At 54.5% G+C, this 57,671-nt stretch carries 49 protein-coding genes and 3 rRNA genes (2 of these 52 running past the window's edge); 38 read left to right on the top strand and 14 right to left on the bottom strand.

The genetic code is table 11. The features are described 5' to 3' along the window. The 7 genes in view from dnaX to GA0071314_RS06770 are tightly spaced (at most 50 nt apart) and all read left to right on the top strand, a layout consistent with a single transcriptional unit that may run on beyond the window. Positions 1 to 1,871, top strand: the 3' portion of a protein-coding gene (gene dnaX / locus GA0071314_RS06740; protein ID WP_074395927.1) for a DNA polymerase III subunit gamma/tau. The gene continues 82 nt to the left of window position 1, outside the view; the window shows 1,871 of its 1,953 coding nt (coding positions 83–1,953); its start codon lies beyond the left edge, outside the window; the stop codon is at positions 1,869 to 1,871. 36 nt (positions 1,872 to 1,907) lie between these two features. Then, the gene (locus GA0071314_RS06745; protein WP_074395928.1) at positions 1,908 to 2,234 is read left to right on the top strand and encodes a YbaB/EbfC family nucleoid-associated protein; all 327 of its coding nucleotides are present in this window, start codon (positions 1,908 to 1,910) and stop codon (positions 2,232 to 2,234) included. Positions 2,235 to 2,237: 3 nt separating this feature from the next. Further along, positions 2,238 to 2,843, top strand: a complete 606-nt coding sequence (gene recR, locus GA0071314_RS06750) for a recombination mediator RecR (protein WP_074398458.1) — start codon at positions 2,238 to 2,240, stop codon at positions 2,841 to 2,843. A 50-nt stretch (positions 2,844 to 2,893) separates the two neighbouring features. Then, positions 2,894 to 4,027 carry a ribonuclease D gene (gene rnd / locus GA0071314_RS06755; protein ID WP_231896525.1) on the top strand — a complete coding sequence of 378 codons (1,134 nt, stop codon included), beginning with the start codon at positions 2,894 to 2,896 and terminating at the stop codon, positions 4,025 to 4,027. Further along, positions 4,024 to 4,332 (top strand): YcgL domain-containing protein, encoded by a 309-nt coding sequence (locus GA0071314_RS06760; RefSeq protein WP_074395930.1) that lies wholly within the window; start codon positions 4,024 to 4,026, stop codon positions 4,330 to 4,332. The genes rnd and GA0071314_RS06760 overlap by 4 nt, the downstream gene beginning before the upstream one ends. After that, positions 4,329 to 4,922 (top strand): acyl carrier protein phosphodiesterase, encoded by a 594-nt coding sequence (locus GA0071314_RS06765; RefSeq protein WP_074395931.1) that lies wholly within the window; start codon positions 4,329 to 4,331, stop codon positions 4,920 to 4,922. Before GA0071314_RS06760 ends, GA0071314_RS06765 begins: the two co-directional genes overlap by 4 nt. Before the next feature lie 10 nt (positions 4,923 to 4,932). Then, positions 4,933 to 5,388: a YcgN family cysteine cluster protein gene (locus tag GA0071314_RS06770; protein WP_074395932.1), complete on the top strand. Its 456-nt coding sequence runs from the start codon at positions 4,933 to 4,935 to the stop codon at positions 5,386 to 5,388. A 46-nt stretch (positions 5,389 to 5,434) separates the two neighbouring features. On the opposite strand, the gene GA0071314_RS19625 is transcribed toward GA0071314_RS06770, so the two are convergent. Together GA0071314_RS19625 and GA0071314_RS06775 are read right to left on the bottom strand one after the other, a co-directional pair. Next, entirely contained in the window at positions 5,435 to 5,590 is a 156-nt protein-coding gene (locus tag GA0071314_RS19625; RefSeq protein WP_172822094.1) for a hypothetical protein, read from the bottom strand. 208 nt (positions 5,591 to 5,798) lie between these two features. Then, positions 5,799 to 7,880, bottom strand: coding sequence for a S9 family peptidase (locus tag GA0071314_RS06775; protein ID WP_074395933.1), 2,082 nt, complete (start codon positions 7,878 to 7,880; stop codon positions 5,799 to 5,801). A gap of 62 nt (positions 7,881 to 7,942) precedes the next feature. Between GA0071314_RS06775 and GA0071314_RS06780 the strand changes: the two genes are divergently transcribed. The 16 genes from GA0071314_RS06780 to arsJ all read left to right on the top strand — a co-directional run bounded on the left by GA0071314_RS06780 (position 7,943) and on the right by arsJ (position 27,960). After that, complete coding sequence (locus GA0071314_RS06780; RefSeq protein ID WP_074395934.1) at positions 7,943 to 8,368, top strand: hypothetical protein; 426 nt, start codon at positions 7,943 to 7,945, stop codon at positions 8,366 to 8,368. Between the two features lie 19 nt (positions 8,369 to 8,387). Continuing rightward, positions 8,388 to 9,173 (top strand): class II glutamine amidotransferase, encoded by a 786-nt coding sequence (locus tag GA0071314_RS06785; protein WP_074395935.1) that lies wholly within the window; start codon positions 8,388 to 8,390, stop codon positions 9,171 to 9,173. Positions 9,174 to 9,313: 140 nt separating this feature from the next. Then, positions 9,314 to 10,990, top strand: a complete 1,677-nt coding sequence (locus GA0071314_RS06790) for an AMP-binding protein (RefSeq protein ID WP_074395936.1) — start codon at positions 9,314 to 9,316, stop codon at positions 10,988 to 10,990. A 200-nt stretch (positions 10,991 to 11,190) separates the two neighbouring features. Further along, complete coding sequence (hrpA, locus tag GA0071314_RS06795; RefSeq protein ID WP_082934319.1) at positions 11,191 to 15,102, top strand: ATP-dependent RNA helicase HrpA; 3,912 nt, start codon at positions 11,191 to 11,193, stop codon at positions 15,100 to 15,102. A 96-nt stretch (positions 15,103 to 15,198) separates the two neighbouring features. Further along, a complete protein-coding gene (locus GA0071314_RS06800; protein WP_074395937.1) occupies positions 15,199 to 16,320 on the top strand; it encodes a beta-ketoacyl-ACP synthase III in 1,122 nt (373 codons plus the stop codon). A 41-nt stretch (positions 16,321 to 16,361) separates the two neighbouring features. After that, positions 16,362 to 17,135: an MlaA family lipoprotein gene (locus tag GA0071314_RS06805; RefSeq protein ID WP_082934211.1), complete on the top strand. Its 774-nt coding sequence runs from the start codon at positions 16,362 to 16,364 to the stop codon at positions 17,133 to 17,135. A gap of 8 nt (positions 17,136 to 17,143) precedes the next feature. Then, complete coding sequence (locus tag GA0071314_RS06810; protein WP_074395938.1) at positions 17,144 to 18,334, top strand: PP2C family protein-serine/threonine phosphatase; 1,191 nt, start codon at positions 17,144 to 17,146, stop codon at positions 18,332 to 18,334. Then, positions 18,324 to 18,839, top strand: coding sequence for an STAS domain-containing protein (locus GA0071314_RS06815; protein ID WP_074395939.1), 516 nt, complete (start codon positions 18,324 to 18,326; stop codon positions 18,837 to 18,839). The genes GA0071314_RS06810 and GA0071314_RS06815 overlap by 11 nt, the downstream gene beginning before the upstream one ends. A 168-nt stretch (positions 18,840 to 19,007) precedes the next feature. Beyond that, positions 19,008 to 20,201: a multidrug effflux MFS transporter gene (locus tag GA0071314_RS06820; protein ID WP_074395940.1), complete on the top strand. Its 1,194-nt coding sequence runs from the start codon at positions 19,008 to 19,010 to the stop codon at positions 20,199 to 20,201. Then, positions 20,198 to 20,932, top strand: a complete 735-nt coding sequence (locus tag GA0071314_RS06825; protein ID WP_074395941.1) for a sulfite exporter TauE/SafE family protein — start codon at positions 20,198 to 20,200, stop codon at positions 20,930 to 20,932. Before GA0071314_RS06820 ends, GA0071314_RS06825 begins: the two co-directional genes overlap by 4 nt. A 140-nt stretch (positions 20,933 to 21,072) precedes the next feature. Then, complete coding sequence (locus GA0071314_RS06830) at positions 21,073 to 22,083, top strand: substrate-binding domain-containing protein (RefSeq protein ID WP_074395942.1); 1,011 nt, start codon at positions 21,073 to 21,075, stop codon at positions 22,081 to 22,083. A 175-nt stretch (positions 22,084 to 22,258) separates the two neighbouring features. Then, complete coding sequence (gene pstC / locus GA0071314_RS06835; protein WP_074395943.1) at positions 22,259 to 23,509, top strand: phosphate ABC transporter permease subunit PstC; 1,251 nt, start codon at positions 22,259 to 22,261, stop codon at positions 23,507 to 23,509. An 18-nt stretch (positions 23,510 to 23,527) separates the two neighbouring features. Next, entirely contained in the window at positions 23,528 to 24,694 is a 1,167-nt protein-coding gene (gene pstA / locus GA0071314_RS06840) for a phosphate ABC transporter permease PstA (RefSeq protein ID WP_074395944.1), read from the top strand. A 26-nt stretch (positions 24,695 to 24,720) separates the two neighbouring features. Next, on the top strand, positions 24,721 to 25,560 hold the full coding sequence (pstB, locus tag GA0071314_RS06845; protein ID WP_074395945.1) for a phosphate ABC transporter ATP-binding protein PstB: 840 nt from the start codon (positions 24,721 to 24,723) through the stop codon (positions 25,558 to 25,560). A 140-nt stretch (positions 25,561 to 25,700) separates the two neighbouring features. Beyond that, a complete protein-coding gene (locus GA0071314_RS06850) occupies positions 25,701 to 26,732 on the top strand; it encodes an ArsJ-associated glyceraldehyde-3-phosphate dehydrogenase (RefSeq protein ID WP_074395946.1) in 1,032 nt (343 codons plus the stop codon). After that, the gene (arsJ, locus tag GA0071314_RS06855; protein ID WP_074395947.1) at positions 26,725 to 27,960 is read left to right on the top strand and encodes an organoarsenical effux MFS transporter ArsJ; all 1,236 of its coding nucleotides are present in this window, start codon (positions 26,725 to 26,727) and stop codon (positions 27,958 to 27,960) included. Before GA0071314_RS06850 ends, arsJ begins: the two co-directional genes overlap by 8 nt. A gap of 3 nt (positions 27,961 to 27,963) precedes the next feature. Here arsJ and arsB read toward each other — a convergent pair whose 3' ends face one another. After that, entirely contained in the window at positions 27,964 to 29,034 is a 1,071-nt protein-coding gene (arsB, locus tag GA0071314_RS06860) for an ACR3 family arsenite efflux transporter (protein ID WP_074395948.1), read from the bottom strand. 183 nt (positions 29,035 to 29,217) lie between these two features. Here arsB and GA0071314_RS06865 point away from each other — a divergent pair, with 183 nt between their 5' ends. Both GA0071314_RS06865 and GA0071314_RS06870 read left to right on the top strand, forming a co-directional pair. Continuing rightward, complete coding sequence (locus GA0071314_RS06865) at positions 29,218 to 29,631, top strand: arsenate reductase ArsC (RefSeq protein WP_074395949.1); 414 nt, start codon at positions 29,218 to 29,220, stop codon at positions 29,629 to 29,631. Positions 29,632 to 29,656: 25 nt separating this feature from the next. Then, entirely contained in the window at positions 29,657 to 31,354 is a 1,698-nt protein-coding gene (locus GA0071314_RS06870; RefSeq protein WP_074395950.1) for a methyl-accepting chemotaxis protein, read from the top strand. Positions 31,355 to 31,438: 84 nt separating this feature from the next. On the opposite strand, the gene GA0071314_RS06875 is transcribed toward GA0071314_RS06870, so the two are convergent. After that, a complete protein-coding gene (locus GA0071314_RS06875) occupies positions 31,439 to 32,626 on the bottom strand; it encodes an acetyl-CoA C-acyltransferase (protein ID WP_074395951.1) in 1,188 nt (395 codons plus the stop codon). Positions 32,627 to 32,751: 125 nt separating this feature from the next. Between GA0071314_RS06875 and GA0071314_RS06880 the strand changes: the two genes are divergently transcribed. The 8 genes from GA0071314_RS06880 to rlmM all read left to right on the top strand — a co-directional run bounded on the left by GA0071314_RS06880 (position 32,752) and on the right by rlmM (position 44,860). Beyond that, positions 32,752 to 33,315 carry a TetR/AcrR family transcriptional regulator gene (locus GA0071314_RS06880; protein WP_074395952.1) on the top strand — a complete coding sequence of 188 codons (564 nt, stop codon included), beginning with the start codon at positions 32,752 to 32,754 and terminating at the stop codon, positions 33,313 to 33,315. Between the two features lie 189 nt (positions 33,316 to 33,504). Next, a complete protein-coding gene (locus GA0071314_RS06885) occupies positions 33,505 to 35,169 on the top strand; it encodes an AMP-binding protein (protein ID WP_074395953.1) in 1,665 nt (554 codons plus the stop codon). A gap of 26 nt (positions 35,170 to 35,195) precedes the next feature. Next, positions 35,196 to 35,963 carry an SDR family NAD(P)-dependent oxidoreductase gene (locus tag GA0071314_RS06890; protein WP_074395954.1) on the top strand — a complete coding sequence of 256 codons (768 nt, stop codon included), beginning with the start codon at positions 35,196 to 35,198 and terminating at the stop codon, positions 35,961 to 35,963. A gap of 240 nt (positions 35,964 to 36,203) precedes the next feature. Beyond that, positions 36,204 to 38,009 carry an acyl-CoA dehydrogenase C-terminal domain-containing protein gene (locus GA0071314_RS06895; RefSeq protein ID WP_074395955.1) on the top strand — a complete coding sequence of 602 codons (1,806 nt, stop codon included), beginning with the start codon at positions 36,204 to 36,206 and terminating at the stop codon, positions 38,007 to 38,009. A gap of 557 nt (positions 38,010 to 38,566) precedes the next feature. Further along, positions 38,567 to 40,099, top strand: a 16S ribosomal RNA gene (locus tag GA0071314_RS06900). 307 nt (positions 40,100 to 40,406) lie between these two features. After that, positions 40,407 to 43,298: ribosomal RNA gene (locus GA0071314_RS06905) — 23S ribosomal RNA — on the top strand. A gap of 136 nt (positions 43,299 to 43,434) precedes the next feature. After that, positions 43,435 to 43,550: ribosomal RNA gene (gene rrf, locus GA0071314_RS06910) — 5S ribosomal RNA — on the top strand. Together the 16S, 23S and 5S rRNA genes form the textbook arrangement of a ribosomal RNA operon. 239 nt (positions 43,551 to 43,789) lie before the next feature. Continuing rightward, on the top strand, positions 43,790 to 44,860 hold the full coding sequence (gene rlmM / locus GA0071314_RS06915; RefSeq protein WP_172822095.1) for a 23S rRNA (cytidine(2498)-2'-O)-methyltransferase RlmM: 1,071 nt from the start codon (positions 43,790 to 43,792) through the stop codon (positions 44,858 to 44,860). Positions 44,861 to 44,862: 2 nt separating this feature from the next. On the opposite strand, the gene GA0071314_RS06920 is transcribed toward rlmM, so the two are convergent. Continuing rightward, positions 44,863 to 45,150, bottom strand: coding sequence for an antibiotic biosynthesis monooxygenase family protein (locus tag GA0071314_RS06920; protein ID WP_074395956.1), 288 nt, complete (start codon positions 45,148 to 45,150; stop codon positions 44,863 to 44,865). A gap of 28 nt (positions 45,151 to 45,178) precedes the next feature. Here GA0071314_RS06920 and tusA point away from each other — a divergent pair, with 28 nt between their 5' ends. After that, a complete protein-coding gene (gene tusA, locus GA0071314_RS06925; RefSeq protein WP_074395957.1) occupies positions 45,179 to 45,430 on the top strand; it encodes a sulfurtransferase TusA in 252 nt (83 codons plus the stop codon). A 46-nt stretch (positions 45,431 to 45,476) separates the two neighbouring features. Here the strand turns inward: tusA and GA0071314_RS06930 are convergent, their stop codons facing one another. From GA0071314_RS06930 to GA0071314_RS06940, 3 genes are all read right to left on the bottom strand, one after another. Further along, on the bottom strand, positions 45,477 to 46,172 hold the full coding sequence (locus tag GA0071314_RS06930) for a hypothetical protein (protein ID WP_074395958.1): 696 nt from the start codon (positions 46,170 to 46,172) through the stop codon (positions 45,477 to 45,479). Between the two features lie 115 nt (positions 46,173 to 46,287). Then, positions 46,288 to 47,283 (bottom strand): DUF3080 family protein, encoded by a 996-nt coding sequence (locus GA0071314_RS06935; protein ID WP_074395959.1) that lies wholly within the window; start codon positions 47,281 to 47,283, stop codon positions 46,288 to 46,290. Next, positions 47,280 to 48,719 carry an MATE family efflux transporter gene (locus GA0071314_RS06940; RefSeq protein WP_074395960.1) on the bottom strand — a complete coding sequence of 480 codons (1,440 nt, stop codon included), beginning with the start codon at positions 48,717 to 48,719 and terminating at the stop codon, positions 47,280 to 47,282. The genes GA0071314_RS06935 and GA0071314_RS06940 overlap by 4 nt, the downstream gene beginning before the upstream one ends. An 85-nt stretch (positions 48,720 to 48,804) precedes the next feature. On the opposite strand from GA0071314_RS06940, the gene GA0071314_RS06945 reads away from it, so the two are divergent. After that, positions 48,805 to 49,380 (top strand): elongation factor P hydroxylase, encoded by a 576-nt coding sequence (locus GA0071314_RS06945; protein ID WP_074395961.1) that lies wholly within the window; start codon positions 48,805 to 48,807, stop codon positions 49,378 to 49,380. Between the two features lie 116 nt (positions 49,381 to 49,496). Here the strand turns inward: GA0071314_RS06945 and GA0071314_RS19325 are convergent, their stop codons facing one another. The 3 genes from GA0071314_RS19325 to GA0071314_RS06960 form a co-directional block, all read right to left on the bottom strand. Continuing rightward, complete coding sequence (locus GA0071314_RS19325) at positions 49,497 to 50,492, bottom strand: DUF2795 domain-containing protein (protein WP_082934212.1); 996 nt, start codon at positions 50,490 to 50,492, stop codon at positions 49,497 to 49,499. 148 nt (positions 50,493 to 50,640) lie between these two features. Further along, a complete protein-coding gene (locus GA0071314_RS06955; RefSeq protein WP_074395962.1) occupies positions 50,641 to 51,120 on the bottom strand; it encodes a hypothetical protein in 480 nt (159 codons plus the stop codon). Between the two features lie 4 nt (positions 51,121 to 51,124). Beyond that, positions 51,125 to 51,985 (bottom strand): TatD family hydrolase, encoded by an 861-nt coding sequence (locus GA0071314_RS06960; RefSeq protein WP_074395963.1) that lies wholly within the window; start codon positions 51,983 to 51,985, stop codon positions 51,125 to 51,127. A 103-nt stretch (positions 51,986 to 52,088) separates the two neighbouring features. Between GA0071314_RS06960 and GA0071314_RS06965 the strand changes: the two genes are divergently transcribed. Together GA0071314_RS06965 and GA0071314_RS06970 are read left to right on the top strand one after the other, a co-directional pair. Next, on the top strand, positions 52,089 to 53,276 hold the full coding sequence (locus GA0071314_RS06965; RefSeq protein ID WP_074395964.1) for an acetyl-CoA C-acyltransferase: 1,188 nt from the start codon (positions 52,089 to 52,091) through the stop codon (positions 53,274 to 53,276). A 170-nt stretch (positions 53,277 to 53,446) separates the two neighbouring features. Next, positions 53,447 to 55,366, top strand: a complete 1,920-nt coding sequence (locus GA0071314_RS06970) for an ATP-binding cassette domain-containing protein (RefSeq protein ID WP_074395965.1) — start codon at positions 53,447 to 53,449, stop codon at positions 55,364 to 55,366. A gap of 51 nt (positions 55,367 to 55,417) precedes the next feature. Here the strand turns inward: GA0071314_RS06970 and GA0071314_RS06975 are convergent, their stop codons facing one another. Beyond that, a complete protein-coding gene (locus GA0071314_RS06975) occupies positions 55,418 to 55,870 on the bottom strand; it encodes a universal stress protein (RefSeq protein WP_074395966.1) in 453 nt (150 codons plus the stop codon). A gap of 146 nt (positions 55,871 to 56,016) precedes the next feature. Here GA0071314_RS06975 and GA0071314_RS06980 point away from each other — a divergent pair, with 146 nt between their 5' ends. Beyond that, complete coding sequence (locus GA0071314_RS06980; RefSeq protein WP_074395967.1) at positions 56,017 to 56,547, top strand: preprotein translocase subunit YajC; 531 nt, start codon at positions 56,017 to 56,019, stop codon at positions 56,545 to 56,547. On the opposite strand, the gene slyA is transcribed toward GA0071314_RS06980, so the two are convergent. Beyond that, entirely contained in the window at positions 56,527 to 56,979 is a 453-nt protein-coding gene (slyA, locus tag GA0071314_RS06985) for a transcriptional regulator SlyA (RefSeq protein WP_074395968.1), read from the bottom strand. The two genes, GA0071314_RS06980 and slyA, sit on opposite strands and share 21 nt — an antisense overlap. A gap of 73 nt (positions 56,980 to 57,052) precedes the next feature. Then, positions 57,053 to 57,671: the 3' portion of a DUF5924 family protein gene (locus GA0071314_RS06990; protein ID WP_074395969.1), read on the bottom strand. It continues 536 nt past the right edge of the window; only the last 619 of its 1,155 coding nucleotides appear in the window; the start codon falls outside the window, past its right edge — the gene reads right to left on this strand; the stop codon is at positions 57,053 to 57,055.

Genomic DNA, 57,671 nt, shown 5'->3' on the forward strand with positions numbered 1-57,671 from the left:
TGGTCAATGCCCTTGACCAGGGGCGCTTACACCATGCGTACCTGTTTACCGGCACGCGGGGCGTGGGCAAGACCACGCTTGCGCGCATATTGGCCAAGTGCCTTAACTGCACGGCCAATGGGCGCGGCGATGAGGGTGTCACCTCAACGCCTTGCGGTCAGTGTGATAGTTGCCAAGCCATTGACGAAGGGCGTTTTGTCGATCTAATTGAAGTGGACGCTGCCTCGCGGACCAAGGTTGAAGACACCCGCGAACTGCTCGATAACGTGCAATATGCTCCTACTCAGGGGCGCTACAAGGTGTACCTCATTGATGAGGTGCATATGCTCTCGACGAGCAGCTTTAACGCGCTGCTGAAAACCCTTGAAGAGCCGCCTCCCCACGTCAAGTTTCTGCTGGCTACCACCGACCCACAAAAGCTACCCGCCACAGTGCTCTCGCGCTGTCTGCAATTCACGCTAAAGCATATGCCGCCAGAGCGGGTGGTGACCCACCTGACGCATATCTTAACGAGTGAAGGTGTCGCGTTTGACGAAAGCGCGCTTTGGCTGTTGGGTAAGGCGGCTGAAGGCTCGATGCGCGATGCCATGAGCCTGACCGATCAGGCCATTGCTTTTGGCCAGGGAGCCGTAAGGCATGCTGATGTGGCAGCGATGCTGGGGACGCTGGATCACCGTCACGTGATTGCTCTTATCGAAGCGCTAGCCGAGGTCAATGTGCCGCGCTTGCTTTCAGAAGTTGGCCAGTTGGCCGAGCAAAGCCCCGATTTTGCCGCTGTGTTGGACGATGTCACCGGAATGCTACACCGCCTGGCGGTGGCGCAGATGGTCCCCGATGCGGTGGACAACAGCCACGGCGATCGCGACGTTATCCTTCAGTTAGCGTCGCGTTTCAGCGCCGAGGATATCCAGCTGTACTACCAAATCGGTATTCAGGGCCGTGGTGATATGCAACACGCCCCCGATTTACGCAGTGCGCTGGAAATGACGCTGCTCAGGATGCTGGCGTTTCGCCCCCAAGGCGTGCCTAAACCACCGACGACCAAGCTACCGCTTCAGCCTGAGGCCACGCCAACTGCTGAGGAAAGCGGGCAGCCCGAGGTAGAGGTAGCTAACTCAGCCCCGCCACCCCAGGCGCCGGTGAGCCGAGACGAAGAAGCGAATAGCGTAGAAATACCGGATAGCGAGGAAGCTTCCGTTAGTGAGGAGCCCTCTACTAACGAAGAGGTAACTGACCCCCCGCCTTGGGCGCTTGACGAGCCGCAAGAACCGCCAACACTGAGCTCAGAGCCAGAGCCAGAGCCAGAGCCAGAGCCAGAGCCAGAGCCAGAGCCAGAGCCAGAGCCAGAGCCAGAGCCAGAGCCAGAGCCAGAGCCAGAGCCAGAGCCAGAGCCAGAGCCAGAGCCAGAGCCAGAGCCAGAGCCAGAGCCAGAGCCAGTTGCGCAAGCCAGCGCCTCAGTGTCGCTGGTTGAGCGTTGGGATCATGGTCAATGGCTTGCGCAGTTCGATGCCCTGGGTCTTGGGGGGCTAACGCGCAGCCTAGCGGCCAACTGCCAGCTAGAGAGCGATGATGGGCATACGCTGACGCTTCGATTGGCGCCTAGCCAGGCGGCAATGCAGGCTGACGTTCACCAAACGCGTATTCAAGATGCATTGGCTGAGCTCGGGGTATCCCGACGTATTGTGTTTTTTGTAGACGATCTATCCGACGCGGTGGAAACGCCACGTCAGCGTGAAGTGCGTTGCCAGGCGGAGCGTCATGCCCAGGCGGTTGATGTCTTGCAGCGCGACCCCCATGTAGTAGAGTTAAAGCAGGCCTTCGGCGCACAGCTTGTCGAAACCAGTGTCAAACCCGTTGATGAGTCGCGCTAACGCTGTGCGATCAACTAATGAATGGAGAGTTCTACCATGATGAAAGGCGGCATGGGTAACTTGATGAAACAAGCCCAAGAAATGCAGGAAAAAATGCAGCAGGCCCAGGAAGAAGTCGCCGAAGCCGAAGTGCTGGGTGAGGCGGGGGCTGGCATGGTGAAAGTGACCATGAATGGCCGCCATGACGTGATTTCAGTCGATATCGATTCAAGCGTCATGCAAGAAGACAAAGAGTTGCTGGAAGATCTACTGGCCGCCGCAGTCAATGACGCGGTTCGCAAAGTCGAGATCAATTCGAAAGCTAAAATGGAAGAAGCCACTGCCGGGCTGAACCTGCCCCCTGGCTTCAAAATGCCATTTTAAATGATGCGGTTTTCTCCGCTTGTCGAGCAGTTAATGGAAGCTTTTCGCGTCTTACCAGGGGTAGGGCCGAAAACTGCGCAGCGTATGGCCATGCACTTGCTGGAGCGGGAGCGGCCTGGCGGTAAACGGCTGGCCTCCGTCATCCAGCAGGCAATAGAAGAAGTTGGTTACTGCCGTCGTTGTCGAACCCTTACCGAAGCCGATATTTGCGCGTTATGTGAAAGCCCCCGTCGTCATGATCATTTGCTCTGTGTGGTGGAATCGCCCGCAGATCAACTGGCGATTGAAGAGGCCGGCGGCTTTCAGGGGCGCTATTTCGTGCTGCATGGGCACCTGTCGCCTTTGGATGGCATCGGGCCTGATGCCATCGGCCTTGATTTGCTCGAGGCCCGCGTTGCGGAAGGGCTAATAACAGAAGTGGTGCTTGCTACCAACCCAACGGTTGAAGGCGAGGCCACTGCACACTATATCGCGGCGTTGCTGGCTGACCACGGGGTGACGCTTTCGCGGCTTGCTTACGGCGTTCCAATGGGCGGCGAACTGGAATACGTAGACGGTGGTACGCTAAGCCGCGCATTCAACGGCCGCCAACCGTTTAGTAGCGAATAACTTATTTTAAGCAAGCGCTCAGGCGGTTGTCATAACAGGGAATTTGTCTTTTGTCCTCATTTCAACCCGCTGATATCAGTTGGATTGCTTCGCCTCAAGCGCTTGATCAAGCCTGTGCGCAGGTGGCTGATGCGTCTGTCATTGCGCTGGACACCGAGTTTTTCCGCGAAAATACCTTTTTCCCTGTACCGGCACTGATTCAGTTTAGTGCCGGTACACAGGCGTTCCTGGTAGACCCGTTGGCAACGCCTTGCACCGATGCTTTTCGTGACCTGCTGCAAAATCAGGCGATAAAATTGCTGCATGCCTGCAGTGAAGACCTGGAGGTTTTCCAGCTTTGGGCAGGCGTGCTGCCAAGCCCCTTGATCGATACCCAGTTGGCGCAAGGGTTTCTCGGTGACAACCCTGGCATGGGGTATCAGAAACTTGTCGAGGCGTGGGTGGGGACATCGCTGCCCAAGGAAGAAACGCGCTCCAATTGGCTGGAGCGCCCGTTGACAGCCGCTCAGTGTGAGTATGCTGCGCTAGACGTTATTTACCTATTAGAAGTGTGGGCTAAACAGCGCGACGAGCTCCAGAGGCTTGATCGTTTGGATTGGCTGGAAAGCGACTGTCGCCAACTCATCGCTCAGGCAGGGCGTAGCGATGACAACGACACGCAGTGGTACACCCGCCAGCGCCAGCTATGGCGCCTCACAGCGCCTCAGTTAGCAGCGTATCAACTAATGACCACTTGGCGGGAAGGAGAGACGCGCCGACGCGATTTGCCGCGTAACTGGCTAATCAGCGATAAACGCTTGATGGCGATTGCCGAAGCGATGCCGACTAACCGTTATGAACTTGCCCGCGTTGAAGGTATGACCCCACCGTTGGTCAAAAAAGAGGGCGATGCGTTGCTTGGATTCGTCAAGCAGGCGACGCATCTGCCAGTCGAAGCGCTGCCTACGCCCTGGCCTGACCCGATGCAGCCAGCCTTCAAGCGTCGTTTCAAGGCGTTAAAGAAGGTCATCAACGGCCACGCAACCGAGTTGGGGGTTGCGCCTGAGGTTTTGATGCGCCGCCGTGATGTGGAAGCGCTGGTCATGCAATCTCTGGTGGGGTCGCCCTTGAGCCTGCCTCTAGGCTGGCGAGGCGAACGGCTAAATGTTGATCTAACCAAGGCGTTGGAGGAGCAGGCAGAGTGAGCGATAAACTGCTGTGTGAAATTTATAAAAGCCCGCGTAAAGAAGAAATGTACCTTTATGTTAATAAGCGTCAAGGGTTGGAGCATGTCCCCGAGGCGCTATTGGGGTCGTTTGGTAAACCCCAGCCATTGCTAACCATGATATTGACCGCTGATAAAAAGCTGGCGCGTGCTAATACTGCTGAGGTGATGGAAGCAATTGAAACGCAAGGATTTTATTTTCAGATGCCGCCTGGTAATGAAGCTGACCTGTTGACCGAACATCTCGCCCAACAGCGTTCGCGCAACAACTCGCCAGGCGAATGAACTTTCTTGCCCACGCTTGGCTTGCCCGCGACGGCAGCCATGATTTTCTTTATGGCAATCTGATTGCCGACGGCGTTAAGGGGAAAGATCTCTCAGCTTGGCCTGATGCAACCGCGCTGGGTATTCGTCATCATCGCCAGGTGGATGCCTGGGTGGACAGTCATCCGCTTGTCAAATCAGTGTTACGCCGGTCTCCTCCTGCGCAGCGACGTTTTGTTGGCATTGCGCTGGACATTGTCTGGGATCATTTTCTTGCCCTTGAGCACCATGCTGATCACTCGCAGCAAGTATTGATTGAGCGCTGTTATCGACTGTTGAGTGAACGCTCAGCGCCTAACCGCCTGGCGGCCATAGTAGAGCCGTTAGTTACTCATGATTGGCTGCGCCGCTATGCTGATTTTGACTTTACCTGCCAAGCGATTGCCGGTGTGGGCAGGCGGCTTTCAGGCCCCAATCGGTTGGCGGAGCTTGTTCCATGGCTACATGATGATTACGCTCATTTGAAGGACGATTTTGCGGAGCTATGGCCAGCGCTTTACGATGCGCTAGGTAGCGAGCGCCGTTTCCCAACGCACACAAGTAGCAAGTGAAGGTGATTTGATGACAAGCGCATTACGTGAGCGCTTTTGGGAGCGTTATACGCTGGAAGAGTTAACACCCGGCGAGTGGGAAGCGCTTTGCGATGGTTGCGGGCAGTGCTGCCTGCTAAAGCTTCACGATGAGGATAGCCAAGAGCTTGCTATTCTCAATGTAGCGTGTCGTCTTTTGGATACGCACAGTTGTCAATGTAGCGATTATGTGAATCGGTTTGATTTTGTCCCTGACTGTACCCAACTGACGCCAGCGCTGGTCAAGGAATTCACTTGGTTACCGCCTACCTGTGGCTACAGGCGAGTGGCAGAAGGACGCAAGCTTGCCGGTTGGCACCCTTTACTGAGCAACGACGCTGAGCGTGTCCATCGGAAAGGGGTCAGCGTGCGTGGCTATGCAATCTCTCAAGACGATGTGCCTGAACATCAACTGGAATCCCACATCATTGCGGTTTTGCCTATGTAGTGTGCCTTCCTTGGCCACGTGATGAGTCAGCAATCGCATGATTCAGTTAAGCCGCTTTACCCGTTGGCTTGTCCCAAATCGATAAAAACGCTTCTTTGACCGGTTTTGCTACTTGCGTCACAGCGTGCGCAGGCGACGCTTTGCGCTCGCGTGGCTGACGTGGGGTGTCCCAAATAGTGGGGAATTGATCACGGTATGACATGGTATCTCCTTGATGGTGTGTAGAGCTTGTCTGTACGACTAAGGGATAACATGCCATACAATTTTATTTTATGGAAATATTTTCCATAAAATAATTTGCTGCTTTTGCATCTCGCGTATTTTCAACACATCCACTCTTGGCCCAAATCAGCCGCGCCTCGCACTTGCCGTGACTATGCCAATGCTTTAATCAGCAAGGGCGGTTTTAGTTAAGCCGTTAACCCAAGCGCCCAAAGAATAAAGGCATCTTGGCGGGCGGCGTCACGCCAGGCTTTAAAACGCCCGGATGCGCCTCCGTGGCCGCTGCTCATATCGGTGTGCAGCAATACCGGGGCGGTACCTTGCTGATGTTGGCAAACGCGAGCATAGAATTTCGCTGGCTCCCAATAGTTCACTCGGGTGTCAAACCAACTGCCTTCTAGCCATAGGGCGGGATAGTGTTGGGCGGTCACATTATCGATGGGCGAGTAGTGGCCAATTCGCTTGGCTACTTCTGGGTCGGCTGGGTTGCCCCATTCACTGTATTCGGCCGTCGTCAGCGGCAAGGACGGGTTTTGCATGGTGCGCAGCACGTCAAGGAACGGCACCTCCAAAACAGCGGCGCAAAAGGACTGAGGCGCGCGGTTAACGCAGGTACCGACCAAGAGCCCTCCGGCGCTGGCACCGCAGGCGACAATGCGTTGTGAGTCGCTCAGTCCTTGCTCCACGAGGGCGTCGCGGGCGGCTAGAAAGTCGTCAAAGCTGTGCTCTTTATAGGCCATTTTGCCGTTTAAATACCAAGGTTCGCCGCGTTCGCCGCCTCCTCGCACGTGCGCGACGGCAAAGGCGACACCCCGCTCAAGCAATTCCAAACGAGCAATGGAAAACCATGGGTCAAGGGGTTCACCGTAAGCGCCGTAGCCATACAGTAGGGTGGGTAGCGGTTGACCCGCTAAGTCGCTACGCGTGACCACCGATACCGGAACGCGTTCACCATCGGCGCTGGCAGCCCAAATCCGTTGGCTGACTAATTGCTCTGGGGGCAGGCTGCCATACACCGGTACGCGTTTTAGCAACGTACGCTCCCCAGTCGTTAAATCCAGGGCATACCAACTGGGCGGGCGGGTGAATGATTCTTCCCTTAGGCGCAGCACTTGCGTATCAAAATGAGGTGCGTCTTCAAGCAGTTGCGAGCAAAGTGCCTCGGGCTGGGCGAGGTAGTCGTCCTGGGTGATTTGTTGGCAGGCATCAATTTCGAGGCGGCGTAGCCTTACTTGCGCTTGATCATGATCGCGTTCAGCCAGCATTAGGCCCCATGAGAAGGCGTCTACACCCTCCAGGGTGGCGTCTTCCCGTGCCGCGACCAATGGCTGCCAAGCGGGCGAATCATTATCTAGGGCCTCAAGGGGGATAACATCCAACTGGAAGTGAGTGCTGGTTTGGTTGTGCAAACGATAAAACACGCCTGGTCGGTGGTCTATCGTATACTCCACGCCCGGTTGGCGGGGTTGAAGGCAGCGGGGTGTCTGTGTTGGTGTTCGGGCAGGCACCACATGGACTTCGCTGGTATCTTTTGAAGCGCTTTCAAGTATCAGCCATTCCCGGGAGCGGGTTTTGCCCATGCCCAGCCAAAATTCCGGATCGTTCTCACGCAGCAATAATGTTGCGGGTTGGGGTTGCGGTGTCTGGCTAAAGGCAATGGGCAGGCACCAAATGCTGTCAGGGCGTTGAGTGTCGTCAAAGCGTGTGAACAATAGCGATCCACTATCATGCGTTTGGTCTTCCGCCCAGCAGAGACTGGGGCCAATATCGCTCAGCAGGTGTATTGGCTGGCCGTCGGGTAGGCGTTTCAGCCACAGGTTAAAACGCTCGTCACCCTGGGTGTCGTCGGTCCAGGCGAGCCATGATTCATCAGGCGACAGGGCCATATCGCCCATGTCGTAAAATGCCTGTCCTGCGGCGAGGTCAGGCACCGCTAGTATGCATTCAGTGGCTTCGCTCTGCCCGTTAGGGTGTCGCCACCAGCGTGGGTATTCCTCGTCGGCGGCGGTTTCGCTCCAGAACGTAAAGTGGTCTAGCGTTGTCGCAAGGCTAGTGACCGACAGTTCGCGGCGACTAAGATGACTTTCATAAAGGGCATCGGCAAGCGGAGCCAATGGTTTGAACCAAGCGTCGTGCTGCTGATTGGCAGCGGCTAAAAATGTGCTGACATCCTTATCGTTGCGCTGCTCTAACCAGTGCCATTGGGGATCATCTGGGCGATAATAGGTGGTAACAGGGTGGCCATCGTGTAGGGCTGGCTGTGCTTTCATAAATTGATAGGTACCATAATGGGAAATCTAGACTGGGTGGGTTCACCCTCATAAGGAGTATTATGCTGTTTGCAGATTCAATGTCACTGTTGTGGTTGAGTTATTACGGGCTGTCGCTAGTGGTGTTTGTGGCAGTTTATTTTGCGTTTGCCTTTTTACCCAGGTTACCGCGCCTGCTGCTGACATGGTGCGTTGGCGGGGCGATGTGGGCGCCCGCGCCGTTTCGCTTGCCGCTGATAGAGGAAGGCGAGTTTTACGCAGGTTGGGCTCCTTCTGCCATGGTCGCTGCCGTAGGGTTTTTAGAAAGCAATGGCGGTGCACTGCGTAACGGCCTGCTGTGTGTGCTGCTTGGCGTGGCCATTGGGGGTGTTGTAGGGGTTGCGCTGTGGTGGCGGGGTCGTACCAAAGCCGACGACGCGCCTGAGGTGGATGAGCGCCCAGCCAACGACCCCGATGAAACGCGCCGCCGTGAACCGGTGATCGGCTAATCCCAACAGGAGGGCCGCGATGTGTGAGCTGTTGGGGATGAGCGCTAATGTGCCCACCGATATCTGTTTCAGCTTCGCAGGTTTTTTACACCGCGGGGGTGGAACGGGGCCTCACCGCGATGGTTGGGGCATCGCCTTCTATGAGGAAGGTGGTTATCGGGAGTTCCGCGACCCTCACCCCTCGGTTGACTCACCCATCGCACGGCTAATTTGTGATTATCCCATCAAGTCCACCGTGGTGATTAGCCATATTCGTCAGGCCAATGTGGGTGGCATTGGATTAGCCAATACTCACCCGTTCACACGTGAAATGTGGGGGCGTCCATGGTGCTATGCCCATAATGGCCAGCTTAGCGGCTGGCAAACGCTATCGCTTGGCTTTTATACCCCAGTGGGTAGTACCGACAGTGAGCACGCCTTTTGCTGGTTGATGAGCGAACTGAGGCGTGCGTTTCCAACGCCACCAGAGGCGCAAGCGCCCTTATGGCAAACCCTACACGGGTTATGCGAACAGTTACGAGCGCTGGGTGTATTTAATTTGTTGCTTTCTGACGGTACATATCTCTATACGTATTGTTCAACTAAGCTTGCTCATATTACCCGTGCCGCGCCTTTTGGTGAGGCGGAGCTGTCCGACGCCGAACTTACCGTCAATTTTGCCGAACACACTACGCCCAATGATGTAGTGTCGGTGATTGCCACCGAACCGTTAACTCACAACGAAAAATGGCAGCGGATGCAGCCGGGCGAGCTAGTGGTATGGCGGGATGGGTGTATTCAAGCACGTTATTTAAGCCATGCTTAATACAATGCTAGATCTAAAGTTGAAACGAAAGTTTCAATCGATCGTTTTACAGCGGTAAACCAGTCGTATATCGTTGCGTTTTCGTGACACGACAACAACAAGGTCGGTGACGACATCGACATGGAAACTGGAGATTGCCCATGAGCGAACAAGTTGATGCCCCCATTTTGCGTGGTCCTGCGCTTGAAGGGTTAGACCAGTACGCTGCCGTTACCGACGTGTTTCACGCGGCGGTGGCGCGTTTTAAAGACAAACCGGCGTTTAGCTGCATGGGTAAAACGCTCAGTTTCGCTGACCTGGACCGGTTATCGGCTAATTTCGCGGCCTGGTTACAGCATGAAACCGACCTGGAGCCCGGTGATCGTATCGCCATTCAACTACCTAATGTACTGCAGTTCCCCGTTGCCGTGTTTGGCGCGTTGCGCGCTGGATTAGTTGTGGTTAATACCAATCCGCTATATACCGAACGCGAAATGGCGCATCAATTCAAAGATGCCAATGCCAAGGCGATTTTGATTTTAGCCAACATGGCGGACAAGCTTGAACGGGTGCTTGATAAAACCGAGATCAAGCATGTCGTGGTCACCGAGCTTGCCGACCTGCACGACTTCCCCAAGCGATTGTTAATCAATAGCGTTGTCAAGTACATCAAGAAAATGGTGCCCCGCTATTCGCTGCCCCAGGCGGTGAGTTTGCGCGATGCTTTACATAAAGGGCAGGCATTGAGTCACCGTGAGGTCACTCGCCAGCAGGAAGATTTAGCCGCGCTTCAATATACCGGGGGGACCACTGGCATGCCCAAAGGGGCGATGCTGACCCACCGCAATCTTGTCGCCAATATGCTGCAGGCAAGACAGGCCATCGGCGGTAACTTAACCGATGGAAACGAGCTGGTGATTGCGCCGTTGCCCGTCTATCACATCTACACTTTTACCGTTAACTGTCTGTTTTTGATGGAAACCGGCAACCACTCAGTATTGATTACCAATCCGCGTGATCTGGATGGCTTTATCAAGACATTGAAGGGCATGCCGTTTACTGCCTTCATTGGCCTCAATACGCTGTTTAATGCCTTGTGCAACCGTGATGACTTCAAACAGCTGGATTTCTCAAAGCTGCACTTGACCATTTCCGGTGGTATGGCGCTGACCAAAACCTCTGCCAAGCGTTGGCAAGAGGTCACAGGTTGCCCCATTTCGGAGGGCTACGGGCTGACGGAAACATCACCGATTGTCAGCTTTAATCCAACGGATGCCATTCAGCTGGGTACTATTGGCAAACCCGTCGCGGGCACGGCGGTCAAAGTGGTCAATGCCGACGGCCAGGATCTACCGCTAGGTGAACCCGGCGAACTTTGTGTACAGGGGCCCCAGGTGATGAAGGGCTATTGGCAGCGCGAAGAGGAAACGCGCAACTCCATTGATGATGATGGTTGGTTCTATACGGGGGATATAGCCGTGCTGCAGGACGATGGCTATATCCGCATTGTGGACCGTAAGAAAGATATGATTTTGGTGTCTGGGTTTAACGTTTACCCAAATGAAGTGGAAGACGTGGTCGCTGGTCACCCCGACGTGCTGGAATCGGCCGCGGTGGGCGTTGCCGATGAAGCGGCGGGGGAGGCGATCAAGCTGTTTGTGGTCAGTAAAAACCCCGAGCTGGATGCCGAAACATTACGTCACTGGTGTAAAAGTGAGCTGACGGGCTATAAAGTGCCCAAGTACATTGAGTTTCGCGATGAGCTACCCAAAACCAACGTAGGTAAAGTACTGCGCCGTCAGCTGCGCGACGAAGATAGCGGTAACGCTGCTTCATAAGAGGTGGCGTGATTTATGCGCGTGATAAGTGAACGCGTTACAATGGTCTGCCCGCTCTGATGAGCGGGCAGATTTTTTTATACGTGCCACCCTGTAGGGACCAATAGGATTTGGATCATATCGTGACCAACGACACGCCACTCGCACCGACCGCTGATGCACAACGCCTCAAGACGCTAACGTCCGCCGTAGGTAACATGATGCGGCGGGATGCTCAGCGTTTCGAACGGCGTTTATCAGGCCTGTCGCGTCGCCTGCATGAGGGCAAGCCGATTGGTCGTGGTCTGAACGAGCTGGAACCCGAGATGGTCCGGGCACAGCAGCTACTTCTCAAGCGCCAGAACCAGTCGTTTGACTGGAATTATCCGTCCGAATTACCCGTTGTCGAGCGCCGCGAGGATATCCTTACGGCGCTGCGCGATCATCAGGTAGTGGTGGTCGCGGGGGAAACCGGCTCGGGGAAAACCACACAATTACCCAAAATGTGTTTGGAGCTAGGTCGTGGGCGGCGTGGCCTGATTGGCCACACCCAGCCGCGACGGCTTGCCGCGCGCAGTGTCGCTAGCCGGCTTGCCGAAGAACTTACGGTGCCGCTGGGCGAGCAGGTGGGCTATCAGGTTCGTTTTGCCGACCAAAGCAACGAGAACACCTTGGTCAAGCTAATGACCGATGGGATCTTGCTGGCCGAAACCCAGCATGATCCGCTGCTGCTGCGCTACGACACGTTGATTATTGACGAGGCCCACGAGCGCAGCCTAAATATCGATTTCCTGCTGGGCTATCTGAAACGTCTGTTGCCCAAGCGGCCGGATCTGTCGATTATCATCACCTCCGCAACCATCGATGTGGCGCGATTTGCCGCCCACTTTGGCAGTGCCCAGCGGCCTGCGCCGACGGTCGAAGTCTCCGGTCGTGCCTATCCCGTTGAGGTGCATTATCGGCCGCTAGTGCGCGACGGCGAGGACGAAGAGGATCGTACGCTGCAAGAGGGCATTCTCCACGCCGTGGAGGAGATTGAGGGGCTTGAGCGTGAAAAAGGCTGGCAGCATGGCCCCCGTGATGTGCTGGTATTCCTACCCGGCGAGCGGGAAATCCGCGAAACGGCGGACACGCTGCGCCGTGCTGATTTGCGCGACTGCGAAGTACTGCCGCTGTACGCGCGGCTTTCCAATGCCGAACAAAACAGGGTGTTCGCGCCGCACCGTGGGCGGCGTATCGTGCTGGCAACCAACGTCGCCGAAACGTCGCTGACCGTCCCCGGTATCCGCTATGTGATCGACCCGGGACTGGTACGCATCAGCCGTTACAGCTACCGCTCAAAAATCCAACGCTTGCCGGTGGAGCCGGTGAGCCAGGCAAGCGCCAATCAGCGTAAGGGACGCTGCGGGCGTATTGCTGAAGGCGTGTGTATTCGTTTATACGACGAGGACGATTTCCTGGCGCGCCCGGCGTTTACCGACCCCGAGATCCAGCGCACCAACCTTGCCTCAGTCATTTTATCCATGCTGGCGCTTAAGCTGGGTAATATTGAAGATTTTCCATTTGTCGACCCACCCGACAGCCGCTTTGTCAAAGACGGCTTCCGGCTTCTCTTTGAGCTTGGGGCTGTCGACGAAGGCCAGCGATTAACACCGCTTGGCCGCAAACTCGCGCGGTTGCCGATTGACCCCCGGCTGGCGCGTATGGTGCTGGCGGGTAACGAACAGGGCAGCTTGCGCGATGTATTGGTCGTGGTCTCCGCGCTGGCGATTCAAGACCCCCGTGACCGCCCGGCGGACAAACGCCAAGCCGCCGATCAGGCCCATCAGCGCTGGCACGATCCCGATTCCGATTTCGTGGCCCTTTTAAACCTTTGGCACGGTATCGATAACGCCCGTGAGGCGATGTCGGGCAATCATCTGCGCCGCTGGTGTCGCGACCGCTACATCAATTACCTACGGGTGCGTGAGTGGCACGATACGTTTCGTCAGCTACGTCAACTGCTGCGCGACATGGACATCGAAGTGCCGGCGCCCAAGCCCGCCACTGAGGATGAAAGTGAAGAACAGGCTCGCCAGACGCGGCGCAAAACCTCCGGCGCTCTGCACAAAGCCCTGCTGACTGGGTTGCTGTCCAACCTGGGCACGCTGCTCGAGAATCGCGAGTATTTGGGCGCGCGTAATCGTAAATTTATGATTCACCCCGGTTCGGGGCTGGCGAAAAAGACGCCTAAATGGTTGATGGCGTTTGAAATGGTGGAAACCTCCAAGCTGTTTGCCCGCACCGTAGCGAAGATTGACCCGCAGTGGATTGAGCCGCTGGCGTCACATCTCGTCAAGCGCAGTTACAGCGAGCCCCATTGGGAGATGAAACGTGCCCAGGTGGTGGCGTTTGAGCAGGTGACGCTGTTTGGTTTGCCTATCGTCACCCGGCGACGCGTACATTACGGCCCGATTGCCCCTGTCGAGTCGCGTGAGCTGTTTATTCGTCGTGGCCTGGTAGAAGGTGAGTTTCACACCAAAGGGGAATTTTTTGCCCACAATCGGGCGCTGATTGAAGAGGTCGAATCACTAGAAGATCGTGCCCGTCGGCGCGATATCCTGGTCGACGAAGACAGTTTATTTGCGTTTTACGACGAACGGCTTCCCAGCGACATTGTCAACGGCAAAGGGTTTGAGCACTGGCGCAAGCAGGCCGAGCAGCAAGACCCGGCGCTACTCAAGTTTGATATCGAGGCGCTCAAGGCCCGCGACGCCGAAGACGTTACCCAGGCGCAGTACCCGGATCACCTGACCCTGGCAGGGGTTGCCTACCCGTTGAGCTATCATTTTGACCCCGAGGCAGAGGACGACGGCGTGACGCTGACCGTCCCCGCGGCGATGCTGCCGCAATTGCCTGAATACGCCCTGGAATGGTTGGTACCGGGTTTGCTGCGGGAAAAATGTATTGCCTTGATGAAAGCCTTGCCCAAGAGCATACGCCGCCAGGTAGTACCGATTCCCGACTGGGTCGACGCGGCGTTGGAAACGCTGGTGCCTGACCAGCGGCCGTTGACCGAGGCATTGGGCGAATTTATTCGTCAGCGCACGGGAACGCGTGTGCACCCCGATGATTGGCGCCTCGATACGCTGCCTGATCATTTGGTGATGAACATCCGGGTTGTCGATCATGCCGGTAAGACGTTGGGGCAGGGCCGCTCGCTGCGTGCTCTGGAGGCGCAGTTTGAAGCGGCGGCCAAAGCGGGGGCTCAAGCGCTTGCCGCTCAGGTAAGCGAAGCACCTGACTTATCGGGCCTACCCGATGAGCCTTTGCCGGATTCCCGCGTGACTACACAGGCAGGCATACGGGTAGAGGCTTATCCAGCGCTAATCAACGAGGGTAATGCCTTCAAGGTGATGCTGTTTGATCATGCAGCAAAAGCCCAGGCGGCTCATCAAATGGGTGTGGCGCGTTTAGCGATGCAGCAATGCCCCGCCCAGGTCAAAACAATCAAGGCACTGCCCGCGTTGGAGAAATGCGCGTTGCTGTTTGCCAACGTGGGTAGTAAGCAGGCGTTAATTGATGATGTGTTAGTGGCAGTGTTTACCCAAACGGCGGCACAAGCGCCTTTGCCGCGCTCGGCAGCCGCACTGAACGACCGACTGACAGCGGTTAAAGGCGATCTTGTACCCCATGCCGAGCAGTTGCTGGATCAGGTAGCAACTGCCCTGAAAGGCCACTTGGCGGTCAGCAAGGTATTAAAAGGCAAGCTCAATTTCGCGTTGGCGCTGGTGTATAGCGATGTGAAAGCGCAAATGCAGCGCCTTGTATATCCAGGATTTATCACCCAGGCAGGAGAGTGGCTAACTGAATACCCGCGTTATACCGAGGCGGCGTTGATTCGGTTGGAAAAAGCGGCTCGAGAGCGGGGCCGCGATCAAATGCTCATGCAAGACGTCCAGGCGATGGAGGAAAAATTCGATACCCGTCGCGACAACGAACGTCGCGGACGCGTTGAGGACCCATCGCTGGTCGAATTTGGCTGGTGGCTGCAGGAGCTGCGCGTGTCGTTATTTGCCCAGCAACTTGGCACGCGGATGCCTGTTTCGGTAAAACGGTTGGAAAAACGCTGGCAAGAGATAATTAACGTTTAGACGCAGGCTGGAAAAAAGCGCTTTAAACGCACACAGTAATGGTATCGGCGGGCTTTATTAGCTTTCTGGCGTAAGCAGCCGAACAAGGAGATTTGCATGACACATGTGGTGATTACCGGCACGGGACTCTATACACCGGAACACGCCATTGATAATGCGTCGTTAGTTGCCGCATTCAACGCCTGGGTGGACCAAGAGAACGCCCGTCATGCCGATGCGATTGAGCAGGGCCAGCGTGAACCGCTTGCTCACTCAAGCAGTGAGTTTATTGAAAAAGCGTCAGGTATCAAAAGTCGCTATGTGTTAAACGCTGACGGAATTCTTGATCCGACGCGCATGCGGCCCAAATTGCCCCAACGCGAAAACGATGAGCCGTCGATCCAGTGCAGTATGGCATTAAGTGCTGCGCGTGATGCATTGGAGCGCGCCCAAGTGGACGCTCGCGATATTGAACTGGTAATCGTCGCTTGTTCTAATTTAGAACGAGCTTATCCAGCCGTTGCGGTTGAGCTTCAGCACGCGCTCGGCGCGGGGGGCTATGGGTTTGATATGAATGTGGCCTGTAGTTCGGCCACATTTGCGATCGAAACCGCCGCCAACGCCATCGCCTCGGGTAGCGTTAAACGTGCGCTAGTGGTTAATCCTGAGATATGCTCGGCACACCTTAACTTTACCGACCGCGACAGCCACTTTATTTTTGGCGATGCATGTACTGCAGTGGTGCTGGAAAGTGCAGCCTGTGCGACCGCTGACGAGGCCTACGAGATACTGGGTACCCGATTAGCAACCACTTTTTCCAACGCGATTCGAAACAACGCAGGATTTTTGAACCGTGTGACCGATAGCGATCCGCTGGCGGTGGATAAACTGTTTGTACAGGAAGGTCGTCGTGTTTTCCGCGAGGTGTGCCCTATGGTGGCCTCCCTGATTACCCAGCATTTGGCATCGTTAGAATTACAGGGGAGCGATGTGAAGCGCTTGTGGCTGCATCAGGCAAACCGTCATATGAATGATCTGATTGCCCGTAAAGTGTTGGGGTATGACCCTAGCGAAGCGCAGGCTCCGATTATTCTTGACCGCTATGCGAATACGAGTTCGGCGGGGTCTATTATTGCGTTTCATTTGCACCGTGAGTCGCTGGCGTCAGGAGACATTGGCGTTATTTGCTCATTCGGCGCAGGCTACAGCGCAGGCAGTGTGGTCGTCAGGCGTCAATAACCGCCTGCAAAAAATCAAAATGCATAAACGAGGAATGCAGTATGCCTAGTATAGGGACATGCCTCTTTAAGAATTGCACTGCTGGGGGGCTCGCTTTTGTGGTGGCGTTAGCGCTTAGCGGCTGTGCAAGCACTGGTTCGCAAACATCACAGGAGCCACATCCGGACGATCCCTGGGAAGGCTTCAACCGTAAGGTGTTCGTGTTTAACGATGTGCTCGATCGTTATGCACTGAAGCCAGTAGCGACGGGATATCGCACCATTACGCCTGAGCCACTACAGCTGGGTGTGGGCAATTTCTTCAGCAATTTGGGTGAGCTTCGCACTACGGTAAACAGCTTGCTCCAGGGCAAGCCAGCCAATGCCGGACGTTCAACCTCGCGGTTTTTAGTCAATACAACCATGGGGCTGGGTGGGCTATTTGATATGGCCTCGCATATGAACGTTGACGCCGATCAAGAAGACTTTGGCCAAACGTTGGCGATTTGGGGATGGGAAGACTCTCGCTATCTAATGTTACCGCTATTGGGGCCGAGTACGCTGCGTGATACGTCGGGAATGCCCGCCGATATGGCGGCTTATCCAGTGACGTACGTAGAAGACGATGCGGTGCGGGCGGGTCTGACGGCGCTTAATATCGTCGATACTCGTGCAGGCCTGTTGGATCAGGAAGATATGATCCAGGGGGACCGCTATCGGTTTATCCGTGATGCCTATCTTCAGAGTCGTCAGTTTGAAATTAGTGACGGTGAGCTAGGCGATGATCCCTTTGCAACCGACGATTTTGAATACGATGATGCCGACTTCGCCGACTGAGGCTTGCCATGGCGCATAAGCAGCTGATTGCGGTGATCGATGAGCCTGGGCAAGAGCGTGATGCTCTGGCCGAGGCGATTACCTGCGATGGTATGTGGGTATATGCAGCGGACAATATCGAGCATTTGCCGGCGGACACGGCATTGATCGTGGCTCACGCCAGGTCGGTTCCCCGCCAGCAGTGGTCGCAACTAACTCATCGGCTACCCACGGTGGTAGTGAGTGACTCGCGCCAGGATGCCGATTTGATCAAAGCCGTGGACGTAGGGCTGGTCGATTACATTGTTCATCCCTTGCGTCATGCTGAATTACTGAGGCGTATGATTCGCAAGGCGATCGAACTGGATGCGCTTGAAAAAGCCCGTGCCCGCGACCATGAGCGCTTAGCCGAGCTCAACGAGAGTTTAGAGACTCATCTTGCATTGCTGCGCATGGACCAACAAAGCGGGGGGCATATCCAGCGGAGATTGTTACCGGCGCACCCCAAAGTCATCAATGGGGTTTACTATGATTACTGGTTTGCGCCTTCGCTTTACTTGTCGGGGGATTTTCTCGATTATCAACGCTACAATGCGCGTTACAGCGCCTTCTATTTTGCTGATGTCTCAGGCCACGGTGCCTCCTCGGCCTTCGTTACTGTTTTGTTAAAATATCTTTGTAACCGCTGGCTTGGAGAATGGGACGGTACTTCGCCCGATCAGCTTCCCCAGCAATGGTTAGCTGCAATGAACCGTGAGTTACAGGGAACCGATATAGGCAAACACGCCACGTTATTTGTTGGCGTTATTGACCATGAAGCGCATACTCTGCACTATTCGCTCGGAGCACAGCTGCCGATGCCGCTATTAGTCTCGGGTGACCAACTGACAAGGTTGCCAGGCGAGGGCATGCCGGTGGGGTTATTTCCCGATGTAGAGTACCCAGTACTCAGTTGTGAATTACCCGCTGAATTTCGGCTGTGGCTGTGCTCAGACGGCGTATTGGAGTGCTTGCCGGGTGATTCGCTCGACACGCGGCTCAGGGAACTTGAGCAACTTATAAGCGTGAGTGTCACGCTTGAACAGCTTTGTGATCGGTTGACCAACAACAACGCACTGTTAAGTAAACAGCGCGCTGAGGATGAGGCCAGCTCCGATCGCGATGCTTTGCCCGACGACCTGACAATCATGATGGTGAGCGGATTTGGTCATGCTGATTGAAGAAGGCCGCTTAAAAGCGGCGTTCGACTCTGGTGTTTTTGTTTTAAAATTGTGTGGCGACGTACGCTTAACACTTTGCGCCACCTTGGATACCCAGGCCCAGCGCTTGGCCGAAACGCCGGGCTTGCGGGCGGTGATGATCGACCTGCGTGAGGCGACGAATGTCGACTCAACGGCGCTCGGTTTTCTCGCCAAAGTGGCCATGGCGGTTAAAGGGCGTTTGGAACAACCGCCTACGATAATCGTGGATAACCAAGATGTACGCCAAATGCTTGACGTCATGGGGTTTGCACGTTTTTTTACCCTCATGGAGGCGCCACTCCAGCCGACGGCAGGACTGAATCGTGCCTTGAAAGAACTGCCCGAAGTGCCGGCAGATGAGCAAGGCCTGCGCGAGCGGATTTTAGAAGCCCACCGCATTTTAATGCATATGAACGAGCATAACCGCGAGCAGTTTCAGCCGCTGGTGGACATGCTTGAATCGCAAGAGGCGGCCCATCATTAACGGCTCCCCGCGTTTGTTTTAGTCGCTATTTATCTCTCCTATTGTCAGAGTTTTATTAGCTCTTTGACGGTTTGCATCGCCATGGCCGACAACTCAGCATAAAAGGCATATAATTAGCCGCCTACCTTTTATGCTGCCGGTGTAACTGTGGCCACCTTAAGGAGAGACATGGAACTGAATCCCCGTCGCGTCGCCATTCTGGTGGCCGCTAATACCGCTTTGGCCCCTTTTGCGATTGATGCCTATTTGCCCGCAATGGGCGCCATTGCCGAAACGGTTAATGCCAGTATCCACCGCACTGAGCTATCAATTAGTATCTTCTTGTTCGGTTTTGCATTGGGGCAGCTGTGTTTTGGGCCTTTGTCCGACCGACTAGGACGCAAACCGGTGCTGATGAGTGGTCTGGTGGTGTTTTTATGCGCCAGCTTGATGATCACGACGGCTGATAGCCTTCCTTCGCTGCTTATTTGGCGATTTGTTCAAGCCTTGGGAGGAGGCGCGTGCGTGGTCAATTCTGCTGCCATAGTGCGTGATTGTTTCAGTGGTCGAGAAGCAGCGAAAGTCATGTCGACCATGGCTATGATTATGATGCTCGCGCCTTTGGTTGCACCGGCAGTGGGGAGCCTGCTGTTGCATTTGGCTGACTGGTGGTTAATTTTTGTGTTTCTCGCCGTTTATGCCGGGTTTCTCCTCTGGTTGTTGGGCTCACGTTTGCCCGAAACCCGCGACATGTCGTTGCCAGCCGCGTCGCCACGTCAGGTGATTCGCAACTATGCCAGTGTGTTGCGACACCGCGAGGGGATGGGGTATATCTGCGCAGTGGCCGCTTCATTCGCTGGCCTGTTTGCGTTTGTGACGGCCTCGCCTTTCCTCTACCTCGATTACTTTTCGCTAAGCCCAGGGGTATATCCCTTTGTCTTCGGCGTCAACGTGGTGATGATCGCTTTTTCAAACCGGGTGAATATTTATTTATTGCGTAAACGCACTCCCCAGCAGAATTTACGCTTTGGCCTGGCCGTGCAGCTAGTAGCCGCTCTGGGTTTAGTCGCTGCTACGGCGCTCAATATCGCCTCTCTAGCAGTGGTCGTGCCGCTGATTATGCTATTTACCGGCATGATCGGTTTGATTACGCCTAACGCCATTTCTTCTCTGCTTGATCATTTTGGTCATATCAGTGCGACGGCAACCGCCCTGTTAGGCGGGATTCAATTTAGCTGTGGCGCGCTGGCGGGTGCCATAGTGGGCTTTTTTGAAGTCGAACACCTTTGGCCGATGGTGCTGACCATGTTAGCGGTAGCCCTATTGGGTAATGTCGGGGTGCGCTTATTAACGCCCGCAGCGAAGGACGCGCCTACCGCATGATAGATGCCGCCTTCACATGGTTGGACATGCCGCTTACCACTTGGACGGGGTGTGCACTGATCTTAGCGCTGGGCGCCTTTGTGCAGCGTGCCACCGGTTTTGGCTTGGCGGTTATCGGTGCGCCACTATTGCTGATGATAGAGCCGCGTCTGGTGCCTGTGGTGTTGGTGCTGTTTGGGCTCACCGTTTCACTGATGATGGTGCGTGCCTATTGGCACGAGGTCCGCTTGGGGGCAATGGGCATGGCGTTGGTGGGGCGTTTGCCCGGCAATGCGCTGGGGCTGTGGCTGTTGGTAGCGGCCCCCATGGCGGTGTTGGAAAAGTTAATTGCCGCGATTGTGCTGTTTGCAGTGCTCGTCACGCTATGCCGCGTACGGTTGCCGGTAAATCGCGTGTCGCTATTTGGCGCTGGGGTGCTATCGGGTATTTTCGGTACTGTTGCCGCCATTGGCGGGCCGCCGATGGTATTACTGATGCACGGCTTTGCACCTGATCGTCTGCGGGGTAATTTAGCCGCTTTCTTTATTATCACGTCATTGTTGACGCTTGTCACGCTGGCGTTGGCCGGGCGGGTGGGGCTATGGCAACTGGGTGTGGCGGCGACCCTTTTGCCTGCCGTGCTGCTGGGGAATGCACTGGCGGATGTCGTCGCGCACCGTATCGACAGGCAATGGTTGCAGGCGGCGTCGCTGTCCCTGTGTACCTTGGCAGCGGTAGGGCTATTGCTGTAATGCCTTTAGCTTTATGCGAGACGTGCTAAAAAAACCAAAAAAATTATTGCATGACTTTGCTTGTCATGAAGTTGTCATTGAAGCGATGCAAAGTAACTCCTGCGAAGGCCAGATACCTTATACCAACAGGAGTAATTCGCATGAACCGTATTCTTAAAACCACCGTCATCGCAGCTGCAGTAATGAGCGTTGCTGGTGTTGCACAAGCGCGTGACCAAATCCGCATTGTCGGTTCCAGCACGGTTTATCCGTTTGCCAGCTACGTAACCGAAGAATTCGGTGCGGTAAGCGATTATCCAACGCCGGTAATTGAGTCTACGGGGTCAGGCGGCGGTTTGCGTCTGTTCTGTAACGGCATTGGCGACGGCACCCCAGACATTACCAACGCATCGCGTCGTATGAAGCCCTCTGAGTTCGAGCGTTGTGAAGAAAACGGCGTTAACGATATCACTGAAGCCAAGATCGGCTCTGACGGTATCGTAATGGGTCAGTCTAACGAAAATGACGAGCTTGATCTGACCCTCGAACAGATCTTCCTGGCGGTAGCCGCCCAGGTGCCTGAAGACGGCGAACTGGTCGATAACCCCTACGAAAACTGGAGCGACATCGATTCCGATTTACCGGATCGTGAAATCTCCATCTACGGACCGCCCACTACTTCGGGTACCCGCGATGCCTTTGAAGAGCTGGTCATGGAAGCTGCTTCAAGCGAGATGGACGAATACGAAGAAGCTTACTCCGATATTCGTGACGACGGCGCTTACATCGATGCCGGTGAAAACGACAACCTGATTGTTCAGCGCCTGCAGGAAGACACCGGTGCTTTCGGTATCTTCGGCTATTCCTTCCTGGCGGAAAATACTGACACCTTGAACGCAGCGAGCATTGAGGGCGTCGAGCCTGAGCCAGAAGCCATCAGCGCTGGCGACTACCCGGTTGCACGTTCACTGTGGTTCTATGTGAAGAACCAGCACGCTGACGAAGTGCCGCCTATGTACGATTACACCGAAATGTTCATGGAAGAGCAGATGATTGGCGAAGATGGCTACCTGAAGGATATCGGCCTGATCGTGCTGCCGGAAGAAGAGCGTGAAGAGTGGCGCCAGAAGATGGCTGACCGCACACAGTTGGAACTCTCTGATCTGGAATAACAGAGATACTGGTTGATATTTAGATGATGGCCGACAGCGTAAGCTGTCGGCCTTTTGCTTTGTGATTGTCGTTGCCACACCGGCTTTTTGATTTGGTGCTTGTCACATAGCTGTAATGTTTCTGATGCAAAGTACTTCCAAACCCGATTTCATTAGGTAATGCGAGAGAGATCAAATGCAGACCAACCAGCTTGTTTTGATTTTCTGCAGTGCGTTATTGCTGCTTGGGCTGTTGGCCTTTTATGTGGGCCGCGCCAAAGCTGCACGCGTGCGCAGCGCTGGTGGCAGCATGTTTGCCCAGCCCGATCAGTATGCTTGGTTTGCCGTGCTTTCTACGGCAGGTCCGGCAATATTGGTGGGTGCAGTAGGTGCTTTCGTGATGCTGCTGTTAGGGGCGGATATCCCCACTTTTTACCTCTTGGCCGCGAGCCTGGTGGTGGCCGCAGCAGGGCTTGTGGTTGGCTTGGCGCAGGTGCGGCCTAACTTCCATGCCCGTCAGGCGATTGAGCGGGTGATTCGAATGGCGCTGGCCTCGGCAGCGTTGATTTCGATCTTTACCACTTTCGGCATTTTATTTTCGATCATTTCCGAGGCGGTGAGTTTTTTCCAGATGCACAGCTTCTGGGAGTTTATCACCGGTACCACCTGGAGCCCCGGGGACAGTTTCTTGGCCTCTGCTGGTCGCGGCGATGGGGAAGGTGCGCAATTTGGCTCGGTACCGCTATTTGCCGGCACCTTTATGATCACCGCGATTGCGCTGTTTGTTGCGGTGCCTGTCGGGCTGCTGTCGGCAATTTATATGTCCGAGTATGCACCACAGAAAGTACGCACTGTAGCGAAACCGATACTCGAGATTCTCGCCGGTATTCCCACCGTGGTGTACGGCTTTTTCGCGGCGATTACCGTGGCGCCTATCATCGTTAATGTTGCCGGTTTTTTCGGTCTTGAAGCGTCCTACAACAATGCGGTAGCCCCGGGTGTTGTGATGGGTATCATGATCATTCCGTTTATTTCCTCGCTTTCCGACGATGTGATCAATTCAGTACCCGATACCATGCGCCAAGGGTCGCTGGCGCTTGGCATGACCAAAGGCGAAACCATTCGCGACGTAGTGATTCCCGCTGCGCTACCGGGCATCATCTCAGCCGCGCTATTAGGGATGTCTCGGGCGCTGGGAGAAACCATGATTGTGGTCATGGCCGCCGGTATGCGCCCCAATCTTACCGCTAATCCGTTAGAGGACATGACGACCGTGACAGTGCGCATTGTCGCGGCGCTTACCGGTGACCAAGAGTTTGAAAGTGCCGAAACGTTGTCGGCTTTCGCGCTTGGCTTGGTGCTGTTTGCGGTAACGCTGACGCTTAATCTGGTCTCGGTGCTGATGATCCGCCGATTCCGTGAAAAATACCGCGTGAACAATCTGTAACGCCGAGGAACTGATTCGATGAGCCACTCTTTTGATGACATCAGCCAGCAGCTCAGGCGGCGTCACCGCAAGTCCGCACGCTTAAAGTGGATTTCCATGGGCGCGCTAGGCCTTGCTGGGCTATTTCTAGTACTGTTCTTTGCCGACATGCTGAACAAGGGGTTGCCCGCGTTTCAGCAGGCGTATATCAACACCGAAGTGACTTACACCGAGGAGGCTGCCACCGACGCCCGTCAGGCCATTGCGGAAGATTTAGTGCCTATCGTCAGCCGTACTGAAATTCGTGAAATACCCAAGGAAATCCGCAACGACGAAGACTTGATTGGCACCTCCGAACAGAAGTGGTTGTTGGTCAATGGTGAGGTCGATCAATACCTGAAAGGCAATCGCAACAAGCTTACCGAAGAGGAGCGTGAGGCGATTGACGAACGGGTAGAGTCCGGCCAGGTGGAGCTTGCGTTCAACCGCACCTTCTTCAGCCAGGGCGATTCCAAAACCTCCGAACGTTCGGGCATCTTGGCTGCTGTAGTGGGCACTGTCATGACGATGATCGTGACCCTTGCGATCTCATTCCCGATTGGTGTGATGACGGCGATTTACCTGGAAGAGTTTGCCCCGGATAACCGTTTGACCCAGGCGATTGAAATCAACATTAATAATCTCGCCGCCATCCCATCGATTTTGTTTGGTTTGTTGGGCCTGGCGATTTTTATTAATTTCTTTGGCGTACCCCGTTCATCGCCACTTGCCGGTGGTATGACCCTGGCGTTGATGACATTGCCGGTGATTATTATCTCGACCCGCGCAGCACTGCGGAGCGTGCCGGACTCGATACGTCACGCTGCTTTCGGTGTCGGCTGCTCGCGGTGGCAGGTAGTGCGTGACCACGTACTGCCGTTGGCTATGCCGGGCATCATGACGGGTTCGATCATTGGTCTTGCTCAGGCGATGGGCGAAACGGCCCCGCTGATCATTGTCGGCATGGTTGCCTTTATTCCCGATGTTGGAGCATCGTTTACCGAGGCGGCAACGGTCATGCCTGCGCAAATATTCACTTGGTCCGGCGAGCCAGAACATGCGTTTGTCGAAAAAACGGCGGGCGGCATTTTAGTCCTCCTTGCCGTGTTGATCTCGTTAAACGCCTTTGCCGTGTTACTGCGAAAGAAATTTGAACGTCGCTGGTAAGCCAGCGCGTCATATAGGATACCGTTATGAATAGCCAAGCACCTGTAGCGACTGAACAAAACATCCCGAATGTAGGCCAGCCGTACACGCGCAATGAAAAAGCCTGTCACGATCTGAGCATTCGGGTGCGCGACTTAAACCTCTGGTACGGTAAAAACCAAGCATTGAACGGTTTGAATATCGACCTGTTTCAGAAAAACGTGACGGCCCTAATCGGGCCTTCCGGCTGCGGCAAGTCGACATTTCTACGCTGTTTAAATCGTATGAACGACCTGATTCCTGGCGTTCGTACAGAAGGACTGGTAGAGATGGACGGCCATGACGTAAATACTGCAAAGATGGACGAAGTAGCGCTGCGTCGTCGCGTAGGGATGGTCTTCCAGAAACCCAATCCGTTTCCCAAATCGATTTTTGAAAACGTTGCTTACGCGCCCCGTATGCACGATATGGTGAGTCGTAAGGCCGACCAGGATGAACTGGTAGAGCAGGCGTTGCGCGACGCGGGCCTTTGGAACGAAGTAAAAGATAAGCTGCAAGAGCCGGGCACGTCACTATCCGGTGGTCAGCAACAGCGTTTGTGTATTGCTCGGGCGATTGCCGTGCAGCCTGATGTGATCCTAATGGATGAGCCCACATCGGCACTTGATCCGATTTCTACGGCAACCATTGAAGACTTAATGGATCGCTTGAAAGAGAAATTTACCATCGTCACGGTAACGCACAATATGCAGCAGGCGGCCCGCGTGGCTGATTACACGGCGTTTTTCCACCTGGGGGAAATCATTGAGTATAACGATACGAAAGTGATGTTCTCAACCCCGGCAAAAAAGAAAACCGAAGACTATATCTCAGGCCGGTACGGCTAAATACTGCTAGCCAACCAGGCTCACCATCGCGGTGGTGGGCCTGGACGGTAGTAGTAGGCAGTGTTTTTTTGGCTATTCATATATGTTTTAACGCATATGATTATTTTGTTTTCATGCACCAGATTACTTAGGAGACCCCCATGACACTGCGTATTGGTATAAACGGTTTCGGTCGCATTGGTCGATTGGCAGTGCGGAGTTTATGGGCGCAGGTAGAAGCAGGTGAGGCTGAGGTGGCGCGCATTAATGATCCAGGCGGTGACGCCGCGACCTTCGCACACTTGCTCGAGTTTGATTCCGTTCATGGGCATTGGTCACCGGGTGGAGGGATTTCTGCGAGTCAAGATGCCGTGTTGATCGACGGCGATGCCATCGCGTTTAGTGCCAACAAGGAGATTATGGATAGCGATTGGTCGGGTTGTGACGTGGTTATTGAGTGTTCGGGCAAAATGAAAACCAGCGCTAAACTTCAGGCGTATTTTGACCAAGGTGTTCAGCGCGTAGTGGTTAGTGCTCCGGTGAAAGAAGAGGGGGTGCTAAACGTGGTCGTCGGCGTGAACGATCATCTGTATGATCCTGAGCTGCACAAAATCGTAACCGCCGCCAGCTGTACGACCAACTGTCTGGCGCCGGTGGTTAAAGTCATTCAGGAAACCTTCGGTATCCGGCATGGTTCCATGACCACGGTGCACGATATCACCAACACGCAAACCATTCTGGACGCGCCACACAAGGACCTGCGCCGGGCGCGCGCCTGCGGCATGAGCCTGATTCCCACCACCACCGGTTCGGCAAAAGCCATCACCGCGATATTTCCCGAGCTGGAAGGCAAGCTGAACGGCCACGCGATTCGCGTGCCGCTGGCCAACGCCTCGCTCACCGATATGGTCTTCGAGCTTGAGCGCGAGGTCACCGTCGAGGAAGTCAATCAGGCATTGAAGCATGCCGCCGATGGTGCTCTTGCGGGCATTCTGGGCTATGAGGAACGCCCGCTGGTGTCGATCGATTACCGTACCGACCCGCGCAGCTCGATTATCGATGCGCTTTCCACCATGGTGATCAACGGTACACAGCTCAAACTCTACGCTTGGTACGACAACGAGTGGGGCTACGCCAACCGCACGGCCGAGCTGGCCCTGAAGGTAGGTGGCGAGCAGGTGGAGCGTGGCTGATTCACTGCTTGCGCGCGTAAAGGCGCTCCCTTTCGAGGTGCGCCAGTACATGCTGATCACCGGCAACTACTGGGCGTTCACGATTACTGACGGCGCTTTGCGCATGCTGGTGGTGATGCACTTTCATCAGCTGGGCTATTCGCCGTTTGAAATAGCCATGCTGTTTTTGTTTTACGAAGCCTTTGGCGTGGTGACCAACCTGGTAGGCGGCTGGCTGGGTGCTCGGCTGGGACTCAACCGCACGATGAATGTGGGCCTGGGGCTGCAGATCATTGCCCTTGCCATGCTGATGGTACCTGCGAGCCTACTGACCGTTGCCTGGGTGATGGCCGCCCAGGCGTTATCGGGCATCGCCAAAGATCTCAACAAGATGAGCGCCAAGAGTGCCGTCAAGGTGCTCGTGCCCAGCGATAGCGCCAACGCCAATAGCGCGCTTTACCGATGGGTGGCGATGCTAACCGGTTCCAAGAACGCCCTGAAAGGGCTGGGCTTCTTTGTCGGTGGTCTGCTGTTGACCTTGATTGGTTTTCAGGCGGCGGTATTGGTGATGGCGGTCATGCTGGGGGGTGTGCTGGCGCTTTCGCTATGGCGACTGAAGGCGGACCTGGGGCGCCAAAAGGTAAAACCTAAGTTTTCCGAGATTTTCTCCAAATCGCGCGCCATCAACGTGCTGTCCGCGGCACGATTTTGCCTGTTTGCCTCCCGCGACGTGTGGTTCGTCGTGGCGCTGCCGGTGTTTTTATACGATCAACATGGCTGGTCACACTGGACGGTGGGCGGCTTGCTGGCGGTATGGATCATAGGCTACGGCGGAGTGCAAACCCAGGCGCCCAAGCTAACCCGGCTGATCAAAGGCGATGCGCGCTCGCTTACCGCAGGCTGGGCAGCGACGCTGGCGGGGCTCGCGATCCTGCTGGCGTTGCTACCCCTGGCAGAGGTTGAATGGCTGGTCGTCGGCCTGCTCGCCTTTGGTGTCCTGTTCGCGATCAATTCCAGCTGGCACAGCTACCTGATTGTGCATTATGCCCGCGCCGATGGCGTTTCCATGGACGTCGGCTTTTACTATATGGCCAATGCCATGGGGCGTTTAATTGGCACGCTGCTGTCAGGCTGGCTGTATATGGCATACGGGCTAAGTGCTTGCCTTTGGGTATCGGCGGCCTTGGTGGCTTCCAGTGCATTGATGGCGTTGGCACTGCCACTAGGCAGCTATCTAGCACGTCCATGAAACTCATCCTACATGGAACTGATTTCGCGTGTTATTGGCAATTCTCACCAGCGCAAGCATAAGCGGTACTTCGACCAATACACCCACCACCGTGGCCAGTGCCGCGCCAGACTGCATGCCGAATAGCGCAATGGCGGCCGCGACCGCGAGTTCAAAAAAGTTGCTCGCGCCAATCATCGCCCCGGGTGCGGCGATGTTATGAGGGACTCGCCAGGCTTTCGCCCAGCCGTAAGCGATGAAGAAGATAAAGAAGGTCTGAATAATCAGCGGTATCGCGATCAAGACAATATGCAGCGGGTTGTTCAGAATCACCTCGCCCTGGAAGGCAAACAGCAGCACCAGGGTAATGATCAGGCCGATCGGGGTGATCGGGCCGACGCGCTTCATAAAGACATTGTCGTACCACTCGGCGCCGTGTTTTTTGATCAAGCTTTGCCGCGTGACGTAGCCTGCCGCCAGGGGAATCACGATATACAGCAAGACCGATAGCGCGACGGTGTCCCAGGGCACCTGAATGTTGGAGATGCCCAGAAGAAAGACCACGATAGGAGCGAAGGCGAACAGCATGATCAGATCATTGAGAGCGACTTGTACCAGCGTATAAGCCGCGTCACCACGTGTCAGGTAGCTCCATACAAATACCATGGCGGTGCAGGGGGCGGCGCCTAGCAGGATCGCGCCCGCTAGATATTCGCTGGCTAGTTCGTGAGGAATAAAGGGGCGAAAAATCACCATAAAAAACAGCCAGGCAATGGCAAACATGGAGAAGGGCTTGATCAGCCAATTGACGGCCGTGGTGATGGTCAGCCCTTTGGGCTGGCGGCGGACTCCCGCAATGGCGGTGAAGTCAATTTGCGCCATCATGGGGAAAATCATGGCCCAGATGAGTACCGCGATAGGGATAGAGACCTGGGCCACCTCAAAGCGTGACAGGGCCTGCGGTACTGCCGGGGCGAGTTGCCCGAGCAAGATACCCGCGACAATGGCAAAGGCGACCCACAGCGAGAGATAGCGCTCGAAAAGGCCCATGCCGTCGGCGGTGGAGGGCGACGCTTTATCCTGCAGCGATGACATATAGAACTCCTTGATCGAAGGGCGCGTGAATGCATCCGTTGGGAGCGTGCTGCTGCAACGCGCATTGTTTTCCATAATATATGGTTTTCCGTATATTTCTAGTGCCGCGCCATGCATGAAATATTGCCGTCATGAACCCGGCGTAGAGTAACAGCCACTAACTACATAAGAGGCTGTTTATTTATGGCGAAGCGCCGCGTGTTGTTCCTTTGCAATGCTAACTCTGCACGGTCTCTGATGGGGGAGGCGCTGCTTCGCCATTTGGCAGATGATCGTTTTGAAGCCTTTAGTGCCGGTTCTGAACCCGATGAGCCCCATGCGTTGACACTTGAGGCGTTACACAAGCATGGGCTTCCTACCGAAGGCTTACGCAGTAAGCCGTTGGATGTATTTGAAAGCGAGACCTTCGACTTTGTCATTGTGCTGTGTGATAAGGCCCAGCAAGCCTGCCGCGATTGGCAAGGAAAGGCGGGCGATGTGCTGTTCTGGGATATTCGAGATCCTCGCCTGATTGGCAAGGCAGATGCTTATGAGCAGGCGTTATTAGAGATTCGCCGGCGCCTTCAGCTTTGGCTACCCCTCCATAAGTATAATTAAACTTAGCTAAAAGGTGCGGGTAGAGATGAAATGGATTAATAACTTAAGCGTCAAAGCAAGCTGGACGTTTGTGCTGGTTGCGTTCAGTGGTTTAGTTCTCGTCATTGGCACGCTGGGGCTGTTCGCCAACCATTTTGGTCGTGAGGCATTCACGTCGCTGCATGAAGGGGACATGGCGCAAATTAGCAACCTCGATAGCGCCTACTCCCAGCTATTGCGTTCGCGTATTCAGATGAACCGTGCGGCGGAGTTAATCCGTAGTCCTTCATTTGATCGGCCTGACCCCTTGATAGAAGAAGCCCAGCGGTTGCTGGACTCGGCCTCTGAGAATTTCTCTCAATTTACAGCGAGTGATTTTGAGCCCAATCAGCAGGCGTTGGTGGATCAATTAGCATCGAACTTTCAGTCATTCGTTAACAATAATCTCAATCTTCAGATGATGATGCTGGAAGAGCGCGATATCTCCGGTTTCTTCTCAGGCGAGTCGCGGGTGGATGATAGTAGTCAACAGTTTGTGGAGAGTACCGAAGCATTTTTTGAAGCCTCAACCCAGCGTGGTAACGTGCTGTTCGCGCGCTTTGAGCAGGTTTCGTCGCTGCTTTTTTGGGGCGTGATTGCGGCGCTAGGTACTGCGTTGCTGGTAGTGGCGGTAGTGGTATGGGGCGTGCGTAAAAACGTGCTTCGCCCGTTGAAGAAAATCACTGGGCACTTCCAGCGCATTGCTAATGGTGACCTGTCGGCGCCGGTAAAAGCGCACTCAAATAACGAAATTGGTCAGCTGTTTAGTGAGCTGGATAAGATGCAGCACTCGCTGACGGCCACGGTTAATCGGCTTAATGCGAGCAGCCAGCAGGTATATAGCAATAGTCAGGAGATGACCGAACAGAACCAGCTGTTGGCGAGCCAAACCGACACTCAAGTCTCGGCCTTGCAGCAAATGGCCGCGAGCTTGGAGCAACTGACCGCCACGGTGAATCAAAATGCTGAAAGCGCGGCGCATGTTAGTCAGTCAACGGCGGATGTGTCCCATAAAGCGCAGCAGGGTGATGAGGTGATTAGCCAGTTTATCGCCACTATGGAGGCGATAAATAGTCACTCCGAAGAGATTCAAAGCATTATTCGCATGATTGAGAGTATTGCTTTCCAAACCAATATTTTAGCACTCAATGCATCGGTTGAAGCGGCGCGTGCCGGTGAGCACGGGCGTGGGTTCGCGGTGGTTGCCAGTGAAGTACGTGCACTGGCAACGCGCAGTGCTAATGCCGCAAGCGAGATTCGAACTCGCATTGAAGCATCGAGTGCGAGTGTCCAGGAGGGTAGCGTTCTGTCCCAGCAGGCCGGTGAACATACGCGGGCGATTATGCAGGCAGCGAGTAATGTGAACACGCAGATGACGCAAATTACTCATGCTTCTGAGGAGCAGCGGCGTGGCATTGAAGAGGTCAATCAAGCGGTTACCCAAATCGATACCACGACCCAAGACACCATGCGCTTAGTCAATCAGGCGGCCCAGAGCGCAGAGGTGTTGTCCCAGGAAGCCTTGCAGATGCGTGAATATGCCGGCCAATTCAGTGTTGTCGAGGAAGTAACTGATGCAGGCCGAAATCATGCCAATGGGGAGGACGCTGAATATCCCGGATGGGAGCAGCTTAGCCAGGATGAATCAGCTATAGCAAGCCGCCAACAGGATGACCATAAAGCCCGTTTGCTTGCCGCCTCGTAGTGCCAAATCACTGGTTGTCAAAAGCGCCCTGGCTGACATTCTGCCAGGGTGCTAATCGGTGTGATTTAGCCTTGAAATTGCTGGTTAATCGATTAGCTCTACGGCGATGGCCGTTGCTTCGCCACCGCCAATGCATAAGCTAGCAATGCCACGTTTGCCACCTTTAGTACGCAATGCATGGATCAAGGTCGCGATAATGCGTGAGCCGGTAGAGCCAATCGGGTGGCCTTGGGCGCAGGCACCGCCAAAAACGTTGACCTTGTCGTGGGGCAGCCCCAAATCATCCATTGCCATCAGTGTCACCACGGCAAAGGCTTCGTTGATTTCAAATAGATCAACGTCATTGACGCCCCAGCTTAGCTTTTTCATCAGCTTTTCAATCGCGCCCACAGGGGCGATCGTGAATTCACTCGGGTGGCGTGAGTGGGTCGTGTGCCCCAACATGCGTGCTAGTGGTTTAATGCCGTGTTGATCTGCCGCTGCCTGACTCGCTAAAAGAAGTGCCGAAGCGCCGTCCGAAATTGAGCTTGAGTTGGCGGCGGTTATCGTGCCCTCTTTGGCAAAGGCAGGGCGCAGCTGGCGAATTTTATCCAGCTTGGCCTGGAACGGCTGCTCGTCATGTTCAACCAAGGAGTCGCCCTGGCGAGAGGTGACGGTTACAGGTGCCATCTCAGCTGCTAAGTGGCCTGCATTGGTAGCCGCCATGGCTCGCTCGAGCGAGGCAATGGCAAAATCGTCCAGCCGCTCGCGGGTGTAGCCACGTTGAGACGCGACATCCTGGGCGAAGACGCCCATCAACTTACCTGTTTCAGCATCTTCCAGGCCATCCAGGAACATGTGATCTTTCAGCTCACCATGGCCTAGCCGATAACCGCTGCGTGCCTTGGTGAGCACGTGCGGGGCATTGGACATGGATTCCATACCGCCTGCAAGGATTATATCGCCACTGCCTGCTTTGATCAGATCGTGAGCCAGCATAGTGGCTTTCATTCCCGAGCCGCACAGCTTGTTAATAGTGGTGGCGCCGTTGGCATCGGGGATGCCCGCCTGACGCATAGCTTGCCGGGCCGGCCCTTGCTTGACGCCAGCAGGTAATACACAGCCCATAATGCCTTCTTCGACCGTTGCAGGGTCGATGCCTGCACGCTCAATCGCAGCGCGGATGGCCGTCGCGCCCAGCTCAGGTGCACTCAGGCTTGACAGGCTGCCCATCATGCCGCCCATGGGGGTGCGCGCAGCCGACAGAAATACAATGTCTGTGGCGTTACTCATGGTGTACTCCTTAAAGGTTATTGTGATTATCTCGCTGAGTGGCGCGCTATGCGTTGACCCGTTGCCGGTGCTGTGGTCTTCTCCTGGGTAACCAAGCAAGCGCTAGTGTGAACAACATGAATGTAATGAATGCCTCTCCACGTCGCAAGGAATTAACACGCCTTGCGGCTCAGCTTTTTGTCCAAGAAGGTTTCGACCGCACCACGGTCCGTATGCTGGCGCAGGAAATGGGCATTAAGTCCGGTAGCTTGTTTCATCATTTCAAAGATAAGCAAGAAATCCTGGCGGCGGTAATCGAAGAAGGAACTCACAATGCCCTTTTTATCGCACGCCGGGCTCTCGAAAGCTGTGGAGAAACCCCCGAAGCACGCCTCCGTGCGATGGCGCGAGCTCATCTGGAAACACTATTTACCGACCGCAATGCCCACGTGGTAGCGCTGTTTGAATGGCGACGTTTAACCCCGGCTGCCAGTGCTCACCTCAGTCATCTACGCGATGCTTATGAGGCGCAATGGGTCGCCGTAATCGATGATGCGTTGGCCGCTGGGCTGATTCATGGGGACCGTTTTTTGGTCTCCCGCTTTATCTTGGGCGCGTTAAACTGGACGGTACGTTGGTATGATCCCGACGGGCCTAGGACACCAGATGATTTAGCCGATGAACTGGTTGCGATGATTATGGCCCGCTAAGCATACGTCAGTCATTGGCCTCTCTCGACTAACGTATAACCATCAAACGCGGCTACTCGCTTGCGCTTCACCGCGTTTGCTTTTAGCTTGGGTTTTATTCAAAGGGTTCCGTTAACGTAAACTGATAATTACAACGCTCGCGACTGCGTAGCCCGATGCTCACTACCAACAATATTTAAGAGAGCTATCATGACAGCGACATCACAACCCAATTATTCGGATTACCTTGATACGTTTTCCATCGGAGAGGTGATTGCCAAGCTTGATGACCATCAGGACGGCCAATTAAACGCTTTCGAAGCATGTTGTGGGCGCCATGTTCGTGCAGGTCGGGGCCATGTGTTGGCTCTGGTGCAAGAAGATGTAGACGGGGCGACGCACACGTTGAGCTACGCAGAGCTTGATCAACAAAGCGCTAAACTGGCGGGTTGGTTTCAAGGTCAAGGGTTGGGCGAGGGGGACCGCATCGCGTGTATGCTCCCCCGCTCGCTACCGTTGCTGGTGGCGGTACTGGCGGCTTGGCGTATTGGCGCGGTTTACCAACCGTTGTTTACCGCCTTTGGCCCTGATGCGGTGGATTATCGCCTTGGACGGGCTGATACCAAGCTAGTGATCACGGACCATGTGAATCGTTACAAGTTTGATGGCTTAAGCCAGTGCCCGCCCGTATTGGCGGTGGGTGGTTCAACAAGCGAGCATCCAGACGACCACGATTGGCACGCAGCGTTGACGCATGCGTCAATGGAGGGTGAGCCGCCGCGCTTGGCACCTGAAAAGCCCTTTTTGCAGATGTTTACCTCTGGAACGGTCGGTAAGCCTAAAGGCGTTGCCGTACCGCTTTCCGGTATGACGGCGTTTGCCCTCTATATGGAGCTTGCGGTTGACCTTCGGGAAGATGATCGTTTCTGGAATATGGCGGATCCGGGCTGGGCTTATGGCCTTTACTATGCGATCGCCGGCCCGCTGCTACTAGGGGTAACGACTCACTTTTGCGAAGCCGGATTTACTGCTGACGGTGCGCTTGAGTTTATGAAGCGCCACCGAATTACCAACTTTGCCGCAGCGCCAACGGCCTATCGATTGATGAAAGCGTCCGGTCTATTTGATGATGCTCATCAGACCTTGGAGCTTCGCGCCGCGAGCTCTGCCGGCGAGCCCCTTAACACCGAGGTCGTTACCTGGGTAGAAAAGTCGCTGGGATGCTCTGTCATGGATCACTACGGTCAAACCGAAACCGGGATGACGTGTAACAACCATCATGCCCTTGATCATCCCAAACATGTCGGTGCCATGGGTGTGCCCATGCCAGGGTACCGCTTGGCGATTCTGGACGCTGAGTATAATGAGTTGCCGCCTGGCGAGCCGGGCGTTTTGGCCGTGGATATTGAGCAATCCCCGGCGCACTTTTTTCAGGGCTATACCTGGCAAGAGAAAGACCCTTTTGTGAAGGGTTATTACCTGACTGGTGACGTGGTGATTCGTAACGAGGATGGCTCGTTTCAGTTCGCCGGTCGCGATGATGACATCATTACCACCTCTGGCTATCGGGTTGGCCCGACCGATGTCGAAAACAGCGTCATGGCGCACCCCGCGGTGGCGGAATCGGCGGCGGTCGGCCAGCCTGATGAAATCCGTGGCGAGGTGATCAAGTCGTATATTGTGTTGCGTGATGGCTATGAGCCTAGTGAGGCGCTTGCGGAGGAAATTCGCCAGCAAGTGCGCGAGCGATTATCGACCCACGCATTTCCTCGTGTCATCGAGTTTGTCGACGAGCTGCCCAAAACGCCCAGTGGCAAGATCCAGCGCTTCAAATTGCGTGCCCAGGCGGCTGAAGACGCCAACCTGAGTCAGTAACGCTTTAATAACAGGGAAACATCATCATGCAAGTGAAGGATCATACGTTTTTAATCACCGGAGCCGCTTCCGGGTTGGGGGCCGCCACCGCCGAGCGCCTGGTCGCCGGAGGGGCCCGCGTGATGCTCTGCGACTTAAACGAAAGCGTAAACGCCCATGCCCAGACGCTGGGGGAGGGTGCTCAAGCATGCCTGGCCGATATCACCTCTGCAGAGCAAATGCAGCAAGCGGTTGATAAGGCGGTTGCGTTAGGAGGCGAGCTTGGGCTATCTGGGGTTATACACTGTGCAGGCGTGGTGAGCGTAGCCAAACTGGTCGACCGTGAAGGCACGCCGGCTGATCTGGACAGCTATGCGAAGACGATCAATATCAACCTGGTGGGCACTTTCAATGTAATGCGCTTGGCCGCTGCGGCGATGGCTAAAAATGCTCCTGATGAAAGCGGCGAGCGCGGTATCATTATCAATACTGCATCTATCGCTGCGTTCGATGGCCAAGTAGGTCAGTGCGCCTACAGTGCATCTAAAGCTGGCGTTATTAGTATGAGTCTTCCCGCCGCGCGCGAACTATCGCGTCATGCTATCCGGGTGATGGCCATTGCCCCTGGCGTATTTGAAACGCCCATGATGAGCGAGATACCTGACGATGCAGCCCAGGCGTTGGCTGCCGCGGTGCCTTTCCCCAAACGGCTGGGCAAGCCTGAAGAATTTGCCCAGCTAGCCGAGCAGATTATCGCTAACCCCATGCTGAACGGTGAGGTGATCCGGTTGGACGGAGGGATTCGAATGCAGTGATTAAGCAATAAAGCGTATTGATTGCTTAAAAACAAGACCTGCCAGCGCTATTGTTGGCAGGTTTTTTCTTTTTAGTCAGCTGTTTATTATTACTTCTACCAAAGTAGTGGCAAGTTGAGTCGATTAATTCAAACGATCGCTTGACTCGCTGTTGGCTGCACGTTAATTTCAAACATGTGTTTGAAAGCCGTTCCCTATAAGCGTTTGTTGCTTTCAGCCCCCTGTTTTAGGAGAAGTGCCATGCCCAGCTACCAGGCCCCCTTACGTGACATGCGTTTCGTTATGGACGAAATGTTTGACTACCCCAGTCATTACGCATCGCTACCCAACGGTGATGAGGCTTCTCCAGATGTGGTTAGTGCCATTTTGGAGGAAGGTGCCCGCTTTGCTCGCGAGGTGTTGCTGCCTATCAATCAAAGCGGCGATGAAGAGGGGTGCCTGTTAGAAGGAGGAGAGGTTAAAGCGCCTAAAGGCTTTAAAGAGGCCTACCAGCAGTACGTTGAAGGGGGCTGGCCGAGTCTGGCCGCGGACCTTGAGCAAGGTGGTCAGGGCTTGCCGCCTTCGTTGGCGATGATGCTCTCCGAAATGATCTGCGCAACTAACTTGGCATGGGGGATGTATCCGGGGCTTTCCCATGGCGCAGCCGATGCGCTGAAGCATCATGGTACTGAAGAGCAAAAGGCGGCCTATCTTACCAAGCTGGTTGAAGGCATCTGGACGGGGACCATGTGTCTCACCGAGCCGCACTGCGGAACCGACCTCGGGCTCATCAAAACCCGCGCGGTGCCCGTTGAGGGCGATGCGTATGCAATTACCGGTACCAAGATTTTTATCTCGGCGGGTGAGCACAACCTTGCCGAGAACATCGTGCACTTGGTGCTGGCAAAGCTCCCCGATGCGCCTGAAGGCTCCAAGGGTATTTCACTATTTGTCGTCCCCAAATTCCTGCCGAATGCTGAAGGCAATCCTGGCGAACGCAATGGCGTGGCCTGTGGCTCTTTAGAGCACAAGATGGGTATTCATGGTAATGCCACCTGTGTCATGAATTTTGACGATGCGACCGGCTACTTGGTGGGGCCGCCCAACAAAGGGCTGGCGTGTATGTTCACCATGATGAATGCCGCACGTCTCGGCGTCGGTATTCAGGGGCTGGGGTTGATCGAGGCCAGCTTCCAGAACTCACTCAGCTACGCCCGCGACCGGCTGCAGATGCGCGGTCTGTCAGGTAAGCAGGCCCCTGAAAAGCCGGCAGATCCGATCATCGTTCATCCCGATGTGCGCCGCATGCTGCTAACGCAGAAAGCCTTTGCTGAAGGCGGGCGCATGTTGGTGCTGTATACCGCGCAAATGCTAGACGTGGTCGAGCATGGGCAGGCCGGTGAAGAGCGAGATCACGCTGAAACCCTGCTTGGTTTGCTAACGCCTATCGTTAAGGCTTTCCTGACCGAAGTTGGTTTTGAAAGTACCAACGAGGGCGTACAGATCTACGGAGGCCATGGGTTTATCAAAGAGTGGGGCATGGAGCAGTTGGTACGTGATGCGCGTATCACCCGCCTTTATGAAGGCACGACCGGTATTCAGGCGCTGGATCTGCTGGGCCGTAAGGTGCTCATGAGTCAGGGTGAATCGCTAAAAGTGTTCACCAAAGAGATTCACAAGTTCTGCAAGGCAGAAGCCGATAACCCTGACCTTAAAGAGTTTGTTGAGCCGCTGGCCAAGCTGAACGCTGAGTGGGGTGAGCTGACCATGGGCGTGGGCATGAAAGCTATGCAGGACCGTGAAGAAGTCGGTGCAGCGAGCGTTGATTACCTTATGTACTCCGGCTACGTCACGTTGGCTTACCTGTTTGCTCGCGCCGCCAAACAAGCCTCCCTCTCTCTGACGGGCGATGAAAAGGCCTTCTATGCTGCCAAGTTGAATACGGCACGTTTCTATTACCAGCGGTTATTGCCGCGCACCAAAGCGCATGCGCAGATGATCCAATCGGGTGCGGGTAGTCTGATGGCGATCTCCAGTGAAGACTTTGGCCTAGGGTTTGAAATTTGATTAACGGTTGACGCGGCCACAGGCCGCGAGTGGGCACTCTCTGATCAGGTGTTCTGGTCGGTGGTTTGCGGCAGGCTTGGTTCTTTGAACCAGACCTGCCGCTTTTTTATTTTTAGCACCCTCTTGCCAACCCGGCGGTGAAGCCGTAAAGTACGCATCCGCTGCCGGGGACGCCAAGCGTTGCTGGCGGTGGGAGGGGTTAAAAATCCTCGGTTTGTCAGTGAGTTAGGTTGCTGATGGTGACAGTGGGTTTGCATCACCTCGCGCCAATTAGTCATTGACAACCACCCGGAAGTGCGTAGAATACGCCTTCCTCGCTGAGGCCAAGCCGTTCACCGGTTGGCCGGTTTTGTAAAGCGAAACGCTCTTTAATAATTTGATCAGGTAATTCATGTGGGCGCTTGCCGATGAGGGTGATAAATCACCTATTATCAAGGCAAGCGACTCAAGCACTACGGCTTTTCGAAGCCGATACTGAATGAATTCGTTTGACCCTTGAGCCAAGTTTGGTTCGCTTCTGTCGCTTTTGGGTGGCAGGTAAGAACCGCAACGATCTTAAACTGAAGAGTTTGATCATGGCTCAGATTGAACGCTGGCGGCAGGCCTAACACATGCAAGTCGAGCGGTAACAGATCTAGCTTGCTAGATGCTGACGAGCGGCGGACGGGTGAGTAATGCATAGGAATCTACCCGGTAGTGGGGGATAACCTGGGGAAACCCAGGCTAATACCGCATACGTCCTACGGGAGAAAGGGGGCTTTGGCTCCCGCTATCGGATGAGCCTATGCCGGATTAGCTGGTTGGTGAGGTAACGGCTCACCAAGGCGACGATCCGTAGCTGGTCTGAGAGGATGATCAGCCACATCGGGACTGAGACACGGCCCGAACTCCTACGGGAGGCAGCAGTGGGGAATATTGGACAATGGGGGCAACCCTGATCCAGCCATGCCGCGTGTGTGAAGAAGGCCCTCGGGTTGTAAAGCACTTTCAGCGAGGAAGAACGCCTGGTGGTTAATACCCGCCAGGAAAGACATCACTCGCAGAAGAAGCACCGGCTAACTCCGTGCCAGCAGCCGCGGTAATACGGAGGGTGCAAGCGTTAATCGGAATTACTGGGCGTAAAGCGCGCGTAGGTGGCTTGATAAGCCGGTTGTGAAAGCCCCGGGCTCAACCTGGGAACGGCATCCGGAACTATCAGGCTAGAGTGCAGGAGAGGAAGGTAGAATTCCCGGTGTAGCGGTGAAATGCGTAGAGATCGGGAGGAATACCAGTGGCGAAGGCGGCCTTCTGGACTGACACTGACACTGAGGTGCGAAAGCGTGGGTAGCAAACAGGATTAGATACCCTGGTAGTCCACGCCGTAAACGATGTCGACCAGCCGTTGGGTGCCTAGCGCACTTTGTGGCGAAGTTAACGCGATAAGTCGACCGCCTGGGGAGTACGGCCGCAAGGTTAAAACTCAAATGAATTGACGGGGGCCCGCACAAGCGGTGGAGCATGTGGTTTAATTCGATGCAACGCGAAGAACCTTACCTACCCTTGACATCTACAGAAGCCGAGAGAGATCTTGGTGTGCCTTCGGGAACTGTAAGACAGGTGCTGCATGGCTGTCGTCAGCTCGTGTTGTGAAATGTTGGGTTAAGTCCCGTAACGAGCGCAACCCTTGTCCTTATTTGCCAGCACGTAATGGTGGGAACTCTAAGGAGACTGCCGGTGACAAACCGGAGGAAGGTGGGGACGACGTCAAGTCATCATGGCCCTTACGGGTAGGGCTACACACGTGCTACAATGGCCGGTACAAAGGGCGGCGAGCTCGCGAGAGTCAGCGAATCCCTTAAAGCCGGTCTCAGTCCGGATCGGAGTCTGCAACTCGACTCCGTGAAGTCGGAATCGCTAGTAATCGTGAATCAGAATGTCACGGTGAATACGTTCCCGGGCCTTGTACACACCGCCCGTCACACCATGGGAGTGGACTGCACCAGAAGTGGTTAGCCTAACTTTGGAGGGCGATCACCACGGTGTGGTTCATGACTGGGGTGAAGTCGTAACAAGGTAGCCGTAGGGGAACCTGCGGCTGGATCACCTCCTTAAACGATGCATTATCCTCGCGGTAAGCGCTCACAATGAATTACCTGATCAAGAAACTGCCGATACGCAGTGATAAGCGTTGTCTTCACATTGAAAAAAGAAAAAAGACCTTTTTTTAAAGACCTTTCGTTTTCTTTTAAAGTGAAAAAAGCATCCGCTTATCACTGCGCATAGCAGTCGCTCTTTAACAATGTATATCATGCTGACAGGAACGTTTTTTAACGTTCCTACGTAATTGTTTTGTGATACGTCTCAAGCGTATCCGGCAATCGTTATCATTGCGAGATACCAGACTCCTTCGGGTTATAGGGTCAAGCAATGAAGCGCACACGGTGGATGCCTAGGCAGCCAGAGGCGATGAAAGACGTGGAAGCCTGCGATAAGGCTCGGCGAGGTGGCAAACAACCTGTGACCCGGGCATTTCTGAATGGGGAAACCCACCGATCACAAGATCGGTATCCTGTCCTGAATCTATAGGGCCAGGAGGCGAACCAGGGGAACTGAAACATCTAAGTACCCTGAGGAAAAGAAATCAACCGAGATTCCCCTAGTAGCGGCGAGCGAACGGGGACCAGCCCTTAAGCATGTGACTGATTAGGCGAATGCGTTGGGAAGCGCGGCCGTAGCGGGTGATAGCCCCGTAGTCGAAAGTCTGATCATGTGAAATCGAGTAGGTCGGGGCACGAGAAACCTTGACTGAAGACGGGGGGACCATCCTCCAAGGCTAAATACTCCTGGCTGACCGATAGTGAACCAGTACCGTGAGGGAAAGGCGAAAAGAACCCCGGAGAGGGGAGTGAAATAGATCCTGAAACCGTGTGCGTACAAGCAGTAGGAGCCCACTTGTTGGGTGACTGCGTACCTTTTGTATAATGGGTCAGCGACTTATATTCAGTGGCGAGGTTAACCGTATAGGGGAGCCGTAGGGAAACCGAGTCTTAACTGGGCGACACAGTCGCTGGATATAGACCCGAAACCGAGCGATCTATCCATGAGCAGGGTGAAGATTGAGTAACATCAATTGGAGGCCCGAACCAGGATCTGTTGAAAAAGATTTGGATGACTTGTGGATCGGAGTGAAAGGCTAATCAAGCTCGGAGATAGCTGGTTCTCCTCGAAAGCTATTTAGGTAGCGCCTCACGTATCACCGCCGGGGGTAGAGCACTGTTTCGGCTAGGGGGTCATCCCGACTTACCAACCCGAGGCAAACTCCGAATACCGGTGAGTGCGAGCGTGGGAGACACACAGCGGGTGCTAACGTCCGTTGTGAAAAGGGAAACAACCCAGACCGTCAGCTAAGGTCCCGAAATCCTGGTTAAGTGGGAAACGATGTGGGAAGGCTCAGACAGCTAGGAGGTTGGCTTAGAAGCAGCCATCCTTTAAAGAAAGCGTAATAGCTCACTAGTCGAGTCGGCCTGCGCGGAAGATGTAACGGGGCTAAACCAGGTACCGAAGCTACGGGTGCGTTCTTAGGAATGCGCGGTAGAGGAGCGTCGTGTACGCCGATGAAGGTGGATTGAGAAGTCTGCTGGAGGTATCACGAGTGCGAATGCTGACATGAGTAACGATAAAGGGAGTGAAAAACTCCCTCGCCGGAAGACCAAGGGTTTCTGTTCGACGCTAATCGGAGCAGAGTGAGTCGGCCCCTAAGGCGAGGCCGAAAGGCGTAGTCGATGGGAAACGGGTCAATATTCCCGTACCGGACATGGTTGCGATGGGGGGACGAAGAAGGCTAGATGAGCCAGGCGTTGGTAGTCCTGGTGAAAGTCCGTAGGCTGAGGGTTTAGGTAAATCCGGACCCTTAAGGCCGAGAGACGAGACGAAGACACTAAGGTGTTGAAGTCATCGATGCCACGCTTCCAGGAAAAGCCTCTAAGCTTCAGATCATGTGCGACCGTACCCCAAACCGACACAGGTGGTCAGGGTGAGAATCCCAAGGCGCTTGAGAGAACTCGGGTGAAGGAACTAGGCAAAATGGTGCCGTAACTTCGGGAGAAGGCACGCCGGCGTATTGTGAGAGCCCTCGCGGCTTAAGCGAGAACCGGTCGAAGATACCAGGTGGCTGCAACTGTTTATTAAAAACACAGCACTCTGCTAACGCGCAAGCGGACGTATAGGGTGTGACGCCTGCCCGGTGCCGGAAGGTTAAATGATGGTGTTAGGATTCGTCCGAAGCTCTTGATTGAAGCCCCGGTAAACGGCGGCCGTAACTATAACGGTCCTAAGGTAGCGAAATTCCTTGTCGGGTAAGTTCCGACCTGCACGAATGGCGTAATGATGGCCACGCTGTCTCCACCCGAGACTCAGTGAAATTGAAATCGCCGTGAAGATGCGGTGTACCCGCGGCTAGACGGAAAGACCCCGTGAACCTTTACTATAGCTTCACACTGGACGCTGATGTTGCCTGTGTAGGATAGCTGGGAGGCTTTGAACTTTGGACGCCAGTTCGAAGGGAGCCAAACTTGAAATACCAGCCTGGCATCATTGGCGTTCTCACTCAGGTCCGTTATCCGGATCGAGGACAGTGTGTGGTGGGTAGTTTGACTGGGGCGGTCTCCTCCCAAAGCGTAACGGAGGAGCACGAAGGTACCCTCAGCACGGTCGGACATCGTGCAATGAGTGCAAGAGCATAAGGGTGCTTGACTGCGAGACAGACACGTCGAGCAGGTGCGAAAGCAGGTTCTAGTGATCCGGTGGTTCTGTATGGAAGGGCCATCGCTCAACGGATAAAAGGTACTCCGGGGATAACAGGCTGATACCGCCCAAGAGTTCACATCGACGGCGGTGTTTGGCACCTCGATGTCGGCTCATCACATCCTGGGGCTGAAGTCGGTCCCAAGGGTATGGCTGTTCGCCATTTAAAGTGGTACGCGAGCTGGGTTTAGAACGTCGTGAGACAGTTCGGTCCCTATCTGCCGTGGGCGTTGGATGTTTGAGAAGGGCTGCTCCTAGTACGAGAGGACCGGAGTGGACGCACCTCTGGTGTTCCGGTTGTCACGCCAGTGGCATTGCCGGGTAGCTATGTGCGGACGGGATAACCGCTGAAAGCATCTAAGCGGGAAGCCCCCTTCAAGATGAGACATCCCTGAGGCCACGAGCCTCCTGAAGGGCCCAGCGAGACCAGCTGGTTGATAGGCACGGTGTGGAAGCGCTGCAAGGTGTTGAGCTAACGTGTACTAATGGCCCGTGAGGCTTGACCCTATAACACCCAAGGGGTCTGGTCGTGATGATAACGAGAGAACCGGATACGCGCACTGAGCCGACTGTTGACGACACAGGGCTTGGTAAGAGAGACGCCACAAAACACCGTACAGCATGATAGACATTTAAAGTTACGCCTGACGACCATAGCAAGCGTGAACCACCTGATCCCATGCCGAACTCAGCAGTGAAACCGCTTCGCGCCGATGGTAGTGTGGGGTCTCCCCATGCGAGAGTAGGTCATCGTCAGGCACTTATTTAGCGAAGCCCCGGCCGTTTGGTCGGGGCTTTGTGTTTAGGGGTCTCCCCATGAAGAGTATCGGAGCGCCGACCGGGTAACCGTCAGGTACTTATTTAGAAAAGCCCCGAGCACAGTGTGTTCGGGGCTTTTTGTTGCGCGGAAGAAAATAAATAACGCAGCATAAGTGATATCATGCGGGCCAATTAATTAGGCGGCTATCACCGTTGGTGATGGACATAATCGAGGTGAAGTGGTGAGTGAAATAGTACCCACGTCGTGGCTAGTTTACTGCCGTCCAGGGTTCGAAAGCGATGCCCTGGCAGAAATGCAGTATCACGCAGCACTACATGACGTGATCTGTGAGCCGTCTTACGGCGAGGGTTGGGTAAGCTTAACGCGAGTCGATGGCGAGCCGGTGAATGATTTGCACCGCCACGCAGCGTTTAAGAAACTAATTTTCGCACGTCAAAGCCTGGCTGCTTTACCTGCCCTCACTCTGTCACGTGATGATCGCCTTACCGCTATATTGGAGCAGGTTAAAGCCAGCCGCTGGAATTTCGAACAGATTTGGCACGAAACGCCGGATACCAATGACGGTAAAGCGCTGGTCGGGCTGATCAAAGCGCTTACAAAACCGTTGGAAAGTATGCTGAAAAAGCGTGGGGCTTTAAGGCGTAGCGCGGGCGCACGACGCTTACATATTTTCTGGACTGACGGTGATAAAGTTCAGCTGGCGATGAGCTTCCCAGGCAATCGTAGCGATCTAATTAATGGCATTCGACGTCTTCGTTCCCCATCACGAGCTCCCAGCCGTTCAACGCTTAAGTTAGAAGAGGCGTGGCATGAGTTTATACCGCGAGAAGAATGGGACAAACGCCTAGCGGACAACATGCAGGCGGCTGACTTGGGGGCGGCACCCGGAGGCTGGACATGGCAGTTAGTCCAGCGAGGGATGTATGTATATGCGATCGACAATGGTCCCATGGATTCACAGCTGATGCGAACGGGGCAAATTGATCATCTAAAAGCAGATGGCTTCACTTGGGAGCCGCCGCAGCGTTTGGATTGGCTGGTCTGCGACATTGTTGATAAACCCGTGCGTGTGCTAGCCATGGTTGAGCGATGGTTGATTCGAAAGTGGTGCAGAGAAGCTATTTTTAACCTTAAGTTACCCATGAAAAAACGCTGGGAAGAGGTATCACGTTGTTTGGCAATGTTAGAGAGTTCGTTATCCGAAGCAAACGTGTCTGCAGACATTGCGTGTCGTCATCTTTATCATGATCGTGAAGAGGTGACCGTACATGTAAGATTGAAGCACTAAGCTTAATAGCTGGCTTCATAAATTCGGATTGTTTCTTCTTCTGTTAAAAGCGGTAGAATTTGCTGCATTGCGTTGGCCCGCGCTTCGCTATGATGCCATTCATTCCAAGCGCGTAGGTTGCGCCATTTGGTAATCATTAAACGACGGTCAGTGTGGCCAAGTTCAACAAGGCTCTCGCCGCCGACAAAGCCGCGAGCGCCTAATGAAACACGCATGGCTTCACGAGCGGCTTGTTCATATTCTTCTTCAAGACCGGGCATAATACGCCGTTCAATGATGATTTTGATCATAGATTAAGTCTCAGCTCTGAGGGTATCGATGTCTGACATTATAAAGGATGCGCCACACTATGATGTGCTACTGGATACCAGTGGCCTTTATTGTCCTGAACCGATTATGCTGATGCATAATAAAGTCCGTGATATGGCTTCTGGCGATGTACTAAAGGTCATTGCTACAGACTCTGCTACTACTCGCGATGTGCCTAAATTTTGCCAGTTTCTAGGCCATGAATTGCTGCAGCAATATTCAGAGTCTGACCAGTATTGGTATTTTATACGTTTGGCATAGATGTTGTTAAGTCAACACGGGTTACCTTGATAACCCGTGCGATTCCTTATTCCTGCGGCAAAACTACAATGGCTAGTGCGTCAAGAGTGGCTGGGTCTTCCTCTAAAATGCGATTGGCAATATGGCGCTGAAAAAAGTAGACGCTTTGATGTATCGACTTTGCGCTGTACAGGCAGTCATCTCCCAACAAGATAGGTGTCATTTTGGCTTTATCTTCATCAGCAAGCAGGGCATCAATGCTGCCATCGCTATACAACCGCCAGCCGTAAACAGGCTTCATCTGCCATGGGCTATCGGGCCGGTTCATGCATAACGCATGAGTGCCTAACGTATCGGGTAATTGCTGGATAAGTGTGATGCCACCAGAGGATTCGTATTCAAAATATTCAGCGGCGGAGGCAAGCTCATCGGCTTTATGGTCGGGTGGGACGTCGAAAATTTCTTCCGTTTCAGGATCTCTATAGCCAATAAATCGACCGTCTTCATAGCGGTGAAGCTCGTGACAATCGGTTAGCTGTTCCATCCAGGGCACTAACCCAACGACGTGGCCGTCTTCTCTAAGTCCCCATGCAAGCAGGGGCATCCCGTAGTAGCTGTCCGGATCCGACGCCAACTGATATACCATTTCCAATCCATCCAGCTCTGGCGCTAAACGCACAAGCGTTTTACGCGCCTGATGACGCTGACGTACAGAATCCAGGTCGATGACCTGGGCAGAGCGGGGTGACAGGGGTGCGCCCATAGTGTCCCTCCTTCATGCTGCGTGGCCACGACATTGGCAAATCAGTGAGTTTCTGTTTGCCGCATATCTCACCAATAGCACAGGTTGGCCTGAAGGTTAAGGGAAAATTAGCGTTTTAATCAGTCGCGCAATGGGCAAACCGGGATCTGGCACGGTCGTGGGTATCTATCGCCGCTTGAAACTGCTGCCAGGGTGAATTGCGCGCCGCCAATGATAGCCACGTTGACTGATACGCTTGCAGAGCCTCTGGCGCAACGATGGGGTGGCGATTGATTAAGTTATTAACGGCGGTTAACCAGCGTTTGGCGGAGTGAGAAAACGTGGTTAAGCGTTGCTGATCCCACATCGGTAAGCACGTCTCGTTCGGCGCGGCGTATTGATTTAGATATTCGCTAGCGTCGTTAAGCCGCTGAGTCGCTAGCATAAGCGTGCGCAGTATTTCGGCGGTTAAAGGGCGTGCCCGAAGCGTGTTTAGGTGTTGCTCCAGCCTCGATGAATCTTGGTGCCACGCAAGGCTGAATTGATGCTCAACCATTTGCTGTAAGTAATGCACTGCGTCTAGCTGAGACTCAATATCCGGCATAGCACCGATCTTCAAAGGGTGGCTGGCCCGAGCAAAACTGGCGATCCATTCATCTGAGTCAAATAGTGCATTCCAACTGACATAGGGCAGTTGAGACGTTTTAGTACCCGTTAAGCGTCGCAGTCGTTCGCGGCTTTCTTCACTTAATTCCTTGGGAACATTGCTTGTCCAGCAGAGCGTCAAGCGCTGCCAAAGTGTCCTTTCATATAGCCATTGCTGACTGGGCGGGGCCACTTTGCCTAGTTGATTATTGCGAGCAGCCACCAAGGATGTGATATCACATTCTCGCAATGCGTAGATGTTTAGTAGCGAGTCTCGTGTTTCGTCGATATCGAACAAGCGTGCTTTGCGAGCAGGGAATTCGCCAATGTTAGGCGGTGATTGTCTCTCAATACTTCCATCGTCTAACGCGTTTTCCAATTGTTGGTAGTAAGCCGACCAAGGCTCTTCTGCTTGGTGCTTATCACCGCAGCCCAGCAGTGTTAATGGCAATAGCCACTGAGCCAATACCCGAAAATATCGCTTCATCTTACATCCTGAGTACTGATGTACCGTCGACTGATAGCGTGCAGGCGCCAAGCCAGTAGTAAAGCGGCGGTGCTTAAACCGGCAATTAAGCCAATCCAATAACCATGAACGCCTAGTGGGCCGAAGGCACTTCCAGCGCCTCGTGAACCTAGCCAGTGGCCTCCTCCAAGGCCCACCAGCCAATAAGAGAGTACTGTAATCACCATTACGACACGGGTATCTTTATAGCCTCTAAGAGCGCCCGCCAAATTCACTTGAAGCGAATCGGAAAGTTGAAAAATCGCCGCTAGCGCCACAATCGAGAGTGCTAGGGTTTGTATGGCTTGATTAGATGTGTAGAGCGTGATGACTGGGGCTGCTGTTGTCCAAAGGAGTAGGCTATTAAATGCGGCGACAACGACACTAATCACAATACCGTTCCAGGCTACGCAGCGGGCCTGGCTCATGCGTTGTTGCCCGAGCGTATTACCTACACGCACAGTAAGCGCCATGCTAAGTGACATGGGCAGCATAAACAGGATGGAGGTATAACTAAGCGCCACTTGGTGCGCGCCGACGGTGACTTCGCCAAAGCTGGCGATAAATAACGCGATAAGTGTGAATAAAGTGACTTCAACGAAAATTGCCACGCCGATGGGTACACCAACAATCAGTAGCTCCTGTATGCCATGCCACTTGGGGAGCGTCAAACGTTGCCATAACGCAATGCCTTGATATTGGTGGGTACGGTGTGTGTAAAAAGCCATCGCGATCGCCATGACCCACATGGAAAGCGCGGTGGCGATGCCACACCCCAGCGCGCCCCAAGCAGGCAGCTGTTGCACTGCACTAGGTAGCCAGGGTCCCAGTAGACTGACCAAACCGTCGCCGCCGTAAATCAGCAGATAGTTGGCAGGTATGTTGACTGTTAAGCCGATTAGACTGATCCATAGGGCAGGTCGTGTATGGTTCATGCCATCCGAAAAAGCCCTAAGCGCCTGAAAAAGTGCAATGCCAGGCATGCCAAACGCCACTGCTGAAAGGTAGGCAGCGGACGAGTTGGCTACCTGACGGGGCGCCTCCATTAAGTCAAAAATAGGCAGTACCGTTACCCAAAGCAGCAGTGCTGCCATCAGACCCAGTGCGATTGCCACCCAAAGCGCCTGATGCACGGCCGGGCGAATAGCGTTGTGGCGTTGCCCACCCAGCAGGTGCGCAACGATTGGGGTTAGCCCCATCAGCGTGCCGGTCATAAACAGCATTAACGGCATCCACAGGCTAGAGCCGACCGATACAGCCGCCAACGAGGTGGCGTTGTGGCGACCTGTCATCATCACATCCACCACGCTCATGCCCGCCTGGGCGAGCTGTGCACCACAGATAGGCAGGGCGAGACGGACAAGTTGGCGCGTTTCTAACCAGTAAATAGAATTGAATTTATCAAACACACGACCCACGCAGTAACTCCTGAGCAATGCGGCCCTCAAAGCACACTAGATTAGCAGGTATACTGAACCAAATTATGATGTTGATGAGGCTAATGTGAGTAACAGGCAACCGCAATGGACGCTCGAAGAGGTGACGGCATTATTCGACGGCGTTTTTTTCGAACGTTATCAAACCCGCTTAGTGAGAGGTGGTGATGAGCCGTTGTATCGCCCTGCCGATGATCAAACGCCTTATCATCAAATTATTTTTGCTCATGGCTTTTTCGCCAGTGCTTTACACGAAATTAGCCATTGGTGTATCGCAGGCGCGGAACGGCGGCGACAAGAAGACTATGGTTACTGGTACTTGCCTGATGGTCGGAATGCCGAACAGCAGCGAGCGTTTGAACAGTCAGAGATAGCCCCGCAAGCATTAGAGTCACTGTTTGCTGAGGCGTGTGGGCGTGAATTTCATGTCAGCGTTGATAACCTCGGCGGCGATGCGGCAGTTGATCGTGATGCCTTTCAAAAGCGAGTGATGGCCCGGGCAAAACGCTACGAACGTGAAGGCTTGCCTCTGCGGGCCAACGCCTTTCGTCATGTCTTACGCGCGTACTATCAACAGGGGCTAGCGCGTGAGGTTGCACTCGCTCAAGGGCTTGAAAAGTTGAAACGCAAACAACTATGTTGAGAGGTTGTGTTTATAGTAAGACCTGAAAAGCGAGCGACATGCTGTCTTTAGACTGCATGGCCGGGACTAGCGCTTCGAACTCAGCACCCGCATATATCGCAAATTGAACTGTGTCATCAGCGTATCTCCCCGAGCGCTTTTTGAATATCCGCCATCGTCTCGTACTTTCGGCTGGGTAAGTCGTTTACTACGTCGATAATTTCATCCGCTGCATGGTTGGCCTTGGTTTGCTTTATCAAGTCGGCTTTGCGGCAGGGAAAATCGACCCCCTTGAGTGCCTTGGCGATGCCAGCCGCTGATGCTGTGCCCGAGGCCGCCTTACCGCCGCGCACACCGCCCTTGCTGCGATCGCTTGCCGGCTCCTTGGCCTCTGGCTGCATCTCAGGCTCTGTGAGCTTTCCATCCTTTAAGGCTTCGGTAGGCCACTCGCGTTCTTTCAAGCCTAGCGTTTTAAATAGGGCCGGCTTGCCAGAAATGGAGCATTGCTCTTCGCTTAGGTCGTCATGCGCACCGATAAGTAGAAGCTGGGCGTTCTCGTAGTCGAGCAGCTTGCTATCATCGATCTCTATCCAGCGTTTGTCGGCAAACTTCTCCTCCAGTCGCTTAGGGTAATCCGGCTTGGCATCGGGAAAACCGGGTACATCAAGGGAGGGGTTGCGTACCGATATGATATAGCTTGCCTCGGCAAGAATCCCTAGCGTTGACTGTGCTTTTCCTGGGCTTTTCGGATTAGAAAGCCGATACGCTAGGCGAGAGTTGCTGTCCCGCATGAAGAGTGCATAGCGACCCTCTCCGGCGGGAATAGCTTCGCCCTGCTCCTGTTCGCCTTCAGTCTTGGTTTCGTACTCGAGGGGAGCGAGTGCCTCGCCGATCTCTTTCGGCTTACCCGTCATATCGTTCATTATCCACTCGCGTGAGGTGGATTTGGGCTTGCCCTTAATGATCTCGGGCATGCGCTTTTTACCTACCAGAAACAGGCGAGCGGTAGCTTTGTCGTCCGGCGCCAGCACAACGTGAAGGCGCTGAACATCATCAAGGTTCTGGATCCTTTGCGTATTTACCTTGGGCCGATAAAAGAAATAGATATCGCCTTTCTCAACATAATCCGTCATTTGTCACCTCCTGTGTCAGCATGGCTATGTCGTTAAAACCGTGCCCTCAAAACTGTGCTCAAACACAAGCTACCTTGTTAATTAGCAGAGGTTTTTTTTGATAAGCAAATGTAGACGATTTGTTGCTAAAGCTGACCAATGATAAAACCTACGCGTCTTCTGACAGACGTTGATGCAAAGACAGCATGACTTCCAATTCATGCTCGGGGCGCATTGGCTCTAACCCTAATTCACCAAACGTTTCTCGACGTTGGCGATGCCATTCACTAGGCGTGATAGAGGGATAGAGAACCGATGCCGGGGCTAGCTCGACAAAAGGGTCCAGCCCATAGGTGTCAAAGAGGCGCGCCAATGCCGCTTCATCATCGCCGTTATCACTGGTATACAGCGTAGCGGAGAAGTGGTCGTTCTCAAGCTCTCGGATCACCTCGAGCGGGCTAACCCCCAAGCTCTCCAGTTCTTCGATACTGTAGGCACCCATCGCATTGGTATCTTCTTTGATCCAGCTATCGTCGGGCTGAATCAATGTTTGTTTAACACGCCCATCGGTTAGCGACCAGGCAATGGCTAGGGGTAGGCCATCATCTTCGCCTGTCTCAATGGCAATAAACCCTGGATAATCGGCCACGCTACTACTCCTTTACAGTTTCCGTGGGAAGACGGAAAAATCGTTGGGCGGTCTGTGTGGTTGCAGCCCCCATATCAGCTTCGCTGATGCCACGGCACTCGGCAATCTCTCTCACTATCCAAGGTAGCAGGGCGGGTTCGTGGCGCCGTCCTTTTAACTTTGCCGGTAGGTTACGCGGTAGCAGATAAGGGCAGTCGGTTTCTACCAACAGGCGGTCAAGCGGAATTTCACTGACCAGCGGGCGTAAATGATGCCCACGCCGTTCGTCACAGATCCAACCCGTCAAGCCTATATGCAAGTCTAGATCGAGATAACCAAATAGCGTATCCCGATCAGCGGTAAAACAATGCACGACCGCCTGGCTGATATCGTCCCGCCATGCATTCAGTATTTCGCGCATTCGTTGCCCGGCGTCGCGCTCATGAATAAATAGTGGTAAACCGCTTTCCGACGCCAGGAGGAGCTGGGCTTCAAAGGCCTTTTCCTGTTCCTGGGGTGTCGAGAAGTTACGATTAAAATCCAAACCACACTCGCCTACGGCGACGACCTCTGGCTTTGCATGCAGCGTGGCCAGCTTGCCTGCCACATTGTCGTTCCACTGACGCGCATCATGAGGGTGTATCCCGGCGGTGGCGTAGAGGCCTGGGTAGCGCTGTGCGAGCAAAATTGCTTGCTCAGCGTGCGCAATGTCGGTGCCGGTGACGATCATCGTTGACACCTGCGCTGCCTGAGCACGCTGAATAACCGCTTCAAGGTCGCGGCCAAAGCTGTCGTGCGTCAAGTTCGCGCCGATGTCGACCAACGGCACGTTTGGGCGAAACTGTAAGGCCTCGGGTAAAAACTCGTCCACGTAAGCGCTAGCCAAAGGTCACTCCCTTCCAAAATCGTAAAGCGGTATTGTAACGGTCTGCGTAGGTATCGACTAATTGTGTGGGATGAGAAATGGTGATCGACAACAGGAGATAAGCATGCGATTGGATAACGTGGTGATTGTAGGTGGGGCGCGTACCCCAATCGGTGGTTTTGGTGGGTCGCTCTCCACACTGGCACCGTTTGAGCTAGGTGCGATTACCGCCAGAGAAGCCTTGCGGCGCGCGGGTGTTAACGGGGGGAATATTGATCACTCGGTCTATGGCCACATTATTACGACGGGCCCGCAGGATGCGTATTTGGCGCGGCACATCGCCCTGGAATCCGGTGTTCCTAACGAAGCAGGGGCGTTTAACGTCAATCGGTTGTGTGGTTCAGGCGTGCAGGCCGTGCTGTCGGCGGCCCAACAGATCGTGTTGGGTGATAGCCGCTTAGCCTTAGCGGGTGGGGCGGAATCCATGTCCCGGGGAGCTTACCTGCTGCCGCCTCAAGCGCGTAATGGCATGCGCATGGGCGACATGAGCGTTGATGACCTTACGCTGGGGATCCTCAGCGATCCGTTTGGCAGCGGCCATATGGGCTGCACCGCGGAGAACATCGCAAAGCAGTATGGCTTAACCCGTGAGCAGCTCGATCAATTCGCCTTGGAAAGCCACCAAAAGGCGGCCCGGGCAATTGCCGAGGGTCGTTTTGAGGCACAGATTGTGCCTGTCGAGGTTCGTCAGGGTAAGCAAACCAATATCGTCTCGCGGGATGAACACGTACGCGATGGCGTCCAGCTTGGCGACTTGGCTCGGCTTAAGCCCGCGTTTCAAAAAGACGGTGTAGTGACGGCAGGTAATGCGTCGGGCATTAACGACGGGGCGGCGACGTTAGTGCTGGCGCATGCTGATGAGGCCAAGCAGCGTGGTTTATCCCCCCGGGCGCGGCTTCGCGTCGCCACCACGGCAGGGGTTGGGCCCTCGCTGATGGGGTTGGGGCCGATTCCTGCCGTTAAACGCTGCTTGCAACAGGCGGGGCTTAGCATCAACGACATCGATGTGATTGAATCAAATGAAGCCTTTGCGGCCCAAGCCATGGTTGTCGCGGATTCTCTTGGCTTTCCGCTAGAAAAACTCAATCCTAACGGCGGCGCGGTGGCCTTGGGGCATCCAGTTGGGGCCACCGGGGCGATACTGATTCTTAAAGCGCTGCATGTATTGGAACGCGTCAACGGTGGCTACGGATTGATCACGCTGTGCATCGGTGGTGGGCAGGGAATCGCCCTGCTTATCGAGCGCTGCTAGTCAGTTTGATTTCAATAAATCATGCTCAAAGTCAATCTGTCCCTGGCACTCATGCAGCAAGACGGTGCGGGCCATCATTGGCGACTCCCTTCAAGAGAGAATAATGAACGTTGCCCGCCGAGTACGCGCATGCGTTACACTGTGCGCCTCATCAAGAAGGAGGACACTGCGTGACCCTGTTACGACTCGAACAGCTGCAACTTGCCTACGGCACCCAGGTATTGCTCGACCGCGCCGATCTCACGGTTGAGAGAGGCGAGCGGCTGGCGTTAGTCGGGCGCAATGGCACCGGTAAGTCCACTTTGCTGAAATTGGTCGCCGGTGAGATCCAGGCAGACGACGGTTCAATCTGGCGCGCGCCGGGTTTAAAGATTGGCGTGTTAGCCCAGGAGCTGCCCGACTCCTCAGGGATGACAATTTTTGACATGGTAGCGCAAGGGCTGCCCGAGGCCGGGGAGCTACTTTCCGAATATCATCATTTGATTAACGATCCCGATCCGAACATGAACCGCATGGCGACCTTACAAACTCGCCTGGAAGCGATTGATGGCTGGTCATTCCATCATCGGATCGACGTTGTACTGACCCGGCTAGGGCTGCCTCCTGAAGCCGAAATGAGCGCGCTCTCCGGTGGTTGGCGGCGTCGCGTGGCGTTGGCCCGTGCGCTGGTCGCTGAGCCCGACCTGTTGCTTCTTGATGAGCCGACCAACCACCTGGACCTGGATACGATCGCCTGGCTTGAGGAACAGCTGCTGGCGTTTAACGGTGCGGTGTTATTGATTACCCACGACCGGGCATTCCTCTCTAAGCTGGCCACTAATATCTTGGAATTGGACCGGGGCAAGCTGGGTCGCTATCCCGGCAATTACATTGACTACCAGGCGCGTAAACAACATGAGCTGGAGGTGGAAGCCCGGGAAAACGCCGAGTTCGATAAAAAGCTGGCGCAGGAAGAAGTCTGGATTCGGCAAGGCATCAAAGCGCGCCGGACGCGTAACGAAGGCCGGGTCAGGGCGCTTGAGGCCATGCGTAATGAGCGCAGTCAGCGCCGCGAACGTCAGGGCACCGCTAATCTGGCGGTGGACAGCGGCGAACGTACTGGCAAGCGCGTCGTCAAGCTTAAAGGTGTGACCCAGCGATTCGGCAATGACACCATTATCCGTGACTTGAACCTTGAGGTGATGCGTGGCGACCGGATCGGCTTCCTGGGGCGTAACGGCGCAGGCAAAACAACGCTACTCAAGATATTGCTTGGTGAGATTGAGCCCACGGAAGGCACTGTCCAACTGGGCACCAACTTGAAGGTGGCTTACTTTGACCAGCTACGCGCGGGGCTTGAGTTAGAAAAAACCGTATACGATAACGTGGCGCAGGGGAGTGACCGCGTCAGCGTGGGCGGCAAAGATCGTCACGTGATGAGTTATCTACAAGATTTTCTGTTTACACCTGACCGCGTACGCCAGCCCGTGAAAGCGCTTTCGGGCGGGGAGTCCAATCGACTGTTGTTGGCTAAACTCTTTACCCAGCCGGCCAATGTGCTGGTGCTTGACGAGCCAACCAATGATTTGGACATGGAAACTCTGGAGCTGCTTGAAGAGCTACTGCTCAACTTTGAGGGCACGCTGCTGCTGGTATCTCACGACCGGACGTTCATGGATAACGTGGTCACCAGTATGCTGGCGTTTGAAGGTGAGGGCGTGGTGCGCGAATACGTGGGCGGCTATACCGACTGGATTCGTCAGGGAGGAAAGCTGCCACCAGCGCCCTGGGAAGGAGCTGCTAGGCAAAATACTGAGCCAACTTCAGAGGCACCTAAAGAAAAGCAAAGCTCCACTTCGGTGGCCTCGGCAAATAAGCCGGTAAAATTATCCTATAAGCTGCAGCGTGAGCTGGATGCGCTACCCGCTGAGATAGAGCAGCTGGAAAGCGACGTCGAGGCACTGGAGCAGGAAGCTGCCGATCCGGCGTTCTATCAGCAGGAAGCCAGTGCTGTGACGGCCAAGCTGCAAGCGTTAGAGCAGGCACAGGAGGCTTTGGAAGTGGCCATGGAGCGTTGGATGGCGCTTGAAGCCATGGCCAGCGGTGAGTAGGCGTCATATTGAAGGTGCCGGCGTTACTGGCACCTTCAATGTCATCGGGAATTATTCGTCGCTTTTTTCGCCTTTCTTGCCTACGCGAACCGCCAGCACGTCGCACTGCGCGCCGTGCAGTACACCGGTCGAGGTAGAGCCTAACAGCAAGGCAAACCCATGACGCCCGTGAGAGCCTACGACAATCAAGTCGACTCCATGCTCCTCGGCAAAGCGGTGGATTTCTGTATCCGGCATGCCCACCACCACGTGTTGATCTGCCTCAGCAACGTGGGGAGCCGCGATGTCGGCTAGACGTTTCTTGGCGTGATCATCCAGCTGGTCCTGAATGCTGGTCAAATCCATCGGTATATCGCCGCCGTAGGCGAAACCGAGCGGTTCAAGCGTATGCATAATGGAAATTTTGGCACGGTCATTGCGTTCAGCAATTGCAACGGCGCGCTCCAAAATTTTATGAGAATCCTTGGTCAAGTCGACGGCAACCAAAATATGGTGATAGCTCATGGCGTATCTCCTCAGTGAGTAACAAGCAGTATTCTCTGTCTAATGCCCTCTACTTTAAGTGGCGTGCCTTATCTTAACAACGACCTAGGTCATGGTTTTTATGCGCTCTGGATTCAAGTGTGGCTTAGTTTGAAGGAAATGTAGAAATGGAATGGTTAATTATTGTCTTTATTATGCTGTTTGTGTTGGCGCCGGTTATGTGGCTTAAGCCAAGCTCACGGCAAAAAAGAACCATGGCAATGCGCCTGCATGCCAGTCGTAAAGGGGTAACGATAAAAGAGGAAAAACCGCCGCTTCACGCGTTTAGAGGCACCATGCCCGCTTATCGTTGGCTCTATCCCCAGCAGCAGCCTGGGCCTGATTTTGTGCTTGTCCGCGACCAGCATGCCAGCCAGGAACTCGAGCCCTATTATGCTGGCTGGCGTTGGCGCATCGCGCCGCTAAGGCCTATTCCGACCAACGCTGAAGCGCCACTTAAGGCGCTGTTAGAACGTTTGCCGCTGGATGCGTTGGTGCTTGAGTCGACGCCTAATTCACTGACGCTTTGGTGGTGGGAATCGCAGAATGCGACGCGCTTTGATACCTATTTGGATGATTTTAATCAACTGCGCGATCAACTGTCAGGGCAGGCGGATCGACTCCCTCATGAGCCCCTGTCAGGAAACCGCCTCCTGTAAATCCCGTGCTTGAATGGCGAGGCCATTTTTTTCAATGCGTTCTAGCCATTCGCCTAGTTGGTCTAAATCCGCCTCTGAAAGGCCCTCAAACATTTCTTTTCGGGCCTCCTTGGCCACACTGTCGATTTGCTCAAGCAATGGCATAGCGGCGGCCGTCAGGTAGATACGTTTACTGCGGCGGTCGCTATCACAAGCGCGACGCTCCACCAGCCCTTGTTCTTCCAGTTGGCTAAGGGTGCGTACCAGCGAAGGGGCTTCGACGCCTATTGCGCGGGCTAGATCGCACTGAGGTTGGCCGTCGCCCAGACGCCAGAGATGATAAAGCGTCACCCAACGCGTTTGCGTGAGCCCCAGCGGGGCTAAACGTCGGTCCAATATCGAACGCCACAGATGAGGCAGGCGAGCAATGCGAAAACCAATTGATGATGCCATGATCAGCTAGTTACCAGTCAAAATGAATAGATGGATTGTCATAATCTCGAGCGCTGAATGCAAGACACGATGATCATTCCTCGTCGTTTTGGTCAGCGTCGCGATCACGACCGGCAATAAAACGTTGAAGATTCAACCGACTCAAGCCTGCTGGGCGAATTTGACTGTCGGCTATCGTTGCCTTCTCGGCGTCTTCGCTAACGGTAAAGCGAATCAGGCCTAACCGCTGGCCACTATCCGTCATAATATCCACGCGCCATTGACCGCTTGGATCGTCGGGAAAGTTCAGCTTGTGACTCCATGCGCGGTAGCCCTCTTCCCGGCCTCCGTTAATATCCAGGTCGACGACGTCCAAAGGCTCGCCATTGTGATGCCAAACATGAGAAATCGTTTCACTCAGGCCCCGTGGCGCGCGAATGGCCGTGTAGGCATATAGGCCATCCTCTTTGATTGCCTGAGGGGTTAAGGCGCTTGATCCGCTGGGCGCTCGCTGTTGAATATTCAATGCGGGTGAAAGCGCACTACCGGTCATCCACAAGCTGGCCGGTGGCACCCAAACGCGACCAAACCAAGCCAAACCCGCCAATAACAACATCATTGCTAGTAACGAGAACCAACCACTAAACGAACGTTGCTTTAGCAGGTGCCAAAAGCTTGGCAATGCTACGACCACTGTCGTCGCAATGGCCAAC

The organism is Halomonas sp. HL-93 (assembly GCF_900086985.1).
Taxonomy (GTDB): Bacteria; Pseudomonadota; Gammaproteobacteria; order Pseudomonadales; family Halomonadaceae; genus Vreelandella.

Coding starts and splice junctions, on each gene's coding strand:
- GA0071314_RS19625 (WP_172822094.1), bottom strand. CDS start 5,590: ATGTCATACCGTGATCAATTCCCCACTATTTGGGACACCCCACGTCAG.
- GA0071314_RS06890 (WP_074395954.1), top strand. CDS start 35,196: ATGCAAGTGAAGGATCATACGTTTTTAATCACCGGAGCCGCTTCCGGG.
- GA0071314_RS06805 (WP_082934211.1), top strand. CDS start 16,362: ATGCCTAGTATAGGGACATGCCTCTTTAAGAATTGCACTGCTGGGGGG.
- GA0071314_RS06790 (WP_074395936.1), top strand. CDS start 9,314: ATGAGCGAACAAGTTGATGCCCCCATTTTGCGTGGTCCTGCGCTTGAA.
- GA0071314_RS06920 (WP_074395956.1), bottom strand. CDS start 45,150: ATGATCAAAATCATCATTGAACGGCGTATTATGCCCGGTCTTGAAGAA.
- pstA (WP_074395944.1), top strand. CDS start 23,528: ATGAGCCACTCTTTTGATGACATCAGCCAGCAGCTCAGGCGGCGTCAC.
- GA0071314_RS06765 (WP_074395931.1), top strand. CDS start 4,329: ATGAACTTTCTTGCCCACGCTTGGCTTGCCCGCGACGGCAGCCATGAT.
- GA0071314_RS06775 (WP_074395933.1), bottom strand. CDS start 7,880: ATGAAAGCACAGCCAGCCCTACACGATGGCCACCCTGTTACCACCTAT.
- GA0071314_RS06975 (WP_074395966.1), bottom strand. CDS start 55,870: ATGAGCTATCACCATATTTTGGTTGCCGTCGACTTGACCAAGGATTCT.
- hrpA (WP_082934319.1), top strand. CDS start 11,191: ATGCGGCGGGATGCTCAGCGTTTCGAACGGCGTTTATCAGGCCTGTCG.
- GA0071314_RS06895 (WP_074395955.1), top strand. CDS start 36,204: ATGCCCAGCTACCAGGCCCCCTTACGTGACATGCGTTTCGTTATGGAC.
- GA0071314_RS06810 (WP_074395938.1), top strand. CDS start 17,144: ATGGCGCATAAGCAGCTGATTGCGGTGATCGATGAGCCTGGGCAAGAG.
- GA0071314_RS06825 (WP_074395941.1), top strand. CDS start 20,198: ATGATAGATGCCGCCTTCACATGGTTGGACATGCCGCTTACCACTTGG.
- GA0071314_RS06785 (WP_074395935.1), top strand. CDS start 8,388: ATGTGTGAGCTGTTGGGGATGAGCGCTAATGTGCCCACCGATATCTGT.
- arsB (WP_074395948.1), bottom strand. CDS start 29,034: ATGTCATCGCTGCAGGATAAAGCGTCGCCCTCCACCGCCGACGGCATG.
- GA0071314_RS06830 (WP_074395942.1), top strand. CDS start 21,073: ATGAACCGTATTCTTAAAACCACCGTCATCGCAGCTGCAGTAATGAGC.
- GA0071314_RS06980 (WP_074395967.1), top strand. CDS start 56,017: ATGGAATGGTTAATTATTGTCTTTATTATGCTGTTTGTGTTGGCGCCG.
- GA0071314_RS06815 (WP_074395939.1), top strand. CDS start 18,324: ATGCTGATTGAAGAAGGCCGCTTAAAAGCGGCGTTCGACTCTGGTGTT.
- recR (WP_074398458.1), top strand. CDS start 2,238: ATGCGGTTTTCTCCGCTTGTCGAGCAGTTAATGGAAGCTTTTCGCGTC.
- GA0071314_RS06865 (WP_074395949.1), top strand. CDS start 29,218: ATGGCGAAGCGCCGCGTGTTGTTCCTTTGCAATGCTAACTCTGCACGG.
- GA0071314_RS06885 (WP_074395953.1), top strand. CDS start 33,505: ATGACAGCGACATCACAACCCAATTATTCGGATTACCTTGATACGTTT.
- GA0071314_RS06800 (WP_074395937.1), top strand. CDS start 15,199: ATGACACATGTGGTGATTACCGGCACGGGACTCTATACACCGGAACAC.
- GA0071314_RS06965 (WP_074395964.1), top strand. CDS start 52,089: ATGCGATTGGATAACGTGGTGATTGTAGGTGGGGCGCGTACCCCAATC.
- GA0071314_RS06820 (WP_074395940.1), top strand. CDS start 19,008: ATGGAACTGAATCCCCGTCGCGTCGCCATTCTGGTGGCCGCTAATACC.
- GA0071314_RS06850 (WP_074395946.1), top strand. CDS start 25,701: ATGACACTGCGTATTGGTATAAACGGTTTCGGTCGCATTGGTCGATTG.
- GA0071314_RS06880 (WP_074395952.1), top strand. CDS start 32,752: ATGAATGCCTCTCCACGTCGCAAGGAATTAACACGCCTTGCGGCTCAG.
- pstC (WP_074395943.1), top strand. CDS start 22,259: ATGCAGACCAACCAGCTTGTTTTGATTTTCTGCAGTGCGTTATTGCTG.
- GA0071314_RS06770 (WP_074395932.1), top strand. CDS start 4,933: ATGACAAGCGCATTACGTGAGCGCTTTTGGGAGCGTTATACGCTGGAA.
- GA0071314_RS06930 (WP_074395958.1), bottom strand. CDS start 46,172: ATGGGCGCACCCCTGTCACCCCGCTCTGCCCAGGTCATCGACCTGGAT.
- GA0071314_RS06745 (WP_074395928.1), top strand. CDS start 1,908: ATGATGAAAGGCGGCATGGGTAACTTGATGAAACAAGCCCAAGAAATG.
- GA0071314_RS06875 (WP_074395951.1), bottom strand. CDS start 32,626: ATGAGTAACGCCACAGACATTGTATTTCTGTCGGCTGCGCGCACCCCC.
- pstB (WP_074395945.1), top strand. CDS start 24,721: ATGAATAGCCAAGCACCTGTAGCGACTGAACAAAACATCCCGAATGTA.
- tusA (WP_074395957.1), top strand. CDS start 45,179: ATGTCTGACATTATAAAGGATGCGCCACACTATGATGTGCTACTGGAT.
- GA0071314_RS06870 (WP_074395950.1), top strand. CDS start 29,657: ATGAAATGGATTAATAACTTAAGCGTCAAAGCAAGCTGGACGTTTGTG.
- GA0071314_RS06935 (WP_074395959.1), bottom strand. CDS start 47,283: ATGAAGCGATATTTTCGGGTATTGGCTCAGTGGCTATTGCCATTAACA.
- slyA (WP_074395968.1), bottom strand. CDS start 56,979: ATGGCATCATCAATTGGTTTTCGCATTGCTCGCCTGCCTCATCTGTGG.
- GA0071314_RS06780 (WP_074395934.1), top strand. CDS start 7,943: ATGCTGTTTGCAGATTCAATGTCACTGTTGTGGTTGAGTTATTACGGG.
- GA0071314_RS19325 (WP_082934212.1), bottom strand. CDS start 50,492: ATGACGGATTATGTTGAGAAAGGCGATATCTATTTCTTTTATCGGCCC.